This window comes from Rhodomicrobium sp. Az07, assembly GCF_018619475.1.
Taxonomy (GTDB): Bacteria; Pseudomonadota; Alphaproteobacteria; order Rhizobiales; family Rhodomicrobiaceae; genus Rhodomicrobium.
This window is the reverse complement of record NZ_JAHFZG010000009.1, coordinates 55,188-110,962: the sequence shown is the minus strand read 5'-3', so window position 1 is coordinate 110,962 and position 55,775 is coordinate 55,188. Positions and strand designations below refer to the sequence as shown.

The 55,775-nt window shown below is 64.0% G+C and carries 56 protein-coding genes (2 of these 56 cut by a window edge); 39 read left to right on the top strand and 17 right to left on the bottom strand.

Features of this window, described 5'->3' with window-relative positions; all coding sequences use genetic code 11:
* Positions 1-93, bottom strand: the beginning of a protein-coding gene (locus KKP04_RS08710) for an antitoxin (protein WP_371818741.1). It extends 249 nt beyond the left edge of the window; the window shows 93 of its 342 coding nt (coding positions 1-93); its start codon is at positions 91-93; the stop codon falls past the left edge of the window.
* On the opposite strand from KKP04_RS08710, the gene KKP04_RS08705 reads away from it, so the two are divergent.
* The 10 genes from KKP04_RS08705 (at position 85) to KKP04_RS08660 (ending at position 9,707) form a co-directional block, all read left to right on the top strand.
* The gene (locus tag KKP04_RS08705) at positions 85-1,998 is read left to right on the top strand and encodes a portal protein (RefSeq protein WP_215029492.1); all 1,914 of its coding nucleotides are present in this window, start codon (positions 85-87) and stop codon (positions 1,996-1,998) included. The genes KKP04_RS08710 and KKP04_RS08705 overlap by 9 nt on opposite strands.
* A 28-nt stretch (positions 1,999-2,026) precedes the next feature.
* Positions 2,027-2,752 (top strand): hypothetical protein, encoded by a 726-nt coding sequence (locus KKP04_RS08700; protein WP_215029489.1) that lies wholly within the window; start codon positions 2,027-2,029, stop codon positions 2,750-2,752.
* An 80-nt stretch (positions 2,753-2,832) separates the two neighbouring features.
* Positions 2,833-4,059 (top strand): P22 phage major capsid protein family protein, encoded by a 1,227-nt coding sequence (locus tag KKP04_RS08695; protein WP_215029487.1) that lies wholly within the window; start codon positions 2,833-2,835, stop codon positions 4,057-4,059.
* A 45-nt stretch (positions 4,060-4,104) separates the two neighbouring features.
* On the top strand, positions 4,105-4,359 hold the full coding sequence (locus KKP04_RS08690) for a hypothetical protein (RefSeq protein ID WP_215029484.1): 255 nt from the start codon (positions 4,105-4,107) through the stop codon (positions 4,357-4,359).
* Positions 4,356-4,652, top strand: a complete 297-nt coding sequence (locus KKP04_RS08685; RefSeq protein WP_215029481.1) for a hypothetical protein — start codon at positions 4,356-4,358, stop codon at positions 4,650-4,652. The genes KKP04_RS08690 and KKP04_RS08685 overlap by 4 nt, the downstream gene beginning before the upstream one ends.
* Positions 4,636-5,025, top strand: coding sequence for a hypothetical protein (locus tag KKP04_RS08680; protein ID WP_215029478.1), 390 nt, complete (start codon positions 4,636-4,638; stop codon positions 5,023-5,025). Before KKP04_RS08685 ends, KKP04_RS08680 begins: the two co-directional genes overlap by 17 nt.
* An 84-nt stretch (positions 5,026-5,109) precedes the next feature.
* Entirely contained in the window at positions 5,110-6,534 is a 1,425-nt protein-coding gene (locus KKP04_RS08675; protein ID WP_215029475.1) for a hypothetical protein, read from the top strand.
* A gap of 10 nt (positions 6,535-6,544) precedes the next feature.
* A complete protein-coding gene (locus KKP04_RS08670; RefSeq protein WP_215029472.1) occupies positions 6,545-8,689 on the top strand; it encodes a glycoside hydrolase TIM-barrel-like domain-containing protein in 2,145 nt (714 codons plus the stop codon).
* A complete protein-coding gene (locus KKP04_RS08665) occupies positions 8,686-9,132 on the top strand; it encodes a hypothetical protein (RefSeq protein ID WP_215029469.1) in 447 nt (148 codons plus the stop codon). The genes KKP04_RS08670 and KKP04_RS08665 overlap by 4 nt, the downstream gene beginning before the upstream one ends.
* The gene (locus KKP04_RS08660; RefSeq protein ID WP_215029466.1) at positions 9,114-9,707 is read left to right on the top strand and encodes a hypothetical protein; all 594 of its coding nucleotides are present in this window, start codon (positions 9,114-9,116) and stop codon (positions 9,705-9,707) included. The genes KKP04_RS08665 and KKP04_RS08660 overlap by 19 nt, the downstream gene beginning before the upstream one ends.
* Positions 9,708-9,827: 120 nt before the next feature.
* On the opposite strand, the gene KKP04_RS08655 is transcribed toward KKP04_RS08660, so the two are convergent.
* The gene (locus KKP04_RS08655) at positions 9,828-10,211 is read right to left on the bottom strand and encodes a hypothetical protein (protein ID WP_215029455.1); all 384 of its coding nucleotides are present in this window, start codon (positions 10,209-10,211) and stop codon (positions 9,828-9,830) included.
* A gap of 217 nt (positions 10,212-10,428) precedes the next feature.
* On the opposite strand from KKP04_RS08655, the gene KKP04_RS08650 reads away from it, so the two are divergent.
* Both KKP04_RS08650 and KKP04_RS08645 read left to right on the top strand, forming a co-directional pair.
* Positions 10,429-10,962, top strand: a complete 534-nt coding sequence (locus KKP04_RS08650) for a cytochrome b (RefSeq protein WP_215029453.1) — start codon at positions 10,429-10,431, stop codon at positions 10,960-10,962.
* Between the two features lie 136 nt (positions 10,963-11,098).
* Positions 11,099-11,893, top strand: a complete 795-nt coding sequence (locus tag KKP04_RS08645; protein ID WP_215029451.1) for an enoyl-CoA hydratase/isomerase family protein — start codon at positions 11,099-11,101, stop codon at positions 11,891-11,893.
* Positions 11,894-11,939: 46 nt separating this feature from the next.
* Here the strand turns inward: KKP04_RS08645 and KKP04_RS08640 are convergent, their stop codons facing one another.
* From KKP04_RS08640 to KKP04_RS08615, 6 genes are all read right to left on the bottom strand, one after another.
* Positions 11,940-14,738 (bottom strand): hypothetical protein, encoded by a 2,799-nt coding sequence (locus KKP04_RS08640; RefSeq protein ID WP_215029448.1) that lies wholly within the window; start codon positions 14,736-14,738, stop codon positions 11,940-11,942.
* 164 nt (positions 14,739-14,902) lie between these two features.
* Positions 14,903-15,823 (bottom strand): ROK family protein, encoded by a 921-nt coding sequence (locus tag KKP04_RS08635; RefSeq protein ID WP_215029445.1) that lies wholly within the window; start codon positions 15,821-15,823, stop codon positions 14,903-14,905.
* Positions 15,820-17,208 carry an alpha,alpha-trehalose-phosphate synthase (UDP-forming) gene (otsA, locus tag KKP04_RS08630; RefSeq protein WP_215029442.1) on the bottom strand — a complete coding sequence of 463 codons (1,389 nt, stop codon included), beginning with the start codon at positions 17,206-17,208 and terminating at the stop codon, positions 15,820-15,822. The genes KKP04_RS08635 and otsA overlap by 4 nt, the downstream gene beginning before the upstream one ends.
* Positions 17,205-19,001, bottom strand: a complete 1,797-nt coding sequence (locus KKP04_RS08625) for a glycoside hydrolase family 15 protein (protein WP_215029439.1) — start codon at positions 18,999-19,001, stop codon at positions 17,205-17,207. Before KKP04_RS08625 ends, otsA begins: the two co-directional genes overlap by 4 nt.
* A 5-nt stretch (positions 19,002-19,006) precedes the next feature.
* On the bottom strand, positions 19,007-19,753 hold the full coding sequence (gene otsB, locus KKP04_RS08620) for a trehalose-phosphatase (protein WP_215029436.1): 747 nt from the start codon (positions 19,751-19,753) through the stop codon (positions 19,007-19,009).
* Between the two features lie 196 nt (positions 19,754-19,949).
* Positions 19,950-20,762, bottom strand: a complete 813-nt coding sequence (locus KKP04_RS08615; RefSeq protein WP_215029420.1) for a GNAT family N-acetyltransferase — start codon at positions 20,760-20,762, stop codon at positions 19,950-19,952.
* A 136-nt stretch (positions 20,763-20,898) separates the two neighbouring features.
* Here KKP04_RS08615 and KKP04_RS08610 point away from each other — a divergent pair, with 136 nt between their 5' ends.
* The 5 genes from KKP04_RS08610 to KKP04_RS08590 all read left to right on the top strand — a co-directional run bounded on the left by KKP04_RS08610 (position 20,899) and on the right by KKP04_RS08590 (position 25,190).
* Positions 20,899-23,016, top strand: a complete 2,118-nt coding sequence (locus KKP04_RS08610) for a hypothetical protein (RefSeq protein WP_215029417.1) — start codon at positions 20,899-20,901, stop codon at positions 23,014-23,016.
* Between the two features lie 18 nt (positions 23,017-23,034).
* Positions 23,035-23,196, top strand: coding sequence for a hypothetical protein (locus KKP04_RS08605; protein ID WP_215029413.1), 162 nt, complete (start codon positions 23,035-23,037; stop codon positions 23,194-23,196).
* A gap of 317 nt (positions 23,197-23,513) precedes the next feature.
* Positions 23,514-24,551, top strand: a complete 1,038-nt coding sequence (locus tag KKP04_RS08600; RefSeq protein WP_215029410.1) for a glycosyl hydrolase 108 family protein — start codon at positions 23,514-23,516, stop codon at positions 24,549-24,551.
* A gap of 13 nt (positions 24,552-24,564) precedes the next feature.
* Positions 24,565-24,912, top strand: a complete 348-nt coding sequence (locus KKP04_RS08595; protein ID WP_215029407.1) for a hypothetical protein — start codon at positions 24,565-24,567, stop codon at positions 24,910-24,912.
* Positions 24,909-25,190, top strand: a complete 282-nt coding sequence (locus KKP04_RS08590; protein ID WP_215029404.1) for a hypothetical protein — start codon at positions 24,909-24,911, stop codon at positions 25,188-25,190. The genes KKP04_RS08595 and KKP04_RS08590 overlap by 4 nt, the downstream gene beginning before the upstream one ends.
* An 82-nt stretch (positions 25,191-25,272) precedes the next feature.
* Here KKP04_RS08590 and KKP04_RS08585 read toward each other — a convergent pair whose 3' ends face one another.
* On the bottom strand, positions 25,273-25,653 hold the full coding sequence (locus tag KKP04_RS08585) for an HU family DNA-binding protein (protein ID WP_215029402.1): 381 nt from the start codon (positions 25,651-25,653) through the stop codon (positions 25,273-25,275).
* 514 nt (positions 25,654-26,167) lie between these two features.
* Here KKP04_RS08585 and ssb point away from each other — a divergent pair.
* The 7 genes from ssb (at position 26,168) to tgt (ending at position 33,792) form a co-directional block, all read left to right on the top strand.
* A complete protein-coding gene (gene ssb / locus KKP04_RS08580) occupies positions 26,168-26,719 on the top strand; it encodes a single-stranded DNA-binding protein (RefSeq protein ID WP_215029392.1) in 552 nt (183 codons plus the stop codon).
* Between the two features lie 182 nt (positions 26,720-26,901).
* On the top strand, positions 26,902-29,715 hold the full coding sequence (gene gyrA / locus KKP04_RS08575) for a DNA gyrase subunit A (RefSeq protein WP_215029376.1): 2,814 nt from the start codon (positions 26,902-26,904) through the stop codon (positions 29,713-29,715).
* Between the two features lie 17 nt (positions 29,716-29,732).
* Entirely contained in the window at positions 29,733-30,257 is a 525-nt protein-coding gene (gene coaD, locus KKP04_RS08570; RefSeq protein ID WP_215029372.1) for a pantetheine-phosphate adenylyltransferase, read from the top strand.
* A gap of 42 nt (positions 30,258-30,299) precedes the next feature.
* Positions 30,300-30,851 carry a peptidylprolyl isomerase gene (locus KKP04_RS08565; RefSeq protein WP_215029364.1) on the top strand — a complete coding sequence of 184 codons (552 nt, stop codon included), beginning with the start codon at positions 30,300-30,302 and terminating at the stop codon, positions 30,849-30,851.
* An 87-nt stretch (positions 30,852-30,938) separates the two neighbouring features.
* Positions 30,939-31,403 carry a peptidylprolyl isomerase gene (locus tag KKP04_RS08560; RefSeq protein ID WP_215029361.1) on the top strand — a complete coding sequence of 155 codons (465 nt, stop codon included), beginning with the start codon at positions 30,939-30,941 and terminating at the stop codon, positions 31,401-31,403.
* A 122-nt stretch (positions 31,404-31,525) separates the two neighbouring features.
* On the top strand, positions 31,526-32,620 hold the full coding sequence (gene queA, locus KKP04_RS08555) for a tRNA preQ1(34) S-adenosylmethionine ribosyltransferase-isomerase QueA (protein WP_215029358.1): 1,095 nt from the start codon (positions 31,526-31,528) through the stop codon (positions 32,618-32,620).
* Positions 32,617-33,792 carry a tRNA guanosine(34) transglycosylase Tgt gene (gene tgt / locus KKP04_RS08550; RefSeq protein ID WP_215029355.1) on the top strand — a complete coding sequence of 392 codons (1,176 nt, stop codon included), beginning with the start codon at positions 32,617-32,619 and terminating at the stop codon, positions 33,790-33,792. The genes queA and tgt overlap by 4 nt, the downstream gene beginning before the upstream one ends.
* Here the strand turns inward: tgt and KKP04_RS08545 are convergent.
* A complete protein-coding gene (locus KKP04_RS08545) occupies positions 33,723-34,685 on the bottom strand; it encodes a DMT family transporter (RefSeq protein WP_251133987.1) in 963 nt (320 codons plus the stop codon). The two genes, tgt and KKP04_RS08545, sit on opposite strands and share 70 nt — an antisense overlap.
* 221 nt (positions 34,686-34,906) lie before the next feature.
* On the opposite strand from KKP04_RS08545, the gene KKP04_RS08540 reads away from it, so the two are divergent.
* On the top strand, positions 34,907-35,539 hold the full coding sequence (locus KKP04_RS08540; protein ID WP_215029353.1) for an NAD(P)-dependent oxidoreductase: 633 nt from the start codon (positions 34,907-34,909) through the stop codon (positions 35,537-35,539).
* Positions 35,540-35,621: 82 nt separating this feature from the next.
* On the opposite strand, the gene KKP04_RS08535 is transcribed toward KKP04_RS08540, so the two are convergent.
* Positions 35,622-35,972: a DUF1428 domain-containing protein gene (locus KKP04_RS08535; RefSeq protein ID WP_215029350.1), complete on the bottom strand. Its 351-nt coding sequence runs from the start codon at positions 35,970-35,972 to the stop codon at positions 35,622-35,624.
* A gap of 57 nt (positions 35,973-36,029) precedes the next feature.
* Between KKP04_RS08535 and KKP04_RS08530 the strand changes: the two genes are divergently transcribed.
* A complete protein-coding gene (locus KKP04_RS08530) occupies positions 36,030-36,515 on the top strand; it encodes a MarR family winged helix-turn-helix transcriptional regulator (RefSeq protein ID WP_215029347.1) in 486 nt (161 codons plus the stop codon).
* A 158-nt stretch (positions 36,516-36,673) separates the two neighbouring features.
* Complete coding sequence (gene leuC, locus KKP04_RS08525) at positions 36,674-38,080, top strand: 3-isopropylmalate dehydratase large subunit (protein WP_215029343.1); 1,407 nt, start codon at positions 36,674-36,676, stop codon at positions 38,078-38,080.
* Between the two features lie 172 nt (positions 38,081-38,252).
* Here the strand turns inward: leuC and KKP04_RS08520 are convergent, their stop codons facing one another.
* Positions 38,253-39,059: a lytic transglycosylase domain-containing protein gene (locus KKP04_RS08520; RefSeq protein ID WP_215029340.1), complete on the bottom strand. Its 807-nt coding sequence runs from the start codon at positions 39,057-39,059 to the stop codon at positions 38,253-38,255.
* A 236-nt stretch (positions 39,060-39,295) separates the two neighbouring features.
* Here KKP04_RS08520 and KKP04_RS08515 point away from each other — a divergent pair, with 236 nt between their 5' ends.
* From KKP04_RS08515 to KKP04_RS08490, 6 genes are all read left to right on the top strand, one after another.
* Positions 39,296-39,583 carry an accessory factor UbiK family protein gene (locus tag KKP04_RS08515; protein ID WP_215029338.1) on the top strand — a complete coding sequence of 96 codons (288 nt, stop codon included), beginning with the start codon at positions 39,296-39,298 and terminating at the stop codon, positions 39,581-39,583.
* A gap of 483 nt (positions 39,584-40,066) precedes the next feature.
* A complete protein-coding gene (locus tag KKP04_RS08510; RefSeq protein ID WP_215029335.1) occupies positions 40,067-40,564 on the top strand; it encodes a YbjN domain-containing protein in 498 nt (165 codons plus the stop codon).
* On the top strand, positions 40,561-41,373 hold the full coding sequence (proC, locus tag KKP04_RS08505; RefSeq protein WP_215029332.1) for a pyrroline-5-carboxylate reductase: 813 nt from the start codon (positions 40,561-40,563) through the stop codon (positions 41,371-41,373). The genes KKP04_RS08510 and proC overlap by 4 nt, the downstream gene beginning before the upstream one ends.
* A 150-nt stretch (positions 41,374-41,523) precedes the next feature.
* Entirely contained in the window at positions 41,524-42,033 is a 510-nt protein-coding gene (locus KKP04_RS08500) for a copper chaperone PCu(A)C (protein ID WP_215029329.1), read from the top strand.
* Between the two features lie 115 nt (positions 42,034-42,148).
* A complete protein-coding gene (locus tag KKP04_RS08495) occupies positions 42,149-42,850 on the top strand; it encodes a superoxide dismutase (protein WP_305848958.1) in 702 nt (233 codons plus the stop codon).
* A gap of 241 nt (positions 42,851-43,091) precedes the next feature.
* Positions 43,092-46,733 carry an AsmA family protein gene (locus KKP04_RS08490; protein ID WP_215029325.1) on the top strand — a complete coding sequence of 1,214 codons (3,642 nt, stop codon included), beginning with the start codon at positions 43,092-43,094 and terminating at the stop codon, positions 46,731-46,733.
* A gap of 74 nt (positions 46,734-46,807) precedes the next feature.
* On the opposite strand, the gene KKP04_RS08485 is transcribed toward KKP04_RS08490, so the two are convergent.
* Positions 46,808-47,251 carry a hypothetical protein gene (locus KKP04_RS08485; protein ID WP_215029321.1) on the bottom strand — a complete coding sequence of 148 codons (444 nt, stop codon included), beginning with the start codon at positions 47,249-47,251 and terminating at the stop codon, positions 46,808-46,810.
* A gap of 499 nt (positions 47,252-47,750) precedes the next feature.
* Between KKP04_RS08485 and KKP04_RS08480 the strand changes: the two genes are divergently transcribed.
* From KKP04_RS08480 to KKP04_RS08455, 6 genes are all read left to right on the top strand, one after another.
* The gene (locus KKP04_RS08480; protein ID WP_215029318.1) at positions 47,751-49,079 is read left to right on the top strand and encodes a porin; all 1,329 of its coding nucleotides are present in this window, start codon (positions 47,751-47,753) and stop codon (positions 49,077-49,079) included.
* A 417-nt stretch (positions 49,080-49,496) separates the two neighbouring features.
* Positions 49,497-49,778 carry a YggT family protein gene (locus tag KKP04_RS08475; RefSeq protein WP_013421056.1) on the top strand — a complete coding sequence of 94 codons (282 nt, stop codon included), beginning with the start codon at positions 49,497-49,499 and terminating at the stop codon, positions 49,776-49,778.
* Positions 49,779-49,782: 4 nt separating this feature from the next.
* Positions 49,783-50,121 (top strand): DUF167 family protein, encoded by a 339-nt coding sequence (locus KKP04_RS08470; protein ID WP_215029316.1) that lies wholly within the window; start codon positions 49,783-49,785, stop codon positions 50,119-50,121.
* Positions 50,122-50,126: 5 nt separating this feature from the next.
* Entirely contained in the window at positions 50,127-51,035 is a 909-nt protein-coding gene (gene folD, locus KKP04_RS08465) for a bifunctional methylenetetrahydrofolate dehydrogenase/methenyltetrahydrofolate cyclohydrolase FolD (protein WP_215029313.1), read from the top strand.
* A gap of 72 nt (positions 51,036-51,107) precedes the next feature.
* The gene (locus KKP04_RS08460; RefSeq protein ID WP_215029309.1) at positions 51,108-51,539 is read left to right on the top strand and encodes an NUDIX hydrolase; all 432 of its coding nucleotides are present in this window, start codon (positions 51,108-51,110) and stop codon (positions 51,537-51,539) included.
* Entirely contained in the window at positions 51,536-52,057 is a 522-nt protein-coding gene (locus KKP04_RS08455; protein WP_215029305.1) for a TIGR02301 family protein, read from the top strand. The genes KKP04_RS08460 and KKP04_RS08455 overlap by 4 nt, the downstream gene beginning before the upstream one ends.
* Positions 52,058-52,110: 53 nt before the next feature.
* Here the strand turns inward: KKP04_RS08455 and KKP04_RS08450 are convergent, their stop codons facing one another.
* The 4 genes from KKP04_RS08450 to modA all read right to left on the bottom strand — a co-directional run.
* A complete protein-coding gene (locus tag KKP04_RS08450) occupies positions 52,111-53,622 on the bottom strand; it encodes a phosphomannomutase/phosphoglucomutase (protein ID WP_215029302.1) in 1,512 nt (503 codons plus the stop codon).
* 114 nt (positions 53,623-53,736) lie between these two features.
* Positions 53,737-54,873, bottom strand: coding sequence for a molybdenum ABC transporter ATP-binding protein (gene modC / locus KKP04_RS08445; protein ID WP_215029299.1), 1,137 nt, complete (start codon positions 54,871-54,873; stop codon positions 53,737-53,739).
* Positions 54,870-55,577 (bottom strand): molybdate ABC transporter permease subunit, encoded by a 708-nt coding sequence (gene modB / locus KKP04_RS08440; RefSeq protein WP_215029553.1) that lies wholly within the window; start codon positions 55,575-55,577, stop codon positions 54,870-54,872. The genes modC and modB overlap by 4 nt, the downstream gene beginning before the upstream one ends.
* A protein-coding gene (gene modA, locus KKP04_RS08435; protein WP_215029296.1) for a molybdate ABC transporter substrate-binding protein crosses the window boundary here: on the bottom strand, positions 55,574-55,775 show its end. Its footprint extends 593 nt past the window's final position; 202 of the gene's 795 nt are visible here — the last part of the coding sequence; the start codon falls outside the window, past its right edge; the stop codon is at positions 55,574-55,576. The genes modB and modA overlap by 4 nt, the downstream gene beginning before the upstream one ends.

Sequence of the window (55,775 nt, the reverse complement as noted above, 5' to 3'; positions counted from 1 at the left end):
ATATGCCGCAGCATAGGCCGCATCCCGGCTTCCGTCCACAACAGTGTTGACCGAAAGCGCCCCCGCAGCGCCAAAGAGGTTCCCTTGCTCCAAATCGACATCGTTCGGGAGGCGCGGGAGCGCCTCGAAGCCGCATGGTTGCAGGATCGCGAGAACCGCGAAGATGCGTTCACCGATCTGAAGTTCCTCGCGGGCGACCAGTGGCCCGCCGCCGTGCGCCAGCAGCGCGAGGCGCAGAGCCGCCCGTGTCTCACCATCAACCGCTTGCCGCAATTCGTGCATCAGGTGGCGAACAGCGTGCGCATGAACCCGCCGCAGATCAAGGCGATCCCGGCGGGAGGCGCGGCGACGGAAGCGCTGGCGGAGATCTATTCCGGCCTGTTCCGGCACATCCAGTATCGCTCCAACGCAACGCATGTCTTCGCGCATGCTGTCTATTATGCGGTCGCGTGCGGCATCGGCCATTTCCGCCTCGCCACCGACTATGTGGACGACAACGCCTTCGAGCAGGAAATCCTGATCCGGCGCATCCAGCATCCGCTTTCGGTGTTCTGGGATCCGGCGGCCATCGAGCCGAGCCGTGCGGACGCCGAATATTGCCTCGTGTCCGAGATGATCGGGAAGAAGGAGTTCGAGGCGCGCTACCCCGACGCGGCGGCGACCGATTTCGACACGCCCGCCGACGGCAGCGCCGAAAGCGGCCTGTTCTGGGCGAGCCGCGACGCGGTGCGTGTGTGCGAATACTGGGTGAAGCGCCCGGTGGAACGCACCATCGCGCGGCTCGCACGCGGCGAAACGGTGGACATCACCGAGGTCGACCCGGCGGAACTGCCGCGCCTCGGCATCGTGGCGACACGCAAGGTGCGCTCGCACAAGGTGGAACGCTATCTCCTTTCGGGTAGCGAGGTGCTTGAAGGCCCAAACGCCTGGGCTGGGCGGCACATCCCGATTTTCCCGGTGATCGGCGCGGAAACGGCGCTGGAGACGAAAACCGTCCGCTCTGGCCTCATCCGCGCAGCGCGAGACCCGCAGCAGCTTTACAATTTCTGGCGCTCGGCGGCCGCCGAAGCCATCGCGCTCGCGCCGCGTTCGCCGTTCCTTGCCACGCCCGCCATGATCGCCAAGTTCAAGGGCCAGTGGGACACGCAGAATACCGTCGCGCGGCCGTATCTCCTCTATGAGCCCGACCCGGACGCGCCGGGCAGCCGCCCGATGCGCGAACCCCCGCCGGACGTGCCGACCGCCCTCACCCAGGAAAGCGCCATCGCCGCCGACGAGATGAAGGCGACGACCGGCATCTACGACGCCGCGCTTGGCGCGCGTTCGAACGAGATTTCGGGCGTGGCCATTCGCGCGCGTGAAAATCAAGGCGGCAATGCCGCGCTGCACTATCAGGACAATCTGATGGCGACGCTGCATCATCTCGGCAAGGCGCTGATCGACCTCGTGCCGAAGATCTACGACAGCGAGCGGACGCTTCGCATCATGCGCGAGGACGACAGCCACGATCCCGTGCGCATCAACGCCGCCGTTATGGGCGTCGACGGCAAGCCGATGCTGCTGAACGACCTCAGCCAAGGCGTTTACGATGTGCGCGTGAAGATCGGCCCGGCCTACGCCACGCGCCGCTCGGAGGCGGCCGATGCGATGCTTCAGTTCATCCGCGCCGTGCCGCAGGCGGCGGGTCTCGCGGGCGATCTCGTGGCGAAGACCATGGACTGGCCGGGCGCCGACGAAATCGCGGCGCGCCTCAAGCGCACGCTGCCGCCGCAGGTCACGGGCGAAACGCCTCCGCCCGAGGTTCAGGCCGCGCAGGCGCGTCAGCAAGCGCTTGCCGAAGCCGAACTTGCCCGCGCACAAAGTCTCGCTGCGAAGTCCGGCGCGGACGCGGCGAAGGCCGAAGCCGCCGCCCAACAGGCCGCCCTCGATGCCGCGAAGGCCGAAGCCGAACTCAAAGCGAAGGGTTTGGCTGCCGAAGGCCCCGCCGCCGCCATCTAGTTTTCTCCCATCAGCAAAAGGACCGCGCATGACCACCCCCGACGACACCACGTCGGCGGACGAAGCCGCCTTGGCTATTTCCGCCTTTCAGGACGATGCGAGCGAAGCCGGAGGCCGCAATGGCCCTGCACAGCGCAAGGGCGCGCCCCGCAAGGCCCGGGTCGACCGCCTCATTCGCGACAAGGAGGTTGCCGACGCCCTCGCGCAGACGAGCGCGGCGCAAGCGCAGGCGCTTCGCCAGCGGTTGCAGAACGCCGGCCGGCCGCAGGATTACCGCACGCCCGAGGACTACACTCGCGCCGTGGCCGAGCAGGCCGTGCGCGAGGTCGGTGCGGAAATTCTGGCGCGGCAAGCGGAACAGGCGCGGGAGATCGCATCGCGCGCCGCCTATGACGCGTGGGGCGAATCCACCGCCGCCTTCCGCGAAAGGGTGCCCGACTTCGACGAGGTGGCGCACAATCCGAACCTTGCCGTCACGCCGATCATGGCCGAAGCAATCCGCGAAACGCCGCTAGGGGCGGAGATTGCCTATTTCCTCGGCAAGAATCCGGGCGAAGCCGCGCGCCTCGCGGCGCTGCCGCCGGTCAGTCAGGTGATGGCAATCGCGCGGCTCGAAGCCCGGCTCGACACCGCGCAGTCTGCCATCAGCCGCGCTCCAGAGCCAATCGGCGCGCTCACCGGGCGCGGCGGCAGCGCGGCCAAGCCGCTCGACCAGATGAGCTTCGACGAATATCGCCGCGCCCGCGGCTTCTGACGCATCCCGGCAAACGGCTGTCCGTCCGGCGCCCCGCCTCGAAACAGGCGCGCCTCCCTCAATCCAAGGAGCCTCCCCGCATGGCCTCTACCCTCCTCACACCGAGTCTCATCGCCAAAGAAGGTTTGATGCAGCTCGACAATAATCTCGTGGCCGCGAAGATGGTCTATCGCGCCTACGAGGCCGAATTCGGTGAATCGAAGATCGGCGACACGCTCACCATCCGGAAGCCGGTGAAATATGCCGTCCGTTCCGGCTCTGTCGCGCAGATGCAGGACGCGACCGAAGGCAAGGTGCAGATCAAGGTTGACACGCAACGGGGCGTAGACCTTCGCTTCCCGACGAAAGACCTCACGCTCTCCATCGACCGCTTTGCCGAGCGCTATCTGAAGCATCCCATGATCGCACTGGCGAACCAGGTCGATCTCGACGTGCTGTCGCTCTACAAGTCGGTTTGGAACTGGGTCGGCACGCCGGGGAAGACGCTCGACGGCTATAAAGCCTTCATCGCCGCGCCGCAGCGCCTCGACGAAATGGCGGTGCCGAGCCCGCGCACGGCTTGCCTCTCGCCCGCTGACTTCTATGGCATGGCGTCGAGCTTCACGAGCCTGCACGTGCCGGATGTGGCGAAGACCGCGCTCGAAAAGTCGCGCCTTCCGCTCGTCGGCAACACCGACTGCTACGCCTCGCAGAACGTCGTCAACTACACGGTGGGCAATCATGCGGGCACGCCGGTGATCTCAGGCGCGGCTCAAGCGAGCGGTGTAACCACCTGGCTCGCCGCGAAGGACACGGACGAAACGACTATCCTCGTGGACGGCCTGACGGCGGGCGCAACGCTCAACGCGGGCGACGTTTTCACCATCGCGGGTGTCTACGCCGTGAACCCCGTCACGAAGCAGGTGCTGCCGTATCTCCAGCAGTTCGTCGTGAAAGCGCCCGTCACCGCAACCGGCGCAACCGACGCGTTGACGATCTCGCCCGCGATCATCGTCTCAGGCCAGTATCAGACGGTGGGCGCGGCACCTGCGGCCAACGCGGCGCTGACATTCGCGGGCACGGCGGGCGCCAACTATCCGCAGAACCTCGTCTTCCATGAGAACGCGTTCGCGCTCTGCATGGTGCCGATGGAACTGCCGGAGGGCGCGGCCAAGAAGGCGCGGCAGAGCTACAACGGTCTCTCGATCCGCGTCATCTGCGATTACGACATCGTCAATGACATCAACATGTGGCGGCTCGACATCCTCTATGGCGTCAAGCCGATCTACCCCGACCTCGCCACGCGCCTTTCCGGCTCGGCCGCGTAAAGCCGCGAGCGCAGCGCCTATCGCCCTCATATCAGGAGAACACCCATGCCCGTTCGCCATCTCTCCGACGGCAACCCCGACGGCACCGTGCTCGGCCAGAGCGCGAGCGACCTCATCTCGTTTTACAACGCCACGCCATCCCCGCAGCGCTTCGGGTCCGCGCAGGCGGCGGTGCCCGATTCGGCGCCAACCAATGTCGAGCCTTACGGCTTCACCGAAGCCCAGGCGCAAGCGATCGTCACGCTCCTGAACGAGATCCGCGCGACCCTCGTCGGCCTGGGCCTGATGAAAGGCGCGTGATGCACGCCGACACACGGCTCTGGATGTACCGGAAGGGCGAAGCTCGCCTTTTCGGTAACGTGCGCGACGTGCCGCACGGGGAGGGCTGGCAGCGCTTTCCCGTCCTCGACGGCAGCGCAGCGGAGGACGCATCGCCGGATGCGGGCGCGCCCGAAACCGAAGCGCTCGACACACTGTCCCGTCGGCGCCTTCTCGAACTTGCCGCCGAGTGCGGCCTGAAGGTCGATCCCGGCTGGACGAAAGCGCGGCTTCGACAAGCGCTCGGCGAGGTTCTGCATGACTACAGCGCGTGACGTCATCACCGGCGCGTACCGGCGGCTGGGCCTTCTGCCGCTCGGCGCGAACCTCGATCCGGCGCGCGCCGTCGCCGGGCTGAATGCCTACGCCGGCATGCTGTCGGCATGGGCCGCCGACGGCATCGTCGCGGGCAGCGTAACACCGGAGACCGCCGACCTCGACGACGATTTCCCGCTTCCGGCGCGTTTCGTGGAAGGGGCGAAAGCGCTGCTTGCGGTCGAACTGGCGAGCGAAAGCGGCATCGAGGCGCAATCCTCGATCCAGAGCCGCGCGAAGAAGGCTTATGCGGCAATGCTTGCCGCCTTCGTCAACGCGCCGGGCGCAGCGCAGGACCGGGCGCTCACCGCGCTGCCGAGCCAACGCCGATAAAACGGGGCGGCGCCACCCGCCGCCCCGCGCTCGAACGCTCTCAACCCGTCAACCGCCGTGGCGGTCAAGCTCCTGAGGCATGTCATGGTTTCCGTCGAATTCGGTCACACGTCGAACAAGGACAAAAGCGGCTTCGTGTCGAACCAGCGCCTTCTCAACGGCTATGCCGAGGCCATGGGACAGGCGGCGAAGGCCTCGCTTCCGGTTTACGCGGTGCCGGGCACAAGCCGTTTCGACCGGGGCGCGACCGGGCTCGACGGCCCGTGCCGGGGCATGCTCTATGTCTATGGCAAGGGGCTTTACGTGGTTGCCGGTTCCCGCGCCGCGCTGTTCGACGATGCGGGCAACGCGACACAGCTTACTGGCGAAATCGCGGGCGGCGGCATGGTCATCATGGCCGCGAACCAGGAAGCCGACCCGAAGATCGGCATCGTCGCCGACGACATTTATTACGTGCTCGATACCGCGACGAACGCCATCGCCGGGGCGGAGATCACGAGCCTGCCCGCGCCGAATAGCGTAACCTTCCTGGACGGATATCTCGTCTTCTCCATCGCGGACGGGCGCATCTTCCACACCGCGCTGAACGATGCGGAAACGGTGAACGCGCTTTCCTTCGCCACCGCCACGAGCCGTTCGGACGGGCTTCGCCGCGTCGTCACCCATCGCGGCGCGCTGATTGCGCTCGGCGAGGCGAGCCTCGAAATCTGGGAGAACGCGGGCACGACGCCGTTTGCCTTCGCGCCAATCCGCGCCGACATCGACATCGGCTGCATCGCGGAGCACACGGTCGCGAGCGTGGCGGATTCGCTCCTGTTCGTGGATCATAACGGCGTCGTCCGCCAACTCACCGGCTCGGAGCCGCAGCGCATCTCCACCCACGCCATAGAGCGGGCCATCGCCGCGTTGTCATGGGACGAGCGGCGCGCGCTTCATGCCGTTTACACGCATTTCAACGGGCACGATTTCTATGCCATCACGAGCCCATACTGGACGTTCGAATTCGACCTCTCAACGGGGCTCTGGCATGAGCGCGCCAGCGGCGACCTCCGCTATTGGACGGCGCGCGGACATGCCTCATTCAATGGCAAGGTTGTCATCGGTTCAAGCCTCGACGCCAGTCTTCACGCGCTGGACGACGCATCCTATACGGCCAGCGGCCAGCCTTACCTCTTTCTCGCGCAGTCCGCGCCGCTGCACGCCTTCCCGAACGGTCTCATCGTCGACCAACTCGACGTGGACATCATTCCGGGGGTCGGTATCACGGGCGACGACGAGGAGGCCGCCGACCCGAAGCTCATGCTGGACTGGTCGGACGACGGCGGCGCGACATGGGTTGGCGGGCGCGTTGCCGCGCTCGGGCGCGTGGGCGAGCGCTTTGCTGTCGTGAGTTTCCACCAGCTCGGCGCGGCGCCACGCGGCGGACGAACGTTTCGCCTCGCGTCGTCGTCGCCGGTGATGCGCGGCATCCTGTCGGCTAAAGCGCGCGTGCGCGCCATCGCGCCATGAGGTCCGCATCATGAGCGGAAAGGACAATCTTTTCAGCCCGTTCGGCTTCTCGGTCGACGGCAGGGGCCGCGTCGACAACAACACGCGCGCATTCCTTACCAAGTTCACGGGACGCATCGGCCCCGCCATCCCCGATCTCGAAAGCGACGCGTCATGGACCGAGGTGGCCGCCACGGCGAACGCGCTCATCCGCGAATTTGCCGCGCAAGGCTGGATCGACAGGGGCTTCGATGCGAACGAAACGGCCTATGCCAGCGCCATCCGCGCCGTGACCATGATCCCCGCCGCGACCGAGTTCGCCTATGCGCCCTATGAGGTGGTGCGCGACCAGATCGTGACCGGCGCGGAATATGTCGCCACCGAAAACGGCTTCAGCATCCATGACCGCGATCTGTGGCTTGTCGCCTATAGCGCCGCGAAGAAGGCCGGGCGCATCGGCAACGCCGCATGCGACTGGGCGACCTCGCTCAACCTGATGCAGAGCCAGTTGCCTAACGTGAAGCTCGTGAACCTGTTCGTGTCGTGGTACGGCACCGACCTTCGCGCGGGCGAGTGCAAACTCGTGCCGGGCGTCACGCGGGCGAGCTTCGAGACGATGCCGCACCGCTGGAGCTGCGCCGGCATGTCCCGCACCGAGGCGCATGTCGTTTCGCAGGTGGACGGCAACGCGGCGTTCGGCGGCACGCCGGATGACATTTCGCTGATCGACTGCATCAAGGAACTGAAGGCGCGCAAGCTCGAAGTCGCGTTTACGCCGTTCATCCTGATGGATATTCCGGCGGGCAACACTCTGCCGGATCCGTATTCGGGCGGCGCTAGCCAGCCGGTCTATCCCTGGCGCGGACGCATCACCAAGGCTTACGGCACGGCGGGCGAGTCGGCCGAGGTCGAGGCGGAAGTTGCGGCGTTCGTGGAGCCGTATCGCGCCTTCGTGCTGCACTACGCGCAGCTTTGCGCCGACGCGGGGGGCGTCGACATTTTTCTGCTCGGCACGGAGCTTCGCGGCCTCACATGGCTGCGAGGCGCGGACGGCGGCTATCCGTTCGTGGCGGCGCTGAAGCAACTCGCGGCGGACGTGAAAGCCATCCTGCCGGGCGCACAGCTTTCCTACGCCGCCGACTGGTCCGAATGGTTCGGCCACCAGCCGCCCGACGGTTCCGGCGACGCGATCTTCCATCTCGACGCGCTGTGGGCTGACCCGAACATCGACGCCATCGCCTTCGACAATTATTGGCCGCTCTCGGATTGGCGCGACGGCACGCCCAACATCGACTGCGCGCTGAAGGACGACGGCACGCTGACGGCCATCAGCGATTACGACTACCTGATGGGCAATATCAGGGGCGGCGAGGGTTACGACTGGTATTATGCCGGCACTGCCGACCGCGACGCGCAGGTGCGCTCGCCGATCACCGACGGGGGCTACAACAAGCCGTGGATCTACCGCTACAAGGATATATTAGGCTGGTGGTCGAACGCCCATTTCGACCGCCACGGCGGCGTCGAGGCGACGGAGCCGACGGCGTGGGTGCCATGCTCCAAGCCGTTCTGGTTCACCGAACTCGGCTGCCCCTCCATCGACAAGGGATCGAACCAGCCGAACGTGTTCTACGACCCGAAATCGGCGGAAAGCGGCGTGCCGTATTACTCGACCGGCCTGCCGGACAACCTCATCCAGCGCCGTTATCTGCATTCGATGCTGCGCTTCTTCGACGAGACGGACGGCGCTTTCGATGAGGCGAACAATCCGCAAAGCACCGTTTATGACGGCCGCATGGTCGATGTGTCCCGCATCATGATCTACACGTGGGACGCGCGGCCCTATCCCTATTTCCCGCTTTCCTGGTGGGTCTGGAGCGATGCCGCGAACTGGTCCTACGGCCACTGGATCGCGGGCAAGCTATCGACCTATGCCTTGCCGACGGAGCTTGACAGCATGGCCAAGACGACGACCTACGCGCCCCGCCACCCCTATATCGTGGACCCGGCGACGGGCAAGCTCGACAAGCAGTATGCGGATTTCTTCCAGAGCATCGAGTTCGCAAAGGGCGGCGCGATCGCAAACGTGCCGCTTGAGCCGACCACATCGGAAGCCGCCGCCGCGATCAATTCATTGCTTGCGGTGCTTCGCGCACAGAACAGGCTCGCCACATGAATAGGGGCGTCATACGCCAGGCGGACGAGGGCGATGTCGCCCGTTTCGTGGAACTGGGCTTGCGGTTCTATGCCGAGGAAGGCGGACGCCGCGTCGATCCCCGCGCGCTTGCCCGCTTCGCCTTCGCGCAAATTGGTGAGCCGGGGCGCGTGCTGCTCGCGGCGAAGGAGCCCGCGGCGGCCTTCCTCGCCGGGATGATCGCGCCACATTACCTCACGGGCGAGCCGACCGCGTTCAAGACGGCGTGGTACGCGCTGCCCGACGCGCGCGGGTACGGCGCCCATCTGCTCCGCGCCTTCGAGGTGTGGGCGAAGGAAATGGGCGCAGCGCGGCTCATCGTTGCAGGGCGCGCGCCGCGCACGCTTGCGCTGCTCGAACGGCTTCAGTTTCAGCCTCTCGAAACAGTCTACGCAAAGGATCTCCCATGGCAGAAGCAGCAGTAACGGCCCTTCTTGGTGGCGCAACTTCGGCGGCGGCCTCCTATCTTGGCGCGCAGACGACGGCGAAGGCCGCGAAGGAGGCGGCCGCGCTTCAGCAGAAGCGTTACGAACAGGCTGTGAGCTATCAGCAGCCTTATCTCACGGCGGGCACGAACGCGCTCACGCTCTACAACGACGCGACCGGCGCGACCGGATCGGATGCGCAGAAGGCCTATTATGAGAGCTTCCAGACCGATCCCGGCTTCACCGCAAGCGTGAATTACGGGTTGAGCAAGATCGAGGCATCCGCGGCGGCGAGCGGCATGGGGCTGTCCGGCAATACGCTTGCCGCGCTTCAGGATTACTCGCAGACGTCGCTTTCAAACGCTTATCAGACCCGTCTGAACAACCTCTACAAGACGGCGACGCTTGGCGCCAGCGCGGCGAATGCGCTGACGAGCGCGGCTACGTCGAGCGCGTCTTCGACAAGCAGCACGCTCCTTGCTGCGGCGTCGTCCGAGGCGTCGGCCCTGACGAGTGCGGTCAACTCGCTCACCGGCTCCGCCAAAAGCCTCGCCTCCTATTACTACGGATCCTGACAATCCGCTGCCGTCCGGGCCGCAGGTTCGGTGCGCAGCCAACCGACAGGGGCATCGCATGTGATCGGCGGGCGCGCCCCTCACCCTGCCCTTTTTCCGGTGAAGCCGGAGAGGGAACGGTCACATCGCGAACGATCCGAACCAGATGAGAAGAGAGGCGAACCCACCGAGGCCAAGCCCGACATGGGTATAGAGCAGCGCGACGCCGCCCTGCTTCGACCTCTGCGCGACAATCGGCGCTATGAAGCCCGAGAACAGCGAGAGCGCGAACAGCCCGGCCGCCGCCGTGCCGAATTGTCCCGCCGCTGCCGTTCCGCTCGGCGCCGCGCCCCGGATAACGACGGCAACCTGCTCCAGCCCCGCCATGCCGAGAAGGATATGGGCGCCGAGCACAAGCTTCGCGGCGCGCCTGCGTTGCAGGAACAAGGCGAACAGATACAATCCGAGCGCGGCGGCGGCAGTCGTTATCGTGAGGATGATGAAAGGAATAAGCTCCGGCGACATCAACTCCCCTCCCTGATGCGAGGCTGTTCGCGACTTAGACGAATTCCAGTTTCTTTTGGAACCGCTCTGGCTCGAACGTGTCCTTACACATTGAACGCGGCGCTCACTTCGTCCGTCAACCCGATCCTGTCTCAATCGAGAGCGGGGGCGTCCTTGGCGGTACGGACGGCTGCGTTCATCGCATCCCGTTTCAGGAAGTAACGAGCTGGAGCAAGCAATGAATTTTCGTTACGGGCCGTGGGCCCGCACCTTCCATTGGACGATTGCAATCCTGGCTTTTTTCATGCTCGCGCTTGGCGCTTACATGACGAAAGGCATAGCCCCTGACGATCCGATACGCGGCCAGCTTTACAGTCTCCACAAGGCGACCGGCGCGCTCATCCTGTTTCTGGTGCTGATCCGCCTCCTTGTGCGCTTCAACAACGACCCTCCGATGCTCGACGATCAGCCCGCACTGATCCGCATCGGCTCCCGGCTGAACCATTACGCGCTGTATCTCATGCTCATCGCGCAGCCGCTGGTGGGCATCCTGTTCTCCCAGGCTGCGAACCGCCCCGTGAGCTTCTACGGCCTCTTCAATTTGCCGACGCTGATCGACCAGCAGCCAAAGCCCGTAGTGGAAAATCTCGCCGCCGCGCATCAGATCGGCGCGGGCATCCTCGTTCTGCTGATCGCGCTGCACATCGCCGGCGGGCTGTATCACTGGCTTATCAAGCGTGACGGTGTGATGGGCCGCATGGCCTGGTGGTGAGCCGTCCGGCAGGACGTGAAAGCGAAAGCCTACTTTCGTCAGCGCGTCGCGCGGGTTCGTGACAGGGAAGCTGATATCCGTCAAGGTGATGCCGCGAATGCGAGATTCGCGGCATCACGGACATGAGCGAGACGGCATGAAAACCGATTTTCCGGAGCAAACCCTCCTTTTCACCGTCGAGGACGGTATCGCCCGCATCACGATCAATCGCGCCGAGGCACGCAACGCCTTCACGTTCGAGATGTACGAAAACCTCGCCGAAGCGTGCGAAGCCGCGAACGCGGATTCGTCGGTAAGGGCGCTGATCATCACGGGCGCGGGCGACAAGGCTTTTTCCGCCGGAACCGACATCTCGCTGTTTCGAGCGTTTCAGAAGCCGGAGGACGCCATCGGTTATGAAAGCTTCATGGAGCGCGTGCTTTCGGCCATCGAAACCTGCCGTGTCCCGACGATAGCAGCGATTGCGGGCGCATGCACCGGAGGCGGCGGCGCAATCGCGGCGTGCTGCGACCTGCGCATCGGGATGGCAAACGCGAAGTTCGGCATTCCCATCGCGCGCACGCTCGGCAATTGCCTTTCCGTGGCGAACCTCGCGCGGCTTTCGGCTTTGATCGGCGTCGCGCGGGTGAAGCATATGATCCTAACCGCGCGGCTGATCGAGGCCGACGAAGCGCTCGGCATCGGCCTTCTGAACGAGGTCGTTTCCGACCGCTCCGCCCTCGATGCACGCGCGACGGAACTCGCCACCGAAATCGCGAGCTTCGCGCCGCTGACGCTTCGCGCGACCAAGGAAGGCTTGCGGCGCGTCCAGGCGGCCAAGCGGCAGGCCGACGATCAGGATCTGATCCTCATGTGCTACATGAGCGAGGACTTTCGCGAAGGTATGGCGGCGTTTCTGGCGAAACGCAAACCGGACTGGAACGGCCGTTAATGATTTACATCCCGGCCTGACGACGCGAGGGCCGGGATGAACGATGCTACCGGCATGCTTTTCCGGGCTCGGTTTCCCGAAGCAGCGAAAGCACGCAGTTTCGTGTCTTCACATTGTGAGCGGAATAGATCTGCCCGTCGAGAAACGCCTGAAGAGGCGGCGACACCCACCAACTGAGTGAGACGCTTTTATACTGCGCCAGCTCCTTGGTTTTCTCTCGGATGCGCATCGCGCGAGTCTTTTGTTTCGTGACTTCGTCCTTGTTCGAGAATTTCAGGACCTCCTTCAGGAAGAAGTTTTCTCGCGGCTGCGGGCAGATGCTGATCTGCGCGACGGAGCGGACGCCACCGTTAAGCTGCTTCACCCGGTCGGGCAGTTCCACGATGGTGCCGTAACCGCGCGCGATGCGAGTCGAATTCAACGTCAGTATGTCCGACACAGCGGCGCCGGGCCGGAAGTCGGCCTGATCGGGAATGCGCGGGCTGGTGCCCGGATCGCTTCCAAGGCCGCAGACGCTCGTGTCCTTGAACCAGTCGGGCTCGCTCGACACCTGAAGAATGAAGGGCTTCAGCCTGCTATCCTCAGCCTTGAGCGCGGCGGCGATTTCGAGCGCGGTCACGGCGCCGGAATTGTCGAAGTAGCCGCCGTCGACCACGCTGTCGACGATCTGCGCGCGCCTGTCCCGGATGCCCGCATGCGGCGACACGAAGGGCGAGCGCGAACTCACGCCGGCGGCCGAACTGAGGCGCACGTCGATCGAGACCGGCTTCCTGTCCTTGCAGCGCGCACGCGCCACCGGGCTGAAAAACGACGGCAATTTGCGGGAAATCTCGTCGAGCGTGCTGACGGCAGGATAGGCGTTCGTGGTCGAGTCGCGATACGGAGAGCAAAGTAGTTCGTGCAGGTCGTAGGCGTCGATGAAGAGCGCGTCGCCGGACTTTGTCGGCTCGGTCATCCTGACCGGCGTCACGATCACGCGGCGGCCGGTTTCGTTCGATGCCGCGTTGAGGAACAGAAGCGGCGTCCAGCTCGCGGGCGTCGGCGCCATAGCCAGAAGCGGCCCGGACAAGGGCGATGTCGCGCGCGTCGTGCCGTAGATGCCATTGAACGCGTCCTCCCAGGCTGTTTCGAGCACGCCCGCCCTGTCGAGCACGAAGGGGAGCCGCGACAGGGTCAGCACATCGCGGGCGAGGAAGCCGATGGAAACCGGCGAGATGAAATCGTTCGAAAGCGCGGCCTGAAGCGCATCCTTGTATCCCACGAAATCGGTAAGAAAGGCGCGTGTCAGCGGTTCGGCGCCGCCGCTTGTCCGGACTTCGTTGGCGGCCTCAAGGTTGGCCGTTGCAACATTCGGGAACCAGAGCCGCTGGCGAAACAGAGCGGCCCTGAGATCTTCGGTGCTCGTCGCCTGATGCGTCTTCAGCGCGCTTGTGTAGAAGGCCGCGCCGACGGAACTACCCGACACGCTCGAAATTGCGAAAAGCTGAAGATGGAAAGGACGCCCCGCGCTGGTCTTCGCCTGTTCGAGGCTGTCGTCCTCCAGCGAACCAAGGACGCTTGCGAGGAGGAAAGCCGCGCGGCTGCCGCCGCCTTCACCCGACACGATGATGGGACGAGGGCAATCGGCAAGCTCTTTTGCGTCCGGCGCGAGCCATTCGCAACCGCGCGCGTCCCAGCCGCTGGCGGTTTTCCAGCCCTTGACCGCGTCGGTGAAGCGCGCGGGGCGGAGCGTCGACCGCTGGTCTTCCGTTATTGTGGCGACGCGAACGTCGTGCCCGTCGCCGACGAAGAACGTAAGGCCGATGGCGACGACAATGATCGCCGCGATGAACGGAAACTGAAAGCGGTTCGAGAGCAGCGCGAGGAACGCGATGAAAGGCAGCCACGCACCGAACACCACGAACAGGAACGAGGCGCGTTTCAGGTAGAGCGTGTCGCCGATGAAATCGAGCGTCTGCTGAACGCCGGGGCTGGATGTCAGATCCGGGAATGAAAACAGCCGCTGCATCGTCTCAGAGTAAGACATGAAATGGATGGCGACGAGGATCAGCAGAAACACCGTGAGGCGGATCATGTACCGCCACATGAATTCCTTGACGCGCTGCGCCGCGATCCAGGTCTCCATGCCGAGCCAGGCGGGTTTCAGGCCGGACAGATGAATGTCCATGCCTTCGAGGTCGTGCGTGGTCTTCCGCGTGAAGCGCTCGATGCGGATCAGGGAGCGCTTGAAGCCTTCGGCATCCCTTGTTTCGCGGCGTGCCATGGCGCGGCCGTAGCCGCGCAGGAAAACATCGCGAAAGATCACCAGCACCAACACCACGGCCGTGGCTATGAGAAGCGTGATGAGATGCGTTTCGAGCAGGCTGCGGATCGGAGCTTCGTATTTGTTGCCGCCATCCTGCAAGGGCACGGGCAGGTTGTTCGCGGCGACCACGATGCCGACCAGCACCGCTATGAAGGCGAAGACGACGAACAGGCTCGGCAGCCGGAAGATGTAGAACTTGAATCGCTCCTCGCTGTCGATGCCGATAACGTCGTAATTCTGCTGGAGCAGGAGCCGCGACGTGAAGACGAGCGGCAGCGCCCAGATAAAGATGCCGATGGCGTAGAAGCCTGCCCAGTAGACGATCTCCTGCGCCCAATAGGGGCGCGCGTCGAACAGGAGATCCTGCACCTGCGGCAGGCTCGAAAACGCGAAAAGCGCAATGACGAGGCTCAACACGCTGAAGAACGAGATGCCGACCGCCGCGCGCAGGAAAAGCCTGATGCGCGAGACCCGCCGTGGGGCGCTGCCTGTCGGAGCCGGCTGGCTCGTGGGTGGGGAAGCTGTCTCGGTTTCCAACATTCGGCCCGCGCTCCTGGCTGAAACGGCTTGAGGAATGCGCGAGGCTTGACGCAACCATTCGGCCCGATCATGGCGAGCGGTGCGTGGATCGATCAATTTTGAGGGATATTGTCCAGATTGTCGCGAACTGTATCTTCGCGGTCCGCTTTGCGTGGCCGCAAATGTCAGCGGGCGCGAACCGGCGCGATCGCGAGGCCGAAGAACGCCGGGTCTTCCTTCAGCATGAGGGCGATGGGCACTCTCTTCAGCCTGGCCGACATTGGTCCTTTCGCCTCGAACGCTGCACGCATCGCGCCCGGATCGAACGCGGCGCAGCCCCTGGCCACGCTGCCGACGAGGAACACACCATCCCATGCCGTGTAGGCGAGCGTGAGATCGCCAAGCACGCTTCCGGTGATTTCGGCGAAAAGCCGGACCGTTGCCGCGGCTGCGGGATCGTGCGCGGCATTGGCGCAGATGCTGCGCGCGCCAAGCCCGTCATCGCGGCCGAGCAATGCGGCATGAAGATGGGCGATACCGCGCCCTGAAAGTGCGTGCTCGACGGAAGGAAAAGCGGATCGCAAACCGGCGGCGGCAGCATCCGGCAGGCGCAGCGACATATGCCCCGCCTCGCTCGGGCATGACACCCAGACGTTCGCCACCTTGAAGAGCGCCGCCGCGCCGAAGCCGGTGCCGATATTCGCGATGAGGAGGCGCCTTGCGCGGCTCAGGTCCGGTGCCGGGCCGCTCAACAGCGCATAATCCGGCTCCGACAAGGTCAGCGCGCAATAGGCCGCCGCCTCGACATCGTTGAGCAGCGTGCAAGGCGCGCCCGCCTCCGCCTCGATCTCCGCCTCGCGGATCGTCCAGGCGATGTTGGTGAGATGGATTTCGCCGGCCTCGACAGGTCCCGCCGCGCCGATGGCAACCGAAGCACAGCCCCGAAAACCGCCGGTCTCGGCTGCATAGACGCGCATGGCATGAATGAAGCTCTCGAACCGCGCGCCCTGATAGGCGCGGCGCTCCGCGACGACGAGGCCATCGAACACGCGCGCGAAGCGTACATTCGTGCCGCCCACGTCGGCGATGAGACGCCACGGCGTCACGCAACGACCTCCGGCGCACCTTCGGCCAGAACCTTGAGGAAGCTCTTGCGCCAGAACGCGACGTCATGCGCGCGAATGCGAGATATGAGCGCGGCGTGGCGCTCCACGCGCTCTTCGAGCGGCATGCGAAGCGCGGTCTGCATCGCGTTCGCCATGTCATCGATGTCGTAAGGGTTCACGATCAGCGCCTCTTCGAGTTCCTCCGCCGCGCCCGCGAATTTGGACAGCACGAGCACGCCTGGATCATCCTCATCCTGCGCGGCTACGTATTCCTTGGCAACAAGGTTCATGCCGTCGCGAAGCGGCGTGACAAGGCCGACCTCGCTGCCCCTGAACAGAGCCGCCAGCGTGTCGCGCGGCATGGCCCGGTGGACGTAGCGCAACGGCGTCCAGTCGAAATCGCCGAACTCGCCATTGATCGCGCCGGAAAGGCCTTCCAACTCCTCGCGGATGTTGGCGTAGGCCTCCACCTCGATGCGGGTTGGCGGCGCGATCTGCATCAGCGTCACGGCCTTCCAGTGCTCGGGGTGCATTTCGAGGAACTTGCGAAACGCCTTGAAGCGCTCGGGCAGGCCCTTCGTGTAATCGAGGCGGTCCACGCCGATGATGTGCGAGCGCACCACCGTGCGGCGGTTGAGCCGCTCGATCTGCGAGGCGGCCTCCGCCGTTTGAGCGGCATTGGCGAATTCGTCGACATCGATGCCGATAGGAAAGGCGCGCGCGATCACTGTCCGGCCGTAAGCGCGAACCCTGTCGCCGTCCAGGATTTCGCCGTTTGCGTGGTTCTCGATGAAGCGGTGGAAATTGCTGACGTCGTTTTCTGTCTGGAAGCCGATCACGTCGAACTGGAACAGCGCCTCGACAAGCCATTCATGCGTCGGGATCGCTTGCAGCAGCTCTGGCGGCGGAAACGGGACATGCAGGAAGAAGCCGAGCCGCTGCTTCGCGCCAAGCGCTCGCAATTCGCTGGCGAATGAAATCAGGTGGTAGTCATGCGCCCAGACGACGTCGTCCGGCCCAAGAAGCGGAGCGAGCGCAGTCGCGAAGTTCCGGTTGACGCGCTTGTAGCCTTCGAAATAGGCCGGTTCGAACTGCACGAGGTCGAGACGGTAGTGGCAAACAGGCCAGAGCACCTTGTTCGCGAAGCCGAGATAGTATTCTTCGTAGTCCCGCTCCGTCATCGGAATGGTGGCGGTCGTGACTGCGCCATTGACGTTCAACGACACCGCCCCGGGCTCGCCTTCCTCGACCAGCTTGCCGTCCCAGCCGAACCAGATGCCGCCGACCGTGCGCAACGCGTCGCCGAGCGCGACCGCAAGGCCGCCGGATTGCACCTGGGCTTCGAGATCCGCGACACGGTTCGAAACGATGACGAGACGGCTCAAACGAAAGCCTCCCATGGCTTGGACAGGCGCGTTGCCCCGTTGATGATGCCGACCATGGAGTAAGTCTGAGGGAAATTGCCCCAGGCCGCCCCCGTGACCGGATCGGTATCCTCAGACATAAGTCCCAAATGGTTACGGGCGTTCAAAAGAGACTGGAAAATCTCACGCGCCTGCTCTTTTTTTCCGACGCGCGCCAGCGCATCGAGTCGCCAGAATGCGCAGATGTTGAAGGCCGTCTCGGGAACGCCGAAATCGTCGGCTGCTTCATAACGCATCATGAACGGCCCGCGACCCAAAACCCTTTCAAGCTGGGCGACAGTGGAAAGGAAGCGCGGGTCCTGTCCGTCGATGAATCCAAGTTCTCCCATCAGAAGCACGCTCGCGTCCAGATATTCGCCGCCAAAGCTTTCAACGAAAGCCTTGCGCTTGTCCGACCATGCGCAAGTAACAATCTTATGCCTGATAAGTTCGGCTCGTTCGCGCCAGAACGCGACCCGGTTGTGTTCGCCGACATAGGAGGCAAGCTTCGACAGGCGGTCGCACGCCGCCCAGCACATGACGCTTGACGAGGTGTGCACGCGGGCGCGGTTGCGCAGCTCCCAGATGCCGGCGTCCGGCACGTCGTGCAGTTTGAACGCCTGCTCGCCGACATGTTCGAGCCGGCGGAAATCTTCCACGCCTGCGCGTGTCAGGAGGCGCTTGTCGATGAATGCCTGAGCCGCCCCAAGGATGAGATTTCCATAGGTGTCATGCTGGAAATGTTCATAGGCCTGATTGCCGACACGCACCGGGCGGTTATCCACGCCGCTTGCGCTCTGAAACCCGGGCAGACATGGTGCCGTGCTTTCGAGCAAAGCTTTCTCAAGCGCGATTCCATAGACGGGCTGGATGTGCTCTTCCGATGAAGCGACGATGTTCATGATCCAGCGATAATAATTCTCCAGCGTTCGGCCGGCCGAGAGACTCGTCAGCGCGCGGATCACGAAATAGGCGTCACGCACCCAGCAATAGCGGTAATCCCAGTTGCGGCCCGTACCCGGCGCTTCGGGGATGCTCGTCGTCATAGCGGCGACGATGGCGCCTGTCGGTTCGTAGGAGCACAGCTTCAGCGTGATGGCCGCGCGGATCACCGCCTCCTGCCATTCGGGCTGAAGCGACAGTCTGCCGCTCCAATTCTGCCAATAGACGGTCGTCTGTTCCTCAAAATCGCGGGCAATGTTGAAGGCGCTGTCCCCCAGCGTCTCGTCCGGCCCCATCACGAAATGGATCGGTTCGGTGAGATTGAAGAGAGTCTCCTCCAGCACGTAGTCGACAGGTGCGTCGGTGGTAACGCGCACCGTCATGCCGGGGCCGATGAAGCGGATGTGGTTCGAGCCCGATGTGATCTGTGGCTCCACCGCGCCATAGCGGAAGCGAGGCCGGATTTTGACGCGGATGCGCGGCGAGCCGTCCTTTACGGCGACGGTGCGGATCAGCGTCTTGGGGCGAAAGGGCCGGTTGCGCGTGGAGAAGCGAGGGATGAAGTCAGTGACCTGCACCGAGCCGCTTTCCGCATGCAGCACCGTTTTGAGAATGGCCGTGTTCGGAACGTAGTATTGCTCGGTCGATTTCAGGTCCGGCACCTCGATCGTGAAAGCGCCGTCGTCGGGATTGCCGCTCTCGCTTCCGAGAAGCTGATGAAACACCGGATCGCCATCGAAACGCGGCAGGCAGCACCACACGATACGGGCGCTTTTGTCGACGAGGGCGCTGATATTGCAGTTACCAATAAGGCCCAGATCGAGATTAGACATCAAGCTCAAAGTCCTTTGAATGTGTCGGCGGTGGCGGAAAGCCAGGAGAGGAAGCAAGGGACGTCCGGTGCGCGATAGTGCGCGGCGCTCTCGCCCGGTCCCACCTTCATGGTGATACCGCCCCGCGCGTTCACGACGAGAAACGCGTCTTCATCGGTCGCATCGTCGCCCGCGAAGAACGGGACACGGCCCTTGAACGGCGGTTGCTGCATCAGGAGGCCGATCGCCGTGCCTTTTGTTGCGCAATGCAGCCGAAGCTCGACGACCATCTTGCCATGCGTCAGAACGTATTCGGCCAACGGTGCGGCCAGTTCGCTAACGAGCGCGAGACACATCGCTTCAAGCTCGGGGCGGAGGCGATAATGGAGTGCAAGAGCACCGCGCTTTCTTTCGAGAAGAAGGCCCGGATTTTGAGCGGCGAAGTCGGCAAGCGCGCTTTCGATGAGCGCGCCTGCGGCGTCGTCGGAGATTTCGGTGAGCCTGAGACCGCGTTCGTCTCTCACCTCGTATCCGTGGACGCCCGCGACCGGCAGACTGAGCGGCGCGAGAAACCTGTCGATGGTGGCGACTTCGCGGCCCGTCACGATGGCGACGGCTCCGTCCGTGCTGGCGCAGAGGCTTTCGAGTGTGGCGCGGGTGTGTCTGTGAACGATAACCGCCGCGGGGGTGTCGGCTATCTCGGTCAACGTTCCGTCGAAATCGAGAAAGAATGCGTAAGCGCTGGCGTCGCTCAGGCAAGGCAGGAAATCCATGGGCAACGTCCGGGGGGCTTGTCCGCTCGAGCTATCAACTGGGAACGGGCGGGCGTGGGTGTCAAGTGAGGGCACGGTGATTTTCTCTCAGGCAACGAAATACGAAAGCGGCCTTCGATGAGGGAGGCCCACCGTCGGGATATGCTATAATCGGAGATAAGCTGCAATAGTGGCATAAAGTGCTGTTTTTATGGCGCTATTCGTGAAGCCCAAGCTTCGGGCGAACAATGTGCCAGGAATCGCACACGGGTTTGAAGCCGAGTTTTGCGTAACAGCGGTTGGATGCCGGATTGCGCTTGTCGACATAAAGGCAGGCAAACGCGCGCCCTTCGGAAAAGATGTTCCGCGCAACGACTGCGGTGATCATGCCTGCGTACCCGCGCCCGCGAAATTTCGGCTGCGTATAAACGCAGTTGATGGCGCCCGCCGAGCGGTTGCGTCGGCCGATCGCCGCCATGGACACCGGCACGCCTTCCGCGATCCACACCCAGTGGCGGCCTTCGCCAAGAGTCGCGTGGAGGCGTTCGTCCGATGGGCTCACGTCGTGGGGAACCGCCTCGCGCATGAAGCCCGCGATCCACTCCCGGAAAAGCGGCAGATCCGGCGCGGCCAACAATCGAGAAAACCCGCTGACGCTCGGGGCGTTTGGCTCTCGGTCGAGCGAAAGGATCTGCTGCGGAATTTCCTCGGCAAACACGATCCCGTGCTCGCGAGCGCGTTCGGCGAACTGAAGCGCGGTGTCAATCGTGCCGACAACGCCGGGGTAATCGAGACTGGCGGTCAGATCCGCGAAGCTGCGGCATTCCTCACGCGAAAGATTGCATAGAAGCAGCGGGAAGTTCGGCGTCTGAAGTGCGCAAGCTCCCGGATTTCCAAGCGTCCAGTACCTGATGCCGCCCGCTTCGCCCTGGGCGCGCAGCCGCTCGACGACGCTCAACGGCAGATTGTTACGGACGGCATCGTCTTCGAGCGCGCCCTGATGGAAATCGGCAAAGTCGATCGGCTTCATCGCCGCCCCCTGTGACACCGCGCCACAATGCACGCCCAAAATCGGAGGCGCGCTCGCGGAAACCAATTGTGCGAGCCGGTCCAAACGGTCCGCACCGCATACCCTAGAAACTTTAACACAACAATGGAGCATACGCATGGTTACGCGCTTGCGTTACCCCAAGGGGTATCAGTTCTTTGACAGCAACGGACATCCGTTGGCACTCGGCAACCTGCATTACTATCAGGCGGGCACGACGACGCCCCAAGATACGTATACGGACGATGAAGGCACGATTGTGAATACCAATCCGCTCGTTCTCGACGGCTCTGGCCGACTCACGACGGATGTGTATCTCGGCGCTGCCGCAGACTACAAGGAAGTGCTGACGACGTCGTCCGCTCCGGTATCTCCGTGGCCCGCCGACGACATTCCGCACGCTTCTGCTTCGGAAGGCGGGGCCACGGATATCGGCGCCAGCTATACGGTCAATACAGTCAATCTGACAAGTTCCAGCGGCTCCGGCGTTACCATCGCCGCCGCCACCACGACGACGGCCGGGGTTCTCGACAGCACCCGCGCCGCGAAAATCGACGGCCTCGCGACGGTTGCGGGCACGGGCAGTTACTCCGACCTCGTGAACACGCCTTCGCTCGGCACATTGGCGACAGCGTCCTCGATCGATAATGACGACTGGTCCGGCACGCCGCTTTCCATCGCCAACGGCGGCACCGGGCAGACGACCGCGAACGCAGCCTTCGACGCGCTTTCTCCGCTGACGGCGGCGGGCGATATCCTTACGGGCGGCGCGTCCGGCGCGGCCCAGCGTCTCAGCATCGGCTCAACAGGCCAGGTGCTCACGGTCGTTTCCGGCGCTCCGGCCTGGGAAGATGCGTCCGGCGGCGGTTCCGGCATGACAAATCCGATGACGTCGACTGGCGACATCATCATCGGCGGTGCGTCCGGCGCTGCGACTCGCCTTCCATATGCCGCGAATAGCCGTGTTCTTACCGGCGCAAGCGGCGCGCCCGCATGGTCGTCGTCGCCGCTGAACAACATCGCCCTCGATGATTTCACTATCGGCAGCAACGTGCTGACAAACAGCACCTTCGCGACAGACCTTGCCGGCTGGACCGTCAACGGCGCGTGGACTTGGAAAACGGGTGGCGGTGCTGCCTGCTCGTCGGCGGGAGGTACACTGACGCAAATGACCGGCAACTACGCTGCCGGCGCCATCTATAAAGTCACAATCACCATATCCGGCGTTGATGCGAATACCGCGCTCGTGGTCGGTCTTTCCTACGGCGCTATATCTGCCCAACGCATCCGCAACAACGGCACTCACACGTTCTATCTTCTCGGGCCTGCTGCTGCCGGGGTGGGGCGTGGGGTACAACTGATTTGTCAGTATGGCCCAGTCGTTGTCGAGTCGATCACCCTTCAGGAGATCACCAATCACGCCAAGTCGGTGACGGGGAAACTCGCGCTTAACGGCCCGCTCACCCTTCCCGCCGGCAACGCCGGCAACCCGTCGCTCGCCTTTCAGATAGACGATCCTCTCTATTCGCCGACCGGCTTCTACTGGAATAACTACGCGCTGGCCTTTGCGATGGACGGCGTCGATATGTTCACCATCTCGGATGAAGGTGCGACGGTTGGCATCGGGCCGATGCTTTCTTTCAAGGGATCAAATCGAGGCACGGTGGAAGCAACCAATGCCCTTGTGTTTCGCTCGCTGTCGAATCACTTCGAGATCGAGGGCAGTATCACCGCGACAGAACTTACAATGGTACCTTATCGTGCCGGCGGCGGGGCGGTGAGCATTCCACTCTGGTTTAAATCAAACGCGTATAGTTGGGCGTCGCCATGTGTTCTCGGTGTCCATGCGGCGGCTGAGGGAGATAATGCAAACGTTCAGTTTGCCGTCGCCAATCACGCACAGACCATCGGCTTCTCTGTGGCCGGGACGGGTGCCGTCACAGCTCGCGCTCCGATGACCTTGCAGCCGGCTACCTCCGGCATTGACACGACCAACCTTCTTCTCGTCAAGAACTTCGCTGGCTCAACCAAGGTCGCCCTGCGGCCGGACGGTCTCGTCGCTTGCACTTACGTTGAGGCATTGGGAACCGTCCAAGGCCAGCTGATAACGACGAAAACGGCTCCAGCCACGGCGGCAGCGGCGGGTTACGCCGGCACTATCGCCGTCGACGCGAACTATATCTACATCTGCACCGCCAGCAACACATGGAAACGCGCCGCGCTATCGACGTGGTAGTGTGAAAGGGAACCCCCAATGACCAAGATCGTGATCGAACTCGATCCACAGGAAGTCCAGGCGTTTCAGCAGTTGCTCGACATAGCGTTGCGACATTCCGGTATAGCCGCACTGAATGTGGTGGCGGCTTTTGTTGGAAAGGTTGCGGCCGCTACCGCCGCAGCCGCAGTCGAGGGCTAGCTGAATGACTTTGTAACGCGTTGAGCCGGAGATAGGCATCCGGCTCAACCATGGCCGAGTGCGGTGAGCAGCGGAAGGGAAGATAGATGCGCGATCATAGGGTAGGCCCGTCTTGCAGCCATGAGCGTGAGTTATCCGATCTCATGCGCTGCTCGCCGTTTCGTATTCGGCACATAGCCTGGCGGCAGCCAGAGAAAGTCGAAGCCAACTGAACCAATCGCCGCGCTGGCGAGGTGGGGCGGCTAACTGTCAATCGATATCTTTGTCTTTTGAAAGCCGGTCATGGACCGGCTTTCTTCATTTATGGGAGGTGCATCATGGCGGCTGGCAATTTCGAGCGCTGCCTTGCTATCACGCTCAAATGGGAGGGGGGCTATTCCAATCACCCGGACGACCCGGGCGGCCCCACGATGCGCGGCGTGATCCAGCGCGAATACGACGCATGGAGAAAGAAACGGGGTAAGCGGCCAAGGCCGGTGCGGCAGATCGAAGACGCGGAACTTCGCGCGATATACCGTGAAAATTACTGGGACGCGATGACCTGTGACGCCCTTCCACTCGGGCTCGACCTCTGCGTTTTCGACGCGGCCGTGAATTCAGGCCCGGGCCGCGCGCGGCAATGGCTCGACGAGGCGCCATATGTGGACGCCTATTGCGATGCGCGGCTCGAATTTCTCAAGCGGCTCGGGCGGCTGTGGCGCGTTTTCGGAACCGGATGGGCGCGCCGCGTCGCGGGGATCAGGATAGACGCGCGCACGATGGCAGGTCAGCCGGAGGCGCAATTGCCGTTCGACGAGACGCTCCATGCCGGAATGCGGGGCGAGGAGGTTCGCGTCCTTCAGGCCCGGCTTCGTGCTCTCGGATATCCGGCCGGAGCTGTGGACGGGATCTTCGGCGCGCAGACCCATCGCGCGGTCATGCTCTTCCAGCACGATAACGGGCTCGACGGCGAGGCGGGCATCTGGCAGCCAAGCTACGGCGGAGCGCTCGCGGACGCGACGCCGATGCTGCCAAAGCGGCGCGAGGTTTCGAGGCGCGATCTCGAAGCGGCAGGCGACAGGCCGCTGCGCCAGATGAACCTGCTGCAACGGGTCTTCGCGTGGCTTTTCGGGGCCGCGGCGGCAACCGAAACCTTCTCCAGCGACAGCGTACTCGACAGCATCGGTGGCGCGCGTGCGGCCCTCGAACCGCTGCAAGGTGTCCTTGCGTGGGCCTCCACCAATCGCTGGCTGCTTCTGTGCGCTGTTCTCGTGGCGGCTATCGCATTGATCCGGCTCATCCGGAGCGAGCACATCAAGGCGTACCGCAATTTCGACTATCAGGGCACATCCGCCCCCGCTGCCTCAACCGATTGACGGGAGCCCATCCATGAACGCGCTTCTTGCTTTCATTTTATCGTCTTTTGGAAGTCTCGCGACCGGGGCGGCGAAGCTCGGCCTTTCTGTCGGCGCGCTTGCCTTCCTCGGGCCGCTGGCTCCGATTGTCAGCGGCGTCGCGCAATTCGTCGGGGCGATCGTTGCAGCGATCGGGGAAATCCTCGCCTCGCTTTCGAAAAGTGCGGAGGGCCGGGTGGCACTGGCCATCCTCGCGGCAACGCTCGGCCTTCTTTACCTGCGATACCACTATATCGAGGAAGGGCGGACAATCGAGCGGGCCAGAATAACGGCCACGCAGAAGCCGTGCCCGGCGGTGAAGGCCGAGAGGCGGTCTCGATGACACTTCCGGACGACGGGCGGCACCCAGCCGCATCTTCGGTTGCTGCCGTCAACGGTCATCACAGCGCCATACCGTTGAGCCGCGTTTATCTGCCGTTCGCGATGGTATTGACGTTCGGCGGCTTTCTGGTCGTCGCCGGATACACCGTCGGCGGCGTCATGTCTGGAATTGCGCGCGACAAGACAGAGACGGACACCCGCCTCAGCGCGATCGAAAAGGAAATGACTGCGATAAAAAATATTCTCGCCGACCGCTCGCTTTGCGTGCGTCCTAAATAACGAGCCTTGCCGCGACGAAACGATGTCTGATAGCCGCACCGTTTCGTCGCCGGCCGAACTCGACTGCTTGTACGTGCAAGCCTCAGATGGCTTCGCTCAGATCCTTTGCGGCGCGGAAAGCCACTTTCTTGCTCGCCTTGATCTCAATCGCCTCGCCCGTGGCCGGGTTGCGACCGGTGCGGGCGGCGCGCTTGCGCACTTCGAGCGTGCCGAGGCCGGCGATCCGGATGCGCGCGCCCTTCTTCAGGTGCTTGCCAATGCTGGAGACAGCCTCGGACAGAACCTCGCTCGCCTGCTTCTGGGAAAGGCCGTGCGTTTCGGCGACTTCCGTGGCGAGCTGACGGAGCGTCACGATCTCAGCCTTTTCGGCCTTCGCAGGCGCCGCCGCCTTTGCTGCTGCCTTGGGTTTGGCCGCCTCAGATTTCGCAGCCTTGGCCGCAGGCGCCGCTTGCGTTTTCGACATCTCGAGTTCCTTCTTAATTCATGCCTTAGAAAGAGAAATCCGGGCGTCCGTTACCGATGGCTGATCTAACAAACCCATCCCTTCGAGTGCAATCGATGTTGTACGTTCGATCCACCGGGTCAAGACCACTGATTGCGATTTGGCCAACAGAATCAGGTGTAAATGGCCGCGTGACGCTACACAACCTTCGAGCCGTGTAGCGCCGCGCGTCAACAACCTTTCGGGCGAGAGACGCGCCATATGCTGGTTGCAGGGTAATTTTGTAACAAAGTGTGGTTTTTTGGCCCGAAAAATCCATATTTATCGGATGTTTCCCGCGCCGCTGTTAATAAAGCGTCTCGACAACCTTCGGTGCTTGACAACAAGCTGGGTTGCAATATAGAACATACAGTGAACGTCGCTTCATGCCGTCCCGCGGTGGAAAAGCCGATTGCGCGAGGGCAGTTGTGTTTTGAGCGCTGACGCTTCATGTACACTCGTCGCAGCGACTCAATGTTTGATGAAAGGAGCTCTCATGGCGGGCTCGGTGAATAAGGTCATTCTCATCGGTAATCTCGGGGCCGATCCCGAAGTGCGCCACACCCAGGATGGCCGTTCGATATGCAATCTTCGGCTTGCGACGACGGAATCATGGCGCGACAAACAGTCGGGGGAACGCCGCGAAAAGACGGAGTGGCACAGCGTCGTCATCTTCAACGAGCAGCTCGGCAAGGTGGCGCAGCAATACCTCCGCAAAGGCGCGAAGGTTTATATCGAAGGCCAGTTGCAAACCCGGAAATGGCAGGATAATTCAGGGAACGACCGCTACACAACCGAGGTCGTCTTGCAGAACTTCAACGGCCAGCTCACCATGCTCGACGGACGCGCAGGCGGCGGTGCGGGCGGTTATGGCGAAGGCGGAGGCAGCGGTTTCAACGAAGGCGCTGCCAGCAGCTTCGACCGCGGTGACAGCGGCCGTGGCGGCGGCGGTGGTGGCGCCCGAGGCGGCGGTGCAGGCGCCAAACCGCGCGACGCGGGACAGCCGAAGCCTTTCGACAAGGATCTGGACGACGAGATCCCATTTTAGGTGCGCTTGATGTGCTTTCCCCGCGATGTGGATCGTCGCTCGAAGCGCATAACAAAATAGACATCTTCTTGCGCAGGACGGACAGGATCCTTGTCCTCGCGGGAGCGAGTCGGTAACTTCCGGCTAGGTTCAAGCGGCGTTTCCGGCCGTGTGTTTCATTTGAGAAAGCCAAGGATCAGATTTTGGCAGATCCGTCAGACGGCAACAAGGGCGATCGCGGTGCGGGGGAGATTCGTCCCATCCTCATCACCGACGAGATGAAGCGCTCATACCTCGATTACGCGATGAGCGTGATCGTGTCTCGCGCGCTGCCCGATGTGCGCGACGGGCTGAAACCCGTCCACCGCCGCATCCTTTTCTCGATGAACGAGAACGGCTATTACTGGAACAAGCCTTATCGCAAATCCGCGCGCATCGTCGGCGACGTGATCGGTAAATATCACCCGCACGGGGACCAGTCCGTTTACGACGCGCTCGTCCGCATGGTGCAGGACTTCTCGATGAGCGTGCCGCTTATCGACGGGCAGGGGAATTTCGGCTCGGTCGATGGCGATCCGCCGGCAGCCATGCGTTACACCGAGGTGCGCCTCGAAAAGATCTCCGACACGCTGCTCAACGATCTTGAGAACGACACCGTCGATTTTCAGGAGAACTACGACAATTCCGAGCGAGAGCCGACCGTTCTGCCCGCGCGCTTTCCGAATCTCCTCGTCAACGGCGCGGGCGGCATCGCCGTCGGCATGGCAACGAACATCCCGCCGCACAATCTCGGCGAAGTCATCGACGCATGTCTCGCCTTCCTCGAAAATCCCGCGCTCAACATCGAGCAACTCATGGAGCACATCCCGGGGCCGGACTTTCCGACCGGCGGCGTGATCATGGGCCGGGCCGGTATCCGCGCCGCCTATCTCAAGGGGCGCGGCTCCATCGTCGTGCGCGGAAAAGTGCATGTCGAGACGATCCGCAAGGATCGCGATGCGCTGATCGTGACCGAAATCCCCTATCAGGTGAACAAGGCGACGCTGCAAGAGCGCATCGCTGAACTCGTGCGCGAAAAGCGCGTCGAGGGCATTTCCGACGTGCGGGACGAAAGCGACCGCTCGGGCTATCGCGTCGTCATCGAGCTGAAGCGCGATGCCATGCCGGAGGTGGTGCTGAACCAGCTCTATCGCTTCACGGCGCTGCAATCGGTGTTCGCCGCCAACATGGTGGCGCTCAATAGCGGCCGGCCGGAACAGCACACGCTCCTCGACTTTGTCCAGGCTTTCACGCAGTTCCGCGAAACGGTCATTACGCGGCGCACGAAATTCCTGCTCGGCAAGGCGCGTGACCGCGCGCATGTGCTCGTCGGCCTCGCGACCGCGGTCGCCAATATCGACGAGGTGATCAAGCTCATCCGCACCGCGCCCGATCCCGCGAGCGCGCGCGAAGCGCTCATGTCGCGCGACTGGCCCGCAGGCGACATCGCGCCGCTGCTGCTGCTCATCGAAGATCCGCGCTCGCGCATCATCGAGGGCAACGTCTACCGCCTGTCCATCGATCAGGCGAAGGCGATCCTCGAACTGCGCCTGCAACGCCTGACCGCGCTCGGCCGCGATGAAATTGCCGACGAGTTGAAGGCGCTCGCCGAAAAAATTCGCGATTATCTCGATATCCTCTCCTCGCGCTCGCGCGTCATCACGATCATCCGGGACGAACTCACCGCCATCAAGGAAGAGTTCGCCAAGCCGCGCCGAACCGAAATCCTCGACGTCGAGGGCGAAGTCGACGATGAAGACCTGATCCAGAAAGAGGACATGGTCGTCACCGTCAGCCATCGCGGCTACATCAAGCGCGTGCCGCTGTCGACCTATCGCGCGCAGCGTCGCGGCGGCAAGGGCCGCTCCGGCATGACGACGCGCGACGAGGATTTCGTGACGCGCCTGTTCGTCGCGAATACGCATACGCCGGTGTTGTTTCTCTCCTCGCGCGGCATGGCCTACAAGATGAAGGTGTGGCGGCTGCCGCTGTCTGCCCCGCAAGCGCGCGGCAAGGCGCTCATCAACCTGCTGCCGCTGCAACAGGACGAGACGATTACGTCCATCCTGCCGCTGCCCGAGGAGCGCGACGAATCGGGCGTCTTCATCCTGTTCGCGACCCGCTCGGGCAATGTGCGGCGCAATGAACTCGCCGACTTCGCCGAGGTTCGCCAGAACGGCAAGATCGCCATGAAGCTCGATCCAGGCGACGATATCGCGGGCGCGCAACTCTGCCGCGAGACCGACGATATTCTTCTCACGACCGCCAACGGTCAGGCCATCCGCTTCCCGGTGACGGACGTGCGCATCTTCAAAGGCCGCGAGTCGACCGGCGTGCGGGGTGTCCGCCTCGAAGAGGACGACACCGTTATCTCCCTCGCAATCCTCCGACACATGAACGCGACACCCGCCGAGCGCGCCGCCTATCTCAAGCAGGCGAACGCCATGCGCCGCGCCGCCGCCGGTGAGCGCGCAGCGACCGAGCCGGACGCCGCCGAGCAGGAAGCCGCAGCGGTGGAAGCTCTCGACGACGGCGAAGCGATCGAAAGCACCGACATCGCCGATCTCACGCCCGCGCGGTATGGCGAAATGGGCGCGGCGGAGCAATATGTGCTGACCATGTCGGTGCGCGGCTTCGGCAAACGCACCTCGTCCTATGAGTACCGGACGTCGGGACGCGGCGGCAAAGGCATCATCGCCATGGCCGTCAACGATCGAAACGGACGCCTCATCGCGTCATTCCCGGTGGAAGATACGGACCAGATCATGCTGGTGACGAACGGGGGCAAGCTGATCCGCTGCCCCGTCGAAGGCATCTCGATCACCGGTCGTTCCGCGCAGGGCGTCACGATCTTCCGCACCGATCAGGACGAGCGCGTGGTCTCGGCCGAGTTGATCAGCGACGACGGGACGGGGAACGGCAATGGCGACGGCTTGGATGTCGGCGGCGACATCGAGGGCGAGGAACCATCAGAATGATCGCGGGGTAACGCCGCATGAATTGCGGTTTCTACGCTGGCAGCTTCGATCCGCCGACGCTGGGTCACCGGGACATCATGGCGCGTGGTCTGGCGCTGTTCGACCGGCTGGTTGTCGGTGTCGGCGTGCATCCGTCGAAAGCGCCGCTTTTCACGGTCGAGGAGCGCGCGGATATGTTGCGCGATGAGCTTTCGAGCCTCGGCGCAGGCGAGCGCGGCGCGGTCGTGTTCTTCGATGGGTTGACTGTCGACGCCGCTCGCGCCCACGGCGCGGCGTTCATGCTGCGGGGCGTGCGCGATGCGGCGGACCTCGGCTACGAGACGCAGCTTTTCGGCATGAACCGGGCCATGGCGCCGGACATAGACACGGTCTTCCTTGTCGCAACGCCCGGCTCGGCGCATATCACGGCCACGCTCGTTCGCCAGATCGCGCAGCTCGGCGGCGATGTTTCGTCCTTCGTTTCCCCCGCCGTGCTCAAGCGGATCGCTGCAAAAACGGGCAGAACCGCCAGCGGCCCCAATGCGGCCCCTATGCCGCGCTAGGCGCTCGAAATCGCACTCGAAATCGATAAGCAAAGGGTTTCCATGTTCCGTTCCCTGATATTCGTTACGCTGCTTGCCGCCGCCACGCTCGGCCTTGCCGCTCCGTCGGCTCGTGCGGCAAGCCCCGACAACACACTTTACCTCGACCTGAAGGATGGCCGCGTGGTCATCGAGCTTTTGCCCAATGTCGCGCCGAAGCATGTCGAGCGCGTCAAGAAGCTCGTCCGCGAGGGCTTCTACAACGGCCTGCCGTTCCATCGCGTGATCACGGGTTTCATGGCGCAGACGGGCGATCCGAAAGGCGACGGGACGGGCGGTTCGAAATATCCCGACCTTCCGGCCGAGTTCAATTCCACGCCGTTCAAGCGTGGCGCCATCGGTGCGGCGCGCACGGGCAATCCCAATTCCGCGAACAGCCAGTTTTTCATCTGTCTTGAGGACGCACCGCATCTCAACGGGCAATACACCGTCTGGGGTCGCGTGACAGAGGGCATGAAGTTTGTCGACCGGATCAAGAAGGGAGCAGGCGGCGACGGCCGCGTGTTCAATCCGGACAAGATCATCAAGATGCAGCTTGCGTCGGACGCCCGCTGATCACCACATTCCTGATGAGATAATAATGGTGCCGAACCTCAGGTTGGCGTAGATCCAGTCGAGGCGGCGCAAGGAAAGAGCTTGAACATGACATCTTCCGATAAAGAAAATCTGGTTCTGGAAACAACCAAGGGGCGTGTGGTGATTGAGCTTCGCCCCGATCTTGCGCCGAACCATGTCGCGCGCATCAAGGAACTTGCCGACCAGAAGTTTTACGACGGCGTTGTTTTCCATCGCGTCATCGACGGGTTCATGGCGCAGACGGGCGATCCCACGGGAACCGGGCGTGGCGGTTCGGGCAAGAACCTCAAGGCCGAATTCAGCCGGGAAAGCCATGAGCGTGGCGTCGTCTCGATGGCGCGCGCGAACCATCCCGATAGCGCGGACAGCCAGTTCTTCATCTGCTTCGACGATGCGTCGTTCCTCGACGGCAAATATACCGTGTGGGGCAAGGTGATCGAGGGCATGGAGAACGTCGACAAGATCGAGCGGGGCGAGCCGGTGCATAACCCCGACAAGATCGTGACCGCCCGCGTTGAAAAGGCGGCGTAAGACCGAAAGCGAACCGACCCGTTTTTCAGACCGAGCGCCAGTGTCCGGAAGGACGCGGGCGCTCATCTTTTGTTTTCAGGGCTGCCGACTCCATTGGCCGCCGCTTCATCCGCGAACGCATCGTGCACCTCAAGGACTTCGACTTCGACCTCCCCAAGTCGGCCATCGCGCTTAGGCCCGCGAGCCCGCGCGACGCTGCGCGCCTGCTGCGCGTCGATCCTGCCGCGCGCGAACCGCTCGCCGAAGCCACGATCCGCGACCTTCCCGCCTTTTTTCGTCCCGGCGACATCATGGTGTTCAACGACACCCGCGTTCTCTCCGCTGAACTGTCCGGCACGCGCCCGCCGCGCGATGCGGATGCGCCCGCCGTGGATGTCTCCCTGAACCTGATCGAACGCGAAGCGTCCGGTGCGTGGAAAGCGTTCGCGCGGCCCGCGCGACGGCTCCGGCCCGGCGACGCGATCCATTTAGCAACCGGCGAACACGCCTCACGGCTGATCGTCGTCGCCAAGTCCGACGATGGCGAAATCATCTTGGCCGCGCCGGAGGGCGACAGCGTCGAGGCCGTCATGCAACGCCACGGCGCGATGCCGCTTCCACCGTATATTGCCCGCCAGCGCCCCGCCGACGAGCGCGACCGCTCGGATTATCAGACCGTTTTCGCGCGCAACGAGGGTGCCGTCGCCGCGCCGACAGCCGGACTTCACTTCACGCCGGAACTTCTCGCGCGGCTCTCACAGCGCGGCGTCGAGACGGCCTTCGTAACGCTCCATGTGGGCGCGGGCACTTTCCTGCCGGTGAAGACCGCGACGGTCGAGGATCATGAAATCCACGCCGAGTGGTTCGAGATCGGCGAGGTGACGGCGCGCGCCATCAGCGCGGCCCGCGAGCGCGGTGGCCGCGTCATCGCTGCGGGCACGACCTCGCTTCGCGTGCTTGAGACGGCCACCCGCGAAGACGGCTTTATCGAGCCCGCCAAAGGCTTTACAACGATCTTCATCAAGCCCGGCCACCGTTTCAGAAGCGCGGACCTCCTCGTGACGAATTTCCACCTGCCGAAATCGACGCTGTTCATGCTCGTCTGCGCCTTCTCCGGCACGGCGCTCATGAAGCGCGCCTACGCCCACGCCGTCGATGCGGGCTTCCGCTTCTATTCCTACGGCGACGCGTGCCTTCTCTCGCGCGCGGATGCGCAGCCCTCGACGGTCCGCTCATGACGCAGCCCTTTTCCTACACGCTTCTCGCGCAGGACGGCGCGGCGCGCCTCGGCGAAATCGCGACACCGCGCGGGCCGATCCGCACGCCCGCCTTCATGCCGGTCGGCACTACGGCGTCGGTGAAGGCCGTCTTCCTCGACGATGTGAAGGCGGCGGGGTCCGACATCATCCTCGGCAACACCTACCACCTGATGCTGCGCCCCGGCGCGGAGCGCATCGCCAAGCTCGGCGGCCTTCACAGCTTCATGCGCTGGGATGGGCCGATCCTCACCGATTCCGGCGGCTTTCAGGTGATGTCGCTCGCGCAGCTTCGGAAGCTCACCGAAAAGGGCGTCACCTTCCGCTCGCATATCGACGGCGCGATGTACGAGTTGACGCCCGAGCGCTCCATCGAGGTGCAGAACCTCCTCGGCTCCGACATCCAGATGCAGTTCGACGAATGCACGCCGTTCCCGGCGACGTTCGAGGATGCGGAAAGCTCGATGCGGCTGTCGCTGCGCTGGGCGGAGCGCTCGCTGGCGGCGTTCGCGCAGTATGGCCAGCCGGGGCGCGCGCTGTTCGGCATCGTGCAGGGCAGCACCTTCCGCGAGCTTCGGAAGGAGTCGGCGGCGAAGCTGACGTCGATGGATTTTCACGGCTATTCGGTCGGCGGACTCGCGGTCGGCGAAGGCCAGCGCGCCATGTTCGAGACGCTCGATTTCACCACGCCGCTTTTGCCCACGAACAAGCCGCGCTACCTCATGGGCGTCGGCACGCCGTCGGATATCGTGGGCGCTGTCGAACGCGGCATCGACATGTTCGACTGCGTGATGCCGACGCGTTCCGGCCGCCACGGGCAGGCGTTCACATGGGCGGGCAAGCTCAACATCAAGAACGCGGCGCATGTCGAGGATTTGCGCCCGCTCGACGAGACGAGCACCTGCCCCGCGTCGCGCGACTATTCCCGCGCCTACATCCACCACCTCTTCCGCTCGGGCGAGTATCTCGCGCCGATGATCCTGTCATGGGCGAATATCGGCTTCTATCAGGAGTTGATGGCCGCGATCCGCAAATCCATCGCGGAAGGCACGTTCGCCGATGTCGCCGCTCGCGTGCGCGCCGTCTACCCGTCCACCGTGGAAGACGAAGCGGGCGCGGACGCTGAAGCCGCCCGCTCCCTGAAGAGCAAGTAAATTCCCGACGCAACGATGATCGCCGCGCCGACGAGCGTCCAGATGTCTGGCACATCGCCGAAGACGAGATAGCCGAGGCACGTCACGAGCAGCAGGTTGATGTAGGTGAAGGGCGCGATCACCGGCGCGGGCGCGCGGTCATGGGCGAGGATCAGGAACCAGTGCCCCATCCCGCCGAGAAGGCCCAGGCTCAACAGGACGCCCCAGGCGAGCGCATCCGGCGGCATCTGCCAGTTCCACAACGCGACCGGCGCCATGAGGACGGCTCCCGCGAGCGGTGTGTAGACGAGCGTCGTTCGCGGCGCGTCGAAACGGGCGAGATAGCGCGTCCAAAGGCTGTAGAGCGAGTGGCAGAATACCGAGCCGAGCGCGAGCGTCACCGCCCAGTGGATGCCGCCGAAGCCCGGTTTCGTCACGAAGATGATGCCGGTGAAGCCGACGCAGATCGCCGCGAGCCTACGCCAGCCCACCCATTCGCCGAGCAGCGGACCGGCAAGCGCGGCCACGAAGAACGGCGCGAGGAAGTAGATCGTCGAGGTCTGGTCGAGTTGGAGATACTGAAGCGCGGCGAAATTGAACGCGGTCGTCGCGAGGAGCAGCGCGCTGCGCAGGATCTGCTGGACGGGCTTGCGGGACGGTGCGGCGCGAACGACCGCGCGCGGCCCGAGCATGACCACGATGAGCACGGCGTTCATCAGGAAGCGCACCCAGATGATTTCCACCAGAGGAATGTGCTCGATGGTGCCGAGAAACTTCGCGCTCGTGTCGAGGAAAGCAAAGAAGCTCACGGCCGTCAGCATGAAGCCGATTCCGACAAGGCGACGGTCGGAAGAAGGGCGCTCGGCCGCGGAAGCCCGAGCCGCCGCTGCGGGCTTTGTGAGAAGATCGGTCATGGAGGAGTGGGGCGCGGGGGTTCCGGTTGGTGACGAGGCGAAGCGCGGCCGTTTCCCGGCAAAGCGACGGTGCGACAATTCAACATAGCATGGATGAGCGCAGAAATGTGCGCGCAAATGATGGCGTCGCGGTCCATGGCTGCATTGCGAATTTGCAACGGTCGGCCAAACTTCGCCTCGCGGGGATGGCGCGCAGCTATCCACCTTCCTATATCGTCAGTATGAAAATCATTGTCTTTGGAGCGACGGGCGGCACGGGCCGCGCAACCGTCGAAAAGCTTCTCGCAGACGGGCACCAGGTGACGGCTCTCGTGCGCGATCCGTCGAAATTACCCTCCGACAACGCGCTCACCATCGTCAAGGGCGACGCGCTGTCCGCCGAGGATGTCGCGCGCGTGGTGCCCGGGCACGACGTTTGCGTCATCAGCCTCGGGAACTCCCGCAGCACGCAGGGAAGAAAGCGCACGATCAATCCCCACATCTGCGAATACGGAACGCGCAATATCCTCGCGGCGGCCGATCCCGGCTTGCGGCTGATCGCTGTGACGGCCTTCGGCATCGGCGATACGCGGGACAAGAAATCGCTCCTTTTTTCCATTGCGGCCGCGCTGTTCATGCGCGCGATCCTCGCCGACAAGGAAAAGCAGGAAGCCGCGATCAAGGCCGCGCCGAACGACTTCGTTCTGGTTCAGCCCGTCGGGCTGACGAATGGCCCCGCGACAGGCAACTATCTCGCCAGCGCCGACCGCAAGGCGCGCAAGATGACCATTTCGCGCGCGGATGTCGCCGACTTCATCGCGAAGGAAATCGCCTCGCCCAAGCATCACCGGCAGACGGTGGCGCTGTCGGGGTAGGGCGGCAAAGCTGCGCCGGTTGCGCCGCAAATCGCAGCCGAAGGTTATGCACTTCGGCCGCGCTAGATCAGCCTCGCGCCAGTCAGGCGTCGAAGACCTTGCTGAAACCGCCGAAAATCATGCGCATGCCATCGAACGGCATCTCACCCATGTTCTTCATGCGCGGATCGGTCCGCATGCGCTCATTGGCGGCGTCGCGCGCCTCCTTTGAAGGATACTCGATCCAGCTGAACACGATAGCTTCGCCCGGCTCCGCTTTCACGGCCATGCGGAAATCGGTTACCTTGCCGTCCTTGATGTCGTCTTCCCAGCACTCGACCATGCGCGTTGCGCCGAATTCCTTGAAGAGCGGTGCCGCAGCCGCCGCCATTGCGAGGTAGGCATCCTTTTTCGACGCGGGTACAGCGAGCAGAAAACCTTCGACATAGGTCATTCGTTTACCTCCTGGGACGTTCGGCCGCGCTGTCGCGTTCAACATAATAGGGTGCCCATGTCAAACATCGCCGCGCCAGAAAATGAGGTGCCGTATGAAGTCACGCTTCACGTTCGTGATACCTGTTTGTGCCTGCATGTGCAGCGCGCGGCGCGTGCGCTCGCCCGGCGTTTCGATGTCGCGCTCAAGGACAAGGGGATCACGAGCGGCCAGTTCTCGCTGCTGATGGCGCTGAATCGCCCGGCCGCGCCGCGCCTCGGCAACGTTGCGGCGCTTCTCGCCATGGATCGCACAACGCTCACCGCCAATCTCAAGCCTCTGGAGCGCGCAGGCTACGTCGAGATTTTCCCCGACGAGACAGACAGGCGCGGCCGCCTTCTGCGGTTGACCGAAGCCGGGCGATCCGTCCTCGCTGGCGCGGTCCCGATCTGGCAACAGACGCACGCAGCTGTCGAAGCGGACCTCGGCGCGGCACGTGCTGACAGGCTTCGCGAGGATCTTGACGCCGTGTCCGCTCTTGATTGCGCGAGCGTCGACGCTTGAAAAACAAGGCGCATCGCTCCGTCAGAGGCCTTATGTCTGGCGGAATCGCTGCACGGTTTTCCGCAATCGTCGCGCGGGTGCCTTGCTTTCCGTGTTCGCGCTTCCTAAAACCATTCAAGAACAAGCGCGCTCGTCAGCCCGAGCGGAACGGACCGATCATGGCAAAGACACTCTACGATAAAATCTGGGACGACCACGTCGTTGAAACGCAAGCGGACGGCACCAGCCTTCTTTATATCGACCGCCATCTCGTGCATGAGGTGACGAGCCCGCAGGCGTTCGAGGGGCTTCGCACCGCCGGGCGCCGCGTTCGCGCGCCGCAGAAGACCCTAGCCGTGGTCGATCACAACGTGCCGACGACGGACCGCAGCCACGGCATCGACGACCCGGAAGCAGCCTTGCAAGTGCAGACGCTCGGCGAGAACTGCGCCGAATTCGGCATCGAATATTACAACGAACTCGACAAGCGGCAGGGCGTCGTCCACATCGTCGGACCGGAACAGGGTTTTACGCTTCCCGGCACGACCATCGTCTGCGGCGACAGCCACACGTCCACACATGGCGCTTTCGGCTCGCTCGCGCACGGCATCGGCACGTCCGAGGTGGAACATGTGCTCGCCACGCAGACGCTGATCCAGACAAAAGCGAAGAATATGCGCGTGACGGTCGACGGCATCCTGCCGGACGGCGTGACGGCGAAGGACATCATCCTCGCCATCATTGGGGAGATCGGCACGGCGGGCGGTACGGGCTACGTCATCGAATATGCGGGCGAGGCCATCCGCGCGCTGTCGATGGAAGGCCGCATGACGGTCTGCAACATGTCGATCGAGGGCGGCGCGCGCGCTGGCCTCGTTGCGCCGGACGAGAAGACATTCGCTTATATCGCGGGCCGTCCCCGCTCGCCGAAGGGCGCCGCGTGGGAGCTTGCGCGGAAATACTGGGAGACGTTGCCCTCGGATGAAGGCGCGCATTTCGACCGTGAAATCAAGCTCGATGCTTCGTCGCTGCCGCCCATCCTCACCTGGGGCACAAGCCCGGAAGACGTCGTCGCGATCACCGGCACCGTCCCCGACCCGGCGAAGGTCGCCGATGAGGGCAAGCGGGCGGCTGTCTCTCGCGCGCTCGCCTATATGGGCCTTGAGCCGGGCATGAAGATGACGGACATCGCCATCGACCGCGTGTTCATCGGTTCGTGTACGAACGGCCGCATCGAGGATCTGCGCGCAGCCGCCGCAATCGTCGAAGGCCGACGCGTGGCCGACACGGTGAAAGCCATGGTCGTGCCGGGCTCCGGTCTCGTGAAGGAGCAGGCCGAGGCCGAAGGGCTCGACGAGGTTTTCCTCGCGGCGGGCTTCGAGTGGCGCGAGCCGGGCTGCTCGATGTGCCTTGCCATGAACGCCGACAAGCTCAACCCCGGCGAGCGCTGCGCCTCGACCTCGAACCGCAATTTCGAGGGCCGTCAGGGCTTCAAGGGCCGCACGCATCTCGTGTCGCCCGCGATGGCAGCGGCGGCGGCGGTCGCGGGCCGCTTTGTGGATGTGCGCGAGTTCGGCAAGCGCTGAACGCGTTCTGAATTGCGATCCCGCGCGTGGCGACACGCCGGGGTCCGATTCTGGCCGATCTTCATGATCCGTTTGTCGGCCGTCTGGCAGGTCCGCGATAAACCTTCCCGCGATCTGCCACCGCATATACCTGCACAGCGCGGCTCCGGGTTGAATCGCATCGCAAGCGGGTTTATCGGCCAGCCAGCCGTTCGGCGAAGTAGACGATGGTCTTGCGATAAACCTCGGCGCGGTTCCATTCGCGCAAAACCTGAAAGTTCTCGCTGCCCTCGCGGTAAGCCGCTCCCGCGCGCCAGCCGTTGACCTTGAGAAGGTTTGCGGTGGAGGCAAGCACGTCCGGCACACTGTGGCGAAGGTCGACATGGCCGTCTCCATCGAAGTCGATGCCATATTCTATGTATGACGATGGCAGGAACTGCGTCTGGCCGATCTCGCCCGCGTATGCGCCCTTCAACTCCGAGAGCGGAAGATCGCCGCGCTGCACGATCATGAGCGCCGCAAGCAGTTCCCGCTGAAACAGCTCGGTGCGGCGGCAATCCCATGCGAGCGTTGCGAGCGTTCGGATCACCGGCCTTTTCCCCATGTCGCCCGAGCCGTAATCGGTTTCCAGTCCCCAGATAGCGACAATGAGCTGCGGCGGCACGCCGAACCGCTGCTGGATGCGCGACAGCAGCGCGGCATGCCGCTGCAACATCTGCCTGCCGCGCTTGATTCTCGCCGGATGCACGCGTTTGGCGGCGAAGGCCACGAAGTTCGGGTTGCTGAAGGAGGCGCGCTGGCGGCGGTCGAAGGCCAGCACCGCCCGATCGAGCCCCGCGCCTGCGAGCGCGCTGTCGACCACGGACCGCGAAATGCCGACGCCCGCTGCGTCGCGCGATACCTGCGCAATGAAGCCCGGGAAATCGCCGCCGCATTGCGCCGCCTCAGCCGCCGGAACCGAAAGTGAAAGAAAAACCGCCGCCAGGGTTCGTCTGATCATGCCACGCCCTTTGCTTATCGCCGACGACGTCATCGCATGGAGTTGGTTAAGGGGCAATGTCGCGCGCCGTTAGTTGTCGGCCTTGCCGGGCAGGCCAAGCCGTCGTTTCTGAACAAACTACCCATGGGTGGAAAGACGATCCGACCGCAAAGGGTCGCGGGCAGCTCGCCCGCGCTTGAAGCTGCCCCGCGTAGTGATTAGGTTGCCGCAAACCACTTTGCCATCGAGGATCGATCATGACGCAGACTACGGGCCGGCTTTTCGACGATATCGCCAAGTTGATGACGGACGCGGCGGGCGCGGCTCAGGGCGCGCGGCAGGAATTCGAGACCGCCGCACGCAGCCAGGCGGAACGTTTCTTCCGCAGCATGGACCTGCCGCAACGCGAGGAATTCGAGGCGGTGAAAGCCATGGCGCTAAAGGCGCGCGAAGAAAACGAGCGCCTCGCGAGGCGCGTCGAAGAGCTTGAGGCGGCGGTCGCACGCTTGCAGGGCGCGCCGACGATTGGCGGCGGAACCTTCTGACAAGGCGCCGCCCTCGGCCTTTGCATTCTCCAGGCCATCGGACGACGTGAGCGCATCCACTCGGCGATGGCGCTCATCGCGGACGGGCAGCGCGCGCGTTTTGGCGTGAGCGATGGTGCCGCCGCGCGTCGTCCGTTCGACCGGCGGCGCGCTTTTCCCTCGCTTCGGCGCTTAGGTTTCTGTTGTCGATCAGCTTTTCTGCGCCAAAACGGGTCCGATTGAACGCAGGCTGATCTAGGCCGTCTTGAGCGTTGCGACTTCGCGCCGCGCTCATTCGCCCGCATCGACACATTGGCAACACTGTCAAGCTAACGCCCCCGCCACGTTGTTTTCCCCGTGGAGAAAGTGTGGACGCGATTGCGCGTGACAGGCGGATCACCTCATAGGCTGAGAAGCATATGCGGCGACATCTGGGCGAACACGGCATTTGTCGTAGTGGGGCATGCCCGGAACACTCTCGCCGCAGCTCAGAAGGGAATTGGGATGACCACTGCCGGGCAGGATTACAACCGACTTTCACACCCCGTAGACCTCGTGGAACAGATTGCGTGCGTGCAGGATTGGACCTTCGAGCGTTCGAGCGAAGACGAGTTGACTGTATCCGTATCGGGCGAGTGGTGCGATTATCATATCTCGTTCAACTGGCGCGACGACCTTGAAAGCCTGCACATGGCATGCGCTTTCGACTTCAAGGTGCCGCGCAACCGCATATCCGAGATCTATCGCCTTCTGGTGCTGATCAATGAGCAGTTGTGGCTCGGACATTTCGACATCTGGTCGTCCGAGGGCCTTCTGCTTTACAGGCAAGGCTTGATGCTGAACGGTGCCGAACCGACGGCGAAGCAATGCGAGGCGCTTTTGCAGGCTGCCATCGATACCTGCGAGCGCTATTATCAGGCTTTCCAGTTCGTCGTGTGGGCTGGAAAGCGCGCGGAAGAGGCGTTGGCAAGCACGATCTTCGAAACGGAGGGGCAGGCGTGACCGATACAGGGCGGACCTCATCGATCTTTCTCGTCGGAGCGGGCCGCATGGGCGGCGCGCTTCTTCGCGGCTGGCTCGGCGCAGGTTTTCCGCCCTCCGCCATCGCCGTGCGAGAGCCGCAGCCTTCCCCGCAGATGACCGCGCTTCTTCAGGACAAGGGCATTCCGATGCTCCCCGAAGACGCGCCGGACGTCATGGTTCTGGCGGTAAAGCCGCAAGTTCTGCCGGACGTGCTTGCCGAGGTCGCCCGCCATGTCGGGCCTCATACGGTGGTGCTGTCCATCGCGGCCGGGCGGACGGTGTCCGGCATCGCGGGCCAGTTCCGCGACGGCACGGCCATCGTGCGCGCCATGCCGAACCTGCCGGCCGAGATCGGGCGCGGCGTGACGGGCGCATTCCCGAACGCCAATGTGAACGAAGCGCAGCGCGCATTGTGCGACAGGCTTTTGCGCGCCGTTGGCGAGGTTGTCTGGGTCGACGACGAGGGCCTGCTCGACGCGGTAACCGCCGTTTCCGGCTCCGGCCCGGCCTATGTCTTCTACCTCGCCGAATGTCTCGCCCACGCCGCCGAGGAAGCGGGGCTACCGCCCGAACTCGCGATGAAGCTCGCGCGGGCGACGGTCGAGGGCGCGGGCGAACTCATGCATCGTTCCCCGCTCGAAGCCGCGAAGCTGCGCGAAAACGTAACCTCGCCCGGTGGCACCACCGCCGCCGCTCTCGCTATTCTTTCGAAGGACGAGGGGCTGAAAGGGCTCATGCGCGAAGCCATCGCGGCGGCAGCGCGGCGCTCTCGCGAGCTGTCGCAGTAGCGGCGCGGCTTGAGCGTCCAGTCACAAAAGCGTGCATGGCACAAAGGGGCCGAGGGCGTCAGATTTCCGGCACATCGACCCGACCGACGGTAGAATGACAAGACCGTTCGGCTCTTGCATAAGCCACATCGAACGCAACGGACCCACATCATGAAAAAATATCTTCTCGTCGCCGCAACCGGGTTCGCGCTGTCGGGGATCGCGGCGGCTTCCGAGACTTCCTATCTGCAAAACGGCATCTCGATCGTGCAGCCCTGGGCGCGGCCCACCGCCGAATCCGCCAAGGCGGGCGCGGTCTATCTTTCACTCGGCAACAAGGGCCAGACTGCGGACACTCTCATTTCCGCCGCGACGCCGGTTGCGGAAAAGACCGAGATCCATGAGCATGTCGAGGAGAACGGCGTCCTCAAGATGCGCGCCGTTCAGGGTGGAGTGAAGCTCGCGCCCGGCGCCTCGGCCGAATTCAAGCCGGGCGGTCTGCATGTGATGCTTCTGGGCCTGAAGCAGCGCCTTGAGGAAGGCACGTCCTTCCCCCTTACGCTCGTTTTCGACAAGGCGGGGCCATTCCCGATCGAAGTGACAGTGCAGCGCGCCCCATCGGCCGCCGGTGCGTCCGGCTCCCACGGGACACAACGTTCCGGGGATCACAAAAGCCACTGACGTGTTCTTGACACTGCGCCGCATCAGCAAAGGCGAAGCGTCTGCGGGCTTCCATCACGCAGCTTGAAACTTGGCCGCAGGCAACGCTGCGGCTTTTTCATTCAGGGAGATTCCGATGCCATCCGAAATAACGGGAAACATGCTGAAAGCAGGCGCGGCGATGCTTGGCTTTCACCGCGACGGCGAGGGAGGAACTTACTCGCTTCCCGCTCTCCCTTACGCCTACAACAAGAACGAGCCTGCCATCGACGCCGAAACCATGCGGCTTCATCATGACCGGCACCACGCGTCTTATGTGCAGAAGCTGAAGGCGGCAGCATCGAAGGGCGGTTCGTGGACGAAAAAGTCGCTGCCCGAAATTCTGGCTTCACTGTCGTCCGTGCCCGAGTCGGTGCGCCCGGCGGTGCGGACGAACGCAGGCGGCCACGCCAATCACAGCATGTTCTGGCAGATCATGGGCGGCGATGGCGGAAGGCCGACCGGCGATCTGGCGGCGGCCATCGCGCGCGATTTCGGCAGCTTCGAAAACCTTCAGGCGGCGTTCAACAATGCGGGTGTCGGCCTCACCGGCTCGGGCTGGGTTTTCGTCACTGTCGACAGCGACGGCAAGCTCGGTCTGACGACGAAGCCTAATCAGGACACGCCCCTTATGGATGGCGAGCGCGTGCTGTTCGGCAACGATGTCTGGGAGCACGCCTATTATCTGAGATATAATGATCGCCGCGCCGATTATCTGCGTGCCTGGTGGTCCGTGCTCGACTGGGACAAGATCGGCGAGCGCTACGAAGCGGCGAAGCGAGGCGCGCTCACCGTCTGATGCCGTTTATTCGATCCTGCGGCGCGCGGCGGCCCTTCCTGGCCATGCAATTGTGGAAGTCTCCGTCGCGCCGATGTGGAATGCGCGCGTGAACGGGCAAAATCTGGCACAATCCGAATCGGGGTCGGCGGTTGTGTAAAGCTATTTCGCCCCGGCCCCTTGCAAGCCTTCTTTTTGAACGATACTTCAAGCTCGAAGCACGGCGCGCGTTCTTCGCACCCCTGATCCAAGAGGACTCGTTTTGGGCCGCTTCCTGGCAACATTCGCGACGCTTCTGGTGCTGCTCATCGGCGCGGCCTTCACCGTGCCCGCCTTTCTGGACTGGAATGCCTTTCGCCCGGACATAGAAGAGGCGGCATCCACGCTGTTCGGACAGAAGATTCGGATCGTGGGCGATATCGACATCGCACTCCTCCCCGAACCGCATGTGCGCGCCGCAAAGATTGCGACCGATCCCGCGCCCGGCGACAAGCTCGCGTTGAGCGCCGAAGCGCTCGATCTTTCGCTTTCGCTTCAAGGCCTGATCGGCGGACATGTCGAGGCGAGCCGCCTGAAGCTCGTTCGGCCCGTGGTGATCGTTCAGGCGGCGCGGCGTGGCGCTGGCCGCGCGAGCGAAAGCACGGCGGGCATCGCGTTTCCTTTTCCGGCGGACGTCCGCTCGCTCGAAGTCGAGGGGGGCAGCTTCACCTTCGTGCCCGAGCATGGCGCGCCGCTGACGCTTTCGGGGATTGACGGCAAGATCGCGGCGCCCACGCGCGGCGCGCCCTACCGCGCGAGCGTCAAGGCCACCTTCGACGACCGGCGGTTCGATGTGAGGCTTATGGCCCAACTCGCGCAGGGCTCCGGCATCAAGCTTTCGGGCAGCGCGACGGACCTGGCCAGCAAGGCGGTAATGCATGCTGACGGCGTGCTCCGCGTGAGCTTCGCGCCGACGTTCGAAGGGTCGCTGACGTTCAATGCGCCCAAGACAGCGGGCCTTTTCTTGCCCGTGTATATGCAGGCGAGCGCGCGGGCAAAAATCGATCTCGACAGCGCCGCGTTGTCCGATCTCGCGCTGACGCTCGACGGCGCGAACCGGCCGCAGATCTTCGCGGGCCGCGCGACCATCCCCTTCGCGCACGGCGCGCCCGCCGAAATTTTCCTTCAGGGGAAATCGCTCGACGCGGACGCCTTGCTTGCGAAAGCGAATCCCGCTGCCGGTTGGGCCGTAAGCGCTCCGAAGCGCTGGGACGAAACCCGCGCCGTGGTCGACCGTCTGCTCTGGCTTTACCCGGAAATGCCGGTACGGCTCGAACTCGCGGCGGAGCATGTGCAGTTGAAGGACGACTTCATCGACGGCGTGAAGCTCGAAGGCACGCGCGACGGAAATATCTGGACGTTTTCGAACGCCGCGGCGACGCTTCCCGGCGACACGGCGCTGGCCTTCGCCGGCACGCTTGCCCGCGACGGCGGCAAGCCCGAACTCGCGGGCAAGCTCTCCATCGATGCCCGGCATCTCGCGCGGCTGAACCGGTGGATGGCGCCGGAGGCAGGCGGCAAGAACCCGCTCGCACGAGCCATCGCCTTTACGGGACAGCTCAAGCTATCGGAAACCGTGGCGGCGCTCGAAAGCCTCTCGGGAACCATCGAGGGCGCTCCCTTCACCGGCGGCATCAGGCTGGACAGCCAGCCGATTCGCAAGCTTTCGCTGACGCTTGCGGGCGACAGGTTCATCCTCGCGGGAGCTGACGCGGGGCAGGACACAGACGCGTTCTCCACCGATGCGCTGAAGTCCGCTTGGCAAGGGACGCTCGCGCAACTCGCTCCGTTCTTCGGTGAAGATCTCTCCGACATTCAGACGGGCGACATCGGTCTTTCCGCCGGCGAACTGCATGCGGGCGTCATTCATGCGAAAAATCTTGCCGCGCAGATCCGGTTCACTCCGGCCCTTGTGACCGTCACGAAGTTGAGCGCGGAGACGCTGGACGGCCTGTCGGTGCAGGGCGAAGGCGTGGTGCCGCTGAAGGCCGAAGCCCAGGGCCGGTTCGAGGGGCGCGTCGAGGCGCGGACACCCGAGGCGGTCGCTCAGGCAGCCGCCGCTCTCGGCATGGCGCCGGATCGGCTCGGAGCGCGGACGCGGATGATGGCGCCGGCCGCACTCACGATCAACTACGGCGCGGAGACGCGGGGGAAAGGCGGCGCGGGCCAGATTACCGGCACGCTCGGCGATGTCCGTGTCGACGGCCGCGCGCAGATCAAGGGCAATCTCGCGGACTGGCGGACCACGCCATTTACAGCCCAGCTCGGCGCGTCGTCCGCCGATGGGATCAAGCTTCTGGCCCTTCTCTATCCGAAAGCCGCCCCCGCCTCCTCACCGCCGCCGTCGACCGGCACCCTGAATCTTCGCCTTGGTGGCACATACCGCCACTTCGACACCTCCGGCACGCTGAAGACGCAGCCCTTTCAAGCGCAGATCGACGGCGCGACGGACATCAAGGGCGAACAGCCTTCGTTCTCCGGCAAGGTCTCCGCGACGGCCCCATCGCCCGAGCAATTCCTGTCGGCACCGCTTCTGGCGCTTCTCGGCGCGGACACGAAAGCTCCGCTGCACGTCGAGGCGACCGTCACGGCAACGCCGGAACGCATCGAAGCGACGAAGCTGAAGGCTGAGTCCGGGCGCAACGCCATCAACGGCACGCTCGCCGCCATCCTCGCGGAACAACTCGGCATCGAAGCCTCACTGAGCGCCGACCAACTGTCGCTTCCGTCGCTGCTTGGCCAATTCCTGGCGCCCCTGGGCAGAGAGTCCGCGCCATCCGATCAGGCGCCGCTCTGGAGCGAGCGCCCGTTCAACAAGATCGCGTTCGAGGAGACCTCCGCCCGCATCGCGCTCGGCGTGCGGTCTCTGAAACTCAGCGACGGTTTCGCGCTTTCCGATGCGCAGGTTTCGGCGATTCTCGACAACGGCCGCCTCGATATCCGCAAGCTCGACGGCAAGGCGCTCGGCGGCACGGTGTCGGGCTCGCTCGTGCTGGACGGAAAAGGCCCCGCCGTCGTCGCAACCGCGAATATCGCTCTTACAAACGCGGATCTGTCGCTTCTGCCCGCGCAGGGCACGCCGCCACTCATGAAGGGCCGCGCTTCTCTCGTCGTGAAGGCGTCCGGTCAGGCGTTAAGTCCGCGCGGGCTCGTCGCGGTGCTCGGCGGCAAGGGGGCAATCGCGTTTTCGGAAGGCCAACTCGCGAAATTGTCGCCCGCTGCGGTGCAGAAAAGCGGTGACGATATGCAGGCGGCGGCCGCGCCTCTCGCGGAAGAGGCCATCGCGCGCAAAGTTCAGGACGCGCTGCAATCGGGCGACTTCAAATTCCGCAAGCTGCGCTTCCCGCTTGTCATCCGCGACGGAACGCTTGAAATCCCGCGCGCCTCGTTCCGCAATCCGCGCGACGGCACCGTCCGCATGCGGGGCGATCTCGACCTCGCGACCATGCAGGCCGACACGACATGGCAGCTTGGCGTGACTTCGGATCGGCGCAAATGGCCGCCGGTCAAGGTCGTGATCGCCGGGCCGCTGCGTGAATTGGGCGCCGCTCGGCGGTCTGTTGCCGCCGAGGACTTCGTGCGCGCCGTGCTGGTGCGCAAGATGGAAAAGGACATCGCGCGGCTCGAAAGCCTGAACAGGCAGCAGCCGCCTCAGCCCGCCCCATCGGCGCTGCCGCAGCCGGCGGCCACGCCCGCGGCATCATCCTGGACGACGGCGCAGGAACCCACGCTCGCCCGCCCGCGCCGCAAGACGGACTCCGTCGCGGACCAGCAGCCCGCCGTCGCGCCGACGCGCCAGCCATCCGGGCCGACGGAGTTTGAAAAGCGCTTTCGCGATTTGCTCGCGCCGCAAGGGGCCCGCTAAGTCGGCGCCCGCCAAGCCTCCCTCCGGCATTTCTTTCCGATCATGCGCCGACCGGCCCTGTCACGCGTCCGCCGCTACAGGAACAAGTAAACAAGATAGCCCGCCACCGCGAGCATGACGATCCCCAGCAGATAGAGAAATGGCGCGGCGGCGGACGTCAGCCGCTCGTCGAGGATGAGGTCCGGCGCGCCAGCCGGTGGCGGCTCGTGGGGCGGGACTTCGCGCTCCGGCGGCGGCCCCTGCCGTGTCGCGGCCTCGTCCGACAACGAAGGCTCATGATCGGCGACCGGCGTCTCTGACGGGGCAGTTTGATGGGCGGGCGAAGCGGGCGGCGGCGCGCCATCCTCGACGGGCGGCTCCCCATGTCGCGGCGCGTCGGGCTGCGACACCAGAACGGCGTCATCGGGCGCGGTCGCCAAGGGCGGCTCATCAGGCGCGCGCGCTTGCCCCGATGGATCGGCGCCGCCCGCTTCGTTCTGCGAGTTCGCGTCGAACCTGGTGTTGTCGGTGCCTCCCATCGCTCTCTCCTTCTCAGGCATGCCGCCTGTACCGTGCCGATGACCGAAGACTGCCTTTTAACCTCTCTCTTTGTGCCGAACCTTGCCGCCCAGTATAAATCGGTTTCCCGCTCGGGAAAAGATGCGCGAAACCGCACCCGGCGGCGCCCGCCAGCCCGCGTCGCCGCGCAATCCCTTATGAAACGTTAATTTCCGCGCCTCTCCGCCCGCCGAAAATCTTCCGCTGCTTTCGCGCGCGGCCGCCGTTTACGGAGCATCGCGACGCCGCGATACAAACTTTCCATCCTAATATCAGTGCCTTGACCCCGCCTGACCCACCGTTGCCGAATTGCACCGGTTGTGGCTCGCCGTTAACGCCTCAACCGGGGGTCGGTGTAGCTCCCCTTAGGGCTCCTCTAAAAAGATGGACGTGGGGTTCACCGATGGCAGCGCGCAACGAATGCAGATGCGTAGCGGCCGATGCAATCGAATTTGGCGCTGAAAAAAGGGAATTATGGGCATGACTGGGGGAATCTTCAATAAGACGAGCGCTTTCGCGCTTGTTGCGGCTGCTGGCCTCGTGATGGGCAGCTGGACTCTTACCGCTTCTTCTGCCAAGGCGGCTGACCTTGGCGCCGACGACCTCGAAGAGCGCGTCGCTGAACTCGAAGCCACGACCGTCCGCAAGGGCAATCGCAAGGTTTCGCTCGAACTTTCCGGCCAGGTCAACCGCGCGTTGGTTGCTTGGGACGATGGCGTCGACTCCGACGCTTATGTCGTCGACAATGAGCAGTCTTCCACGCGCTTCCGCATGAAGGGCACGGGCACGATCTCGTCCGACCTCAAGGCTGGCTTCCTGATCGAACTCGGCGTGAACGACTCCAACTCCTCGAACGTTGACCAGGCGAATGACGATGCGCCTTCGGAAGACGCGACGGTCAAGATCCGTCAAGCGAACGCGTTCTTCGAGAGCAAGACCTTCGGCCGCATCACGCTCGGCCAGGGCTCGGCCGCGACGGACGACCTCGGCATCATTAACCTCGGCGGCAGCCTCTCCGACGCCAGCCAGTACTACAACAACAAGTTCAGGGTCGGCAAAACCACTTGGGGCACGATCGTCAACGGCGGCACCTTCTTCGACACCTCGCGTGGCGACTTCGTTCGCTACGACACGCCTGCCCTCTACGGCTTCATCATGAGCGCCGCTTGGGGTGAGAACGACGTGTGGGATATCGCCCTTCGCTTCCAGAAGCAGTTCGCTGACTTCCGCGTTGCGGCTGGCGTCGGTTACTATTACACTGGCGAGCACAAGGACAACAACGACCCGCGTACTGGCGTCGCTTCTACCGTTAAGTTCGACAAGGTCTTCGGTTCGGCCTCTATCATGCACGTTCCGACCGGCCTGTTCGTGAACGGCGCGGCTTCGTCGATCACGAAGTACAACACCGACCTCGGCGATGTCGACTCGTCGGCTTGGTACATCCAGGGCGGTATCACGAAGCGCTTCATCGACTACGGCGCGACGACGTTCTACGGCGAATACGGCATCTATGACGACGCTGGCGTTGGCAGCACTTATCTCGCCGCTGTCAAAGCCGACGCCGACGCTGAACCGGCAGTGCTCGCTTCCGCTGCTACCTACATCACGTCGTCTGAGGTGACCCGCTACGGCTTCGGTGTGACGCAAGCCTTCGACGGCGCGGCTCTCGAAGTCTACGCCCAGTATCACCACTACGAAGCTGACGTGTCGACCTATCGGGCCGCAACCGTTGATGGAACGAGCGCTCAACCCGGAAGTCTTTCTGCTGATTGGGATGCGGTCGTCACCGGCATGAAGCTGAAGTTCTAATCTGGTTCAAACCGGATTTCATGGAAAGGCCGCCTTTGGGCGGCCTTTTCTATTTCCGCCAGCGCCTGCGCAGCCTCGCGCCCTTCGCCCGCAGCGGCGACGCCCGCGCCACGCCCTTTGCGCGCACGGCTTTGCGTCATCGCGCCCGCATGGGCGACGCGCCAAGATAATTCGCCTCAGGCCAAAGCCCCTTGATGCAACCGTTCCAATCGAGCTAAACAGACGCATCGGGCTCGTGCTTCCGGCGAATGCGTCTGGTTTCCTTCTCCGCGCGCTCGCCGGCAAACGCATGCGCCGCATGAGCACGGGAAACGTTTCGAATTAAGCGCAGTCCGGAATCCGACATGTGATATGAGAGCCCGCAGCGGGGGTGAATCACCTGTCGAATTCACTGCGCTTGCGGGGAGGCACAGCCACATGCATGCATTTTTCGGTTTCATCGCGATGGTGATCTCGCTCTTCATCTGGGTGATCATCATCAGCGCCATCATGAGCTGGCTCATCGCGTTCGACGTGGTGAACCGCCGCAACCGCGTGGTCTACACCATCGCGGACGGCCTCTATCGCCTGACGGAGCCGCTCCTGCGCCCGATCCGCAACGTGCTGCCCAATCTCGGCGGGCTGGACCTGTCGCCCGTGGTGCTGATCCTCGGCCTGATCTTCCTGCGCGACGTGGTCATCTTCGGGTGGATCCTTTAGCGCGATGCAATTGCCCGCCACGGCGAAGGCGGACGGCGTGTTGCTGCATGTGCGGCTGACGCCGAAGGCCAGCGCCGCGCGGGTGGCGGGCGTCGAGGCGTTCGACGGCAAGCCCGTGCTGAAAGCCTATGTCACGACGCCGCCGGAAGACGGCAAGGCGAACGCGGCGCTTGTGGTGCTCATCGCGGGTTGGCTCGGCGTGCCGAAATCGTCCGTGTCGATGGCGGCGGGACAGAAGTCGCGGCTGAAGACGGTGGCGGTCGCGGGCGACGCCGATGATCTGCTTGCGAAAATCGCCATATGTCTCGACGTGGCGAAGGAAGAGCCGAAGAAGAAGAGGTGAACGCGATGGCCGAAGCAACGATTTTGGACGGCGTCGGAAGGATACTGGACGGCGTCGCCATGGCGGCGGAGATCAAGGCCGAAGCGGCGAAGCTCGCGGCGGCGTTCTCGGAGAAGACCGGGCGCGCGCCGGGGCTTGCGGTGGTGCTCGTGGGCGAGAACCCGGCGAGCCAGGTTTACGTGCGCTCGAAGCTGAAGCTCGCGCGCGAACTCGGCTTCCATTCCGTGGAGGAGCGCCCCGCCGCCGACATCGACCGCGCAGGGCTGCTCACGCTGATCGCGCGGCTGAACGCCGATCCGGCGGTTGACGGCATCCTCGTGCAGCTTCCGCTGCCGCCGCATCTCGACGCCGACGACGCCATCGCGGCCATCGCGCCCGAGAAGGACGTCGACGGCTTTCATGTGGTGAACGCGGGCAAGCTGTTCGCGGGGCTGCCGGGCTTCGTGCCGTGTACGCCGCTCGGCTGCCTCAGGCTCATCAAGAGCGCGCAGCCGAACCTCGCGGGCGCGCACGCGGTCGTGGTGGGCCGCTCGAACATCGTCGGCAAGCCGATGGCGCATCTGCTGTTGCAGGAAAACTGCACTGTGACCATCGCGCACTCGAAGACGCGGGATCTGCCCGCCGTTGTCGCGGGCGCGGATGTGCTCGTCGCCGCCGTGGGCCGTCCGAGCATGATCCCCGGCACATGGATCAAGCCGGGCGCCATCGTGGTCGATGTCGGCATCAACCGCGTGCCGGGCCTCGACGGCAAGTCGAAGCTTGTCGGCGACGTGGATTTCGAGAGCGCGAAGCATGTCGCGGGCGCGATCACGCCGGTTCCGGGCGGCGTCGGGCCGATGACGGTGGCCTATCTCATGGTCAACACGTGCCGCGCGGCTTACGCGCGCGCGGGGCTGGAGTGGAGCGGCATATAAAGCCGCGCTCGCGTCTGGCCGCGTGCCGAAGTCCGCGACGACAAGTGAGCGGGCGACGAAAGGGCTTGCGCAATGTCTTCGTTCTATCCTCGCGCCGGGGTTTCGGTGGCGGTTTTCCGCGACGGGGCGGTGCTTCTCGTCAGGCGAGGCAAAGCGCCCTATGCCGGGCTCTGGTCGCTGCCGGGCGGCGCGGTTCTTCCGGGCGAAACGGCGCGCGAAGCGGCATGCCGGGAGCTTTTCGAGGAGACGGGGCTCCTTGCCTCGGCTTTGACTTTGGGCGATGTTGCCGATGCGACGGTGCTGAACGGCGAGGGCGAAGTGGCCGCACATTACATGATTGCCGTTTTCGCGACGGAAGACGTGTCGGGCGCGCTTGCGGCGGGCGGCGATGCGGCCGAGGCGCGCTTTTTTGCCGACGAAGATCGCGAGCGCCTCGCCTGCACGCCGGGGCTTGAGACCGCGATCCGCAACGCGAAGGCCGCGCTTTCCAAAGGCTCATCATGATGGACATGGCGGGGAAGCGTTTGAAGGCCGCGATGGCGGTCGCTCTGGCCTGCGCGGGCCTTGCCGCGATGCAGCCCGCGCAAGCGCAATTCCTCGACCGTCTGTTCCAGCAGCAGCCGCCTCCGCAGCAGCGCCGCGCGCCTCCGCGGCAGCAGCCCGCGCCGCCGCCGCCGCCACAGCTTCAGCAGGACGCCGGACAGAACAGGCTCGGCTCCGAGGACCGGCCTTACGACCCGCAGCTTTTCCGCCTCGCCGAAATCATGGGCACGCTGCACTATCTGCGGGAGCTTTGCGGTGGCAACGAAGGTCAGGTGTGGCGCGAGCATATGCGCGAGTTGGTCAGTTCGGAGGGAACGAGCGCGCTGAGGCGGGCGAAGCTCGTCGAAGCCTTCAATCGCGGCTATCGCGACTACGCGCGCACCTATCGCACCTGCACCCAGCCCGCGCGGGTGGCAATCCAGCGCTTCATGGATCAGGCGACGACCATTACCGACGGTCTTGTCGCAAACGACAAATAACCCGGCCGGGCGGCTTCGGGAAACGCGCGGTCGCCTGCAAATACAGGCCAGACCTACAGTTTCTGATTATAGTCGCCGATCTCGGGATAGGTGGCGAGATGCTGGTCGATCTCGGCGAAGATCGCGCGCATGTTCGCATCCGATGCCGGGCTCTCCACCACGATGACGAGTTCCGGTTTGTTCGACGAGGCGCGCACGAGGCCCCATGTGCCGTCTTCGAGCACGATGCGGATCCCGTTCACCGTGATGACCTCGCGGATCTTCTGGCCCGCGATCTCGCCGCCCTGGTCGGCAATCGCCTTGAAATGCGCGATCACGCGGTCGACCACCTCATATTTTTTCTCGTCGTCGCAATGGGGCGACATGGTCGGCGACTGCCACGTTTTCGGCAGTTCGCGATGCAACTCGGCCATGGTCTTGTCGGGCGCGCGCGAAAGCATGTCGCAAATCGCGATGGCCGAAACGATGCCGTCGTCATAGCCGCGCCCCAGCGGCGGGTTGAAGAAGTAATGGCCCGACTTCTCGAAGCCGACGAGCGCGCCCGTTTGATGGCTGTAGCGCTTGATGTAAGAGTGGCCCGTCTTCCAGTAAGCGGTGTGCGCGCCGTTCTTGACGAGCACCGGGTCCGTCGAGAACAGGCCCGTCGACTTCACGTCCACCACGAATTTCGCGTCCTTGTAGAGGCCCGAAATATCGCGCGCGAGCATCACACCCACCTTGTCGGCGAAAATCTCAGTCCCTTCGTTGTCGACCACGCCGCAACGGTCGCCGTCGCCGTCGAAGGCGAGGCCGACGTCGGCGCCCGAGAGCCGCACCGCGTTCGACATCGCGTGCAGCATCTTCAGCGATTCCGGGTTCGGGTTATGGTTCGGGAAGGTGTAGTCGAGGTCTGCGTTCAGCGGGATCACCTCGACGCCGAGCTTCTCCAGCACCTGCGGTGCGAAAGCGCCCGCCGTTCCGTTGCCGCACGCGACCACGGCCTTGATCTTGCGCGCGAAGGGCTTGCGGTCGGTGAGGTCGGCGATATAGCGGTCGGCGATGTCGCCGTGGAAGTGATACGTGCCGCCTTCATGCGGGGCGAAGCGGCCTTCGAGCACGATGGCCTTGAGTTCGCTCATGTCTTCGGGGCCGAAGGTGAGCGGCCGCGCCATGCCGAGCTTGATGCCCGTCCAGCCATTGTCGTTGTGACTCGCCGTGACCATCGCCACGCCTTCCACGTCGAGCGCGAACTGCGCGAAATAGGCGGTCGGCGAGAGTGCAAGCCCGATATCGTGCACCTCCGCGCCGCCCGCGAGAAGACCGGAGATGAGCGCGCATTTTATGCTCGACGAATAGGAGCGGTAGTCGTGGCCCGTCACGATGCGCACCGGCACGCCCCGCTCGCGCATCAGTGTCGCGAGCCCGATGCCGAGCGCCTGCATGCCCATCAGGTTGATTTCCTGCGGGAACAGCCAGCGCGCATCGTATTCGCGAAAACCCGTCGGCTTCACATAGGGAAGACGCTCGAATTCCGCCGTGTTCGGCTTGAGGTCCGTGCGCGGCTTGGGGAATGCTGCGGTTCTCATGATGGCTCCGGGAATTCTTCGATTGACACGGGCATAAACGCATTGCACGCGCCCGCCAAGCTTGTACGGCGGACACGTGGTCCCGATCTCCGATTTTCGCAAGCTTCGCCGACTCTACTCCGCCGCAGCGCCTGCATCCGAAGCGCGAAGATCCTGCCAGCCCGAACCAAGCGTGCGCCGGTCGAACGAGACCGACTTCACGATTGCGAACACGGGGGCGCCCACCGCAAGCTGAAGCCGCTCCACCGAATAGCGCGTCAGCCTGGCGATGAGCGTCTCGCCCATGCAATCGACGCGCAATTCCACGCTTGCGCCATCGGTCGCGCCGATTTCCGCCACGACGCCGCGAAACACGTTCAGCGCGCTCATGCCATCAGGCCTTTCGGCCGCGATCAACACGTCGCGCGCCTTGATCTGCATGCGAACCTGTCTGCCTTCGGGCACATCGAGCCGGGGCATCAGCCATTCGCCCGCGCGCGACGAAAGCTTCGTGAGGCCGTACCCGTTGTCCTGCTGCACGACGGTTGCAAGAATGAGCGCGCCAGCATCGTCGCTGCCCTCCGCCGCCGGGAACAGATCGACGTGCTGCATCAGGTCGAGCGTGGGGCCGCAGGCGCGCATCTTGCCCGCCGAGAGCACGACAAGCGTGTCCGACAGCCGCGCCACCTCCGCCACCGAGTGGCTGACATAGATGATGGGAATGCCCGCCTCGTCGCGCAGCCGCTCCAGATACGGCATGATTTCGAGCTTGCGGGCGTCGTCGAGCGAGGCGAGCGGCTCGTCCATGAGGAGCAGCTTCGGTGAGGCGAGGAGCGCCCGGCCGATGGCGACGCGCTGCTTTTCGCCGCCGGACAGCCGGTTCGGATAGCGCGTGAGAAGGTGATCGATGCCGAGAAGAACGGCGACGCGCGCGAGTTCGGCGCCGCTCTTGTCCACCGCGCCAGCGAACCATGCCCCGTAAAGCAGGTTCTGCTTGACCGAAAGATGAGGGAACAGGCGTCCTTCCTGGAATACCATGCCGAGCCTGCGCTTGCAGGCGGGCACGAAGATGCCGCGGGCCGTATCGACGAGGGTCTCGCCGTCGATCACGATGCGCCCGCGAGCAGGCCGCGTGAGCCCGGCGATCAGATTGATCAGCGTGGTCTTGCCCGATCCCGAATGGCCGAACAGCGCGACGAACCGTCCGTCCGTCTTGAAATCGACATCGAGCGCGAACGCACCGAGCTTTTGCGAAACGGCGACTTCGATCATGACGCGATCCTTCCCGCACCACCCGCGCGCCTGGCCAGCCATTCGGATGCGATCAGCGCCCCCATCGAGATGACGAGCGAAACGAGCGTCAGCCGGAGCGCGCCCTCATCGCCGCCCGGCACCTGCGTGAAGGTGTAGATCGCCGAGGGCAGCGTTTGCGTCTCGCCTGGAATGTTCGACACGAAGGTGATCGTCGCGCCGAATTCGCCCATGGCTCGCGCGAAGCACAGGATCATGCCCGCGATGACGCCGGGCGCGATGAGGGGCAGCGTCACGGTGAGGAACACCCAGGGCGGGTTCGCGCCGAGCGTGCCCGCCGCGTCTTCGAGCCGACGGTCGACGGATTCGAGCGAAAGGCGGATGGCGCGCACCATCAGCGGAAAGCCCATGACGGCGCAGGCAAGCGCGGCGCCCGTCCAGCGGAACGAGAAGACGAGCCCGCAGCATTGCTCGAAGAATTGCCCGGCGGGGCCTTTTCGGCCGAACGAGATGAGAAGCAGATAGCCGGTGACGACGGGAGGCAGGACGAGCGGAAGATGAACGATGCCGTTGAGAAGGGACTTCCCCCAGAATTCGCGCCTCGCCAGCACCCATGCCGTGGCGAGCCCGAAAGGCAGGCTCGCCACCACAGCGACGGTCGCGACCAGGAGGCTCAACCGGATGGCGGTCCACTCATCCGGAGTGAGCGTCCAGAAGTCGTTCAGGACTTCTTGTCCGCGAGAACCGTGAAGCCCTGCTTCTCGAAGTGAGGCGCGGCTTTGCGCGATTTCACGTAGGTGTAGAACGACTTCGCGTCCTCACCCGCCTTCGTGGTCAGCGCGATGGGATAGATGATCGCGGGATGCGAAGCGGCCGGGAAGGTGGCGATGACCTTGACGTTGGCGTCGGAGACCGCGTCGCTC

What these genes read in the sequence shown, in the direction of transcription:
- KKP04_RS08700 (WP_215029489.1), top strand. Translation starts at nt 2,027, where the DNA reads ATGACCACCCCCGACGACACCACGTCGGCGGACGAAGCCGCCTTGGCT.
- KKP04_RS08695 (WP_215029487.1), top strand. Translation starts at nt 2,833, where the DNA reads ATGGCCTCTACCCTCCTCACACCGAGTCTCATCGCCAAAGAAGGTTTG.
- KKP04_RS08690 (WP_215029484.1), top strand. Translation starts at nt 4,105, where the DNA reads ATGCCCGTTCGCCATCTCTCCGACGGCAACCCCGACGGCACCGTGCTC.
- KKP04_RS08680 (WP_215029478.1), top strand. Translation starts at nt 4,636, where the DNA reads ATGACTACAGCGCGTGACGTCATCACCGGCGCGTACCGGCGGCTGGGC.
- KKP04_RS08675 (WP_215029475.1), top strand. Translation starts at nt 5,110, where the DNA reads ATGGTTTCCGTCGAATTCGGTCACACGTCGAACAAGGACAAAAGCGGC.
- KKP04_RS08670 (WP_215029472.1), top strand. Translation starts at nt 6,545, where the DNA reads ATGAGCGGAAAGGACAATCTTTTCAGCCCGTTCGGCTTCTCGGTCGAC.
- KKP04_RS08665 (WP_215029469.1), top strand. Translation starts at nt 8,686, where the DNA reads ATGAATAGGGGCGTCATACGCCAGGCGGACGAGGGCGATGTCGCCCGT.
- KKP04_RS08660 (WP_215029466.1), top strand. Translation starts at nt 9,114, where the DNA reads ATGGCAGAAGCAGCAGTAACGGCCCTTCTTGGTGGCGCAACTTCGGCG.
- KKP04_RS08655 (WP_215029455.1), bottom strand. Translation starts at nt 10,211, where the DNA reads ATGTCGCCGGAGCTTATTCCTTTCATCATCCTCACGATAACGACTGCC.
- KKP04_RS08650 (WP_215029453.1), top strand. Translation starts at nt 10,429, where the DNA reads ATGAATTTTCGTTACGGGCCGTGGGCCCGCACCTTCCATTGGACGATT.
- KKP04_RS08645 (WP_215029451.1), top strand. Translation starts at nt 11,099, where the DNA reads ATGAAAACCGATTTTCCGGAGCAAACCCTCCTTTTCACCGTCGAGGAC.
- KKP04_RS08640 (WP_215029448.1), bottom strand. Translation starts at nt 14,738, where the DNA reads ATGTTGGAAACCGAGACAGCTTCCCCACCCACGAGCCAGCCGGCTCCG.
- KKP04_RS08625 (WP_215029439.1), bottom strand. Translation starts at nt 19,001, where the DNA reads ATGTCTAATCTCGATCTGGGCCTTATTGGTAACTGCAATATCAGCGCC.
- otsB (WP_215029436.1), bottom strand. Translation starts at nt 19,753, where the DNA reads ATGGATTTCCTGCCTTGCCTGAGCGACGCCAGCGCTTACGCATTCTTT.
- KKP04_RS08615 (WP_215029420.1), bottom strand. Translation starts at nt 20,762, where the DNA reads ATGAAGCCGATCGACTTTGCCGATTTCCATCAGGGCGCGCTCGAAGAC.
- KKP04_RS08610 (WP_215029417.1), top strand. Translation starts at nt 20,899, where the DNA reads ATGGTTACGCGCTTGCGTTACCCCAAGGGGTATCAGTTCTTTGACAGC.
- KKP04_RS08605 (WP_215029413.1), top strand. Translation starts at nt 23,035, where the DNA reads ATGACCAAGATCGTGATCGAACTCGATCCACAGGAAGTCCAGGCGTTT.
- KKP04_RS08600 (WP_215029410.1), top strand. Translation starts at nt 23,514, where the DNA reads ATGGCGGCTGGCAATTTCGAGCGCTGCCTTGCTATCACGCTCAAATGG.
- KKP04_RS08595 (WP_215029407.1), top strand. Translation starts at nt 24,565, where the DNA reads ATGAACGCGCTTCTTGCTTTCATTTTATCGTCTTTTGGAAGTCTCGCG.
- KKP04_RS08590 (WP_215029404.1), top strand. Translation starts at nt 24,909, where the DNA reads ATGACACTTCCGGACGACGGGCGGCACCCAGCCGCATCTTCGGTTGCT.
- KKP04_RS08585 (WP_215029402.1), bottom strand. Translation starts at nt 25,653, where the DNA reads ATGTCGAAAACGCAAGCGGCGCCTGCGGCCAAGGCTGCGAAATCTGAG.
- ssb (WP_215029392.1), top strand. Translation starts at nt 26,168, where the DNA reads ATGGCGGGCTCGGTGAATAAGGTCATTCTCATCGGTAATCTCGGGGCC.
- coaD (WP_215029372.1), top strand. Translation starts at nt 29,733, where the DNA reads ATGAATTGCGGTTTCTACGCTGGCAGCTTCGATCCGCCGACGCTGGGT.
- KKP04_RS08565 (WP_215029364.1), top strand. Translation starts at nt 30,300, where the DNA reads ATGTTCCGTTCCCTGATATTCGTTACGCTGCTTGCCGCCGCCACGCTC.
- KKP04_RS08560 (WP_215029361.1), top strand. Translation starts at nt 30,939, where the DNA reads ATGACATCTTCCGATAAAGAAAATCTGGTTCTGGAAACAACCAAGGGG.
- tgt (WP_215029355.1), top strand. Translation starts at nt 32,617, where the DNA reads ATGACGCAGCCCTTTTCCTACACGCTTCTCGCGCAGGACGGCGCGGCG.
- KKP04_RS08545 (WP_251133987.1), bottom strand. Translation starts at nt 34,685, where the DNA reads ATGACCGATCTTCTCACAAAGCCCGCAGCGGCGGCTCGGGCTTCCGCG.
- KKP04_RS08540 (WP_215029353.1), top strand. Translation starts at nt 34,907, where the DNA reads ATGAAAATCATTGTCTTTGGAGCGACGGGCGGCACGGGCCGCGCAACC.
- KKP04_RS08535 (WP_215029350.1), bottom strand. Translation starts at nt 35,972, where the DNA reads ATGACCTATGTCGAAGGTTTTCTGCTCGCTGTACCCGCGTCGAAAAAG.
- KKP04_RS08530 (WP_215029347.1), top strand. Translation starts at nt 36,030, where the DNA reads ATGTCAAACATCGCCGCGCCAGAAAATGAGGTGCCGTATGAAGTCACG.
- leuC (WP_215029343.1), top strand. Translation starts at nt 36,674, where the DNA reads ATGGCAAAGACACTCTACGATAAAATCTGGGACGACCACGTCGTTGAA.
- KKP04_RS08520 (WP_215029340.1), bottom strand. Translation starts at nt 39,059, where the DNA reads ATGATCAGACGAACCCTGGCGGCGGTTTTTCTTTCACTTTCGGTTCCG.
- KKP04_RS08515 (WP_215029338.1), top strand. Translation starts at nt 39,296, where the DNA reads ATGACGCAGACTACGGGCCGGCTTTTCGACGATATCGCCAAGTTGATG.
- KKP04_RS08510 (WP_215029335.1), top strand. Translation starts at nt 40,067, where the DNA reads ATGACCACTGCCGGGCAGGATTACAACCGACTTTCACACCCCGTAGAC.
- KKP04_RS08500 (WP_215029329.1), top strand. Translation starts at nt 41,524, where the DNA reads ATGAAAAAATATCTTCTCGTCGCCGCAACCGGGTTCGCGCTGTCGGGG.
- KKP04_RS08495 (WP_305848958.1), top strand. Translation starts at nt 42,149, where the DNA reads ATGCCATCCGAAATAACGGGAAACATGCTGAAAGCAGGCGCGGCGATG.
- KKP04_RS08485 (WP_215029321.1), bottom strand. Translation starts at nt 47,251, where the DNA reads ATGGGAGGCACCGACAACACCAGGTTCGACGCGAACTCGCAGAACGAA.
- KKP04_RS08480 (WP_215029318.1), top strand. Translation starts at nt 47,751, where the DNA reads ATGACTGGGGGAATCTTCAATAAGACGAGCGCTTTCGCGCTTGTTGCG.
- KKP04_RS08475 (WP_013421056.1), top strand. Translation starts at nt 49,497, where the DNA reads ATGCATGCATTTTTCGGTTTCATCGCGATGGTGATCTCGCTCTTCATC.
- KKP04_RS08470 (WP_215029316.1), top strand. Translation starts at nt 49,783, where the DNA reads ATGCAATTGCCCGCCACGGCGAAGGCGGACGGCGTGTTGCTGCATGTG.
- folD (WP_215029313.1), top strand. Translation starts at nt 50,127, where the DNA reads ATGGCCGAAGCAACGATTTTGGACGGCGTCGGAAGGATACTGGACGGC.
- KKP04_RS08460 (WP_215029309.1), top strand. Translation starts at nt 51,108, where the DNA reads ATGTCTTCGTTCTATCCTCGCGCCGGGGTTTCGGTGGCGGTTTTCCGC.
- KKP04_RS08455 (WP_215029305.1), top strand. Translation starts at nt 51,536, where the DNA reads ATGATGGACATGGCGGGGAAGCGTTTGAAGGCCGCGATGGCGGTCGCT.
- KKP04_RS08450 (WP_215029302.1), bottom strand. Translation starts at nt 53,622, where the DNA reads ATGAGAACCGCAGCATTCCCCAAGCCGCGCACGGACCTCAAGCCGAAC.
- modC (WP_215029299.1), bottom strand. Translation starts at nt 54,873, where the DNA reads ATGATCGAAGTCGCCGTTTCGCAAAAGCTCGGTGCGTTCGCGCTCGAT.